We start from the raw sequence: 46508 nt of genomic DNA, 5'->3' as shown, positions 1-46508 counted from the left end.
CAGGCTTCCATCGCAATAGTGGCATCAGGGTAAGTACGCAGAAAAGGCAGGAGCTGAGCACGTTTAATCGAGCGGTTAAAAACACTCTTGCCTGCTTGATTAACTCCACATACTTGGAAGATATTTTTTGCGAGATCAATTCCTATTAGTGTAACTTTCATTTTGGACACCTTTTGTTGTTATTGAACGTGCAAATTCAATATGGCGTAAATGACGCCTACTTCACAAGAGGTGTCCATCCCATCATCCATGTACCTCACCTCTTCGAGGCCGATGAAAAAAATCACATCGTTCAAAAGTTGCTCCTGCACTTTTGTCAGCAATATTTGAAGGGACAGATAACCCTGAACGAGTTATTTGATCTTTAAAACCCCAATTACTTACTGATTCTGTCACTTGATATATTTGACAAGATAATCGCGAGGCTCTTTTCCAAACATCCAGTTGTTCGAATCGCATGAGAGCTCCTTAAAAAGCAGAGCGGGCTTCGCCCTGCGAGAAAAAACAGAGCGTTGCTGCGCACCTTCTAGAGTCTAGATTCTAGAGCCTAGAGCGAGCCTGCGAGCGCTCTAGTTTCTAGCAGCAGCGATTTTTGCTGCGTTCTCGCAGTTGCGAAGCAACGTTCTAGAGGCCGAAGGCGCTCCTAGATTCCAAGTTCTACAGCCCTGCGATAACGGATACAGCGACGGCGGTGTTATAGATAATACCCGTGATCTGTGTCCAGAGACTTAGGTTATCTTTATATTCCGTATCTAATGGCACAATAATGGTATCACCCGGTTGTAACTGGTCTTCACTAGTAAACCAACTCGAACGGCCAGGCATGAGTACAGAACCATTTGCTTGGATAACGTAAGTGCGGTCTTCATCAGCACGTTTACGCGCACCACCGGACATAGCTAAATATTGGTCTAAAGTTAAGCCATCTTTAAATCTGTGAGTTGCTGGGTGCTGAACCTCTCCCATCACTGCAATGGTTTGTTTAGTCGATGGAACATAGAGGATATCGGCATCTTCAAGCTGTATATTCGCTTGTTCAATTCCTAATGAAATTGCCGCTAAATCGACAACAAGACGTCCTACGGCTTTTATATTTTCTAAATCGGCCAACATCAATTGCGCATCAGCATAATTGACCATAGTGCCATCCTGCGATACACCTCGTGTGGCTATATCTCGACGCAATTGATCGGCTAACTTTTTAATCTCTATTTGCTCTTGCTTACGAACAGATTCACGCACAAATACAGCTGATGGCAAATAAGCATATTCAGTAAATCCACCCACACGAGCGATTAAATCGTTTAGTGTTTCACCGCGGCGGATATTGTAGCGTCCAGGGAATTTTACTTCGCCTCGAATTTCAACAACTTTAGATTCTTGCCAATCAGGAGTCGTCATCACTGTTAGCATGTCACGCCCAGTTAAACGGATATTGGCACTTTCGATTCCTTGCAAAGCTTGTGTTAAATCAAGATTATTATGCTTAATTCTCGAGCCATTGATATCGGTTGAGGTAGTGGTTAATTCAGCTCTAGCGGTATAAGCACCTTCTTTTAAACCACCTGCAGCGATCACTAAATCATTCACCCGAGCACCCACAGTCAGTGGATATACTCCTGGTTCTCTTACCTGTCCATCAATAGCAACAATTTGAATACCAGAGCCTGCTCGCCCTTGGCTATTTAATTTAACCATTACTGGGTAGAGTAACTCTTGACGGCCCATCTGATTACTGAGTTTAAGTAGTTCTGTATCGTCAAATAAATTAGCCAACATTTTATTGACTACGCCTTTAACAACCTCAGCCTCTTCAGACTCTTTCTTATCTGTTAGTACTACACCAGCAAGATCGGTACGTTGCGATAACTTAGTTTTATCGAGTTGAACAAAACCGGCTTTAAATAAATCTGAACCTAAAAGATTACTTGTATTTAAAGAAGTGACTTTTTCAACACGTTCTTTTACTAATTTATTTAACTCATAGCGATTCTGTATATCATCTGAAAAATTAAACAGGATGATTTTATCACGCGCATTTAAGCTAAGATCTTGGCCACTTTCTTTAGCACTAATTGCTTTCCCTGGTGAGAATTGATGCACTTCAATATCACCGTATTGATTCACTTCACGGATCACGATTGCGTAATCAAGATCAGCTGAAGCCGCTAAGTCTCCCCACAGAGAAGGCAATACGTCACTCACTTTTTGACCGGCAAACCATTGATATTTACCCGGACGAACAACAGCACCGGCTATAGTGATGGCACTCTCGTATTGCTCCGACGCACTTTTCACGCGAACAATATCACCTGCTTTGGCTGGTGTATTTCGACCTTGCTCAGAGGTTAAATCTACGTTCACTATGGTTTTCAAAGATTTACTATTATAACGCTCTATTGAACTGCTTTTAGGATATGCTCCTGTATTTAACCCGGCGGCCATTGCGATAACGTCAGCCATGCTCTCATTGTGTTTTAGCTCGTAAATGGCTGGGCGTCTTACTTCTCCGGTTACGCTTACAAGGCCGCCGATAGAAGGAATAAACACCACATCACCAGAATGGAGTCTTAAATCCCCCGACGCATCACCTCGCATTAACAGGTCATAAAGATCTAAAATACCAACTAGTTTGCCATTACGTTTCAGCTGTACATTACGTAATGAACCGATCTCGTTAACACCACCAGCGACAAACAGAGCCTGAGTGATAGTTGATAAACTTGAAACCGTATACGAACCAGGTTTATAGGCATCACCGGCCACAAAAATGCGTATCGAGCGCAACTCACCCATAGTGATGTTGGACTCAATACCGATCATTTGCTCACTAATACGCTGGGATAAAGAGTCTCTGAGCTCAGAGAAACTAAGCCCCATGACTGGTATTGGACCTAGCTCAGGGAACTGGATAACCCCCTCACGGTTAATGACGAGGTCATACTCTTTATTCTCTTTACCATAAAGCTGAACTTTAATGTTATCGCCTGGACCGACGAGATACTCTCCTGGAACAGGGACGTCTGACACAGGTGCAAATGTGCTTGGTTCACCAGCAAACATCTCATAACCGAAACGACGCAATTTTATTTTGCTGGGATCTTCAGAAAAATCTAACTCCGCTTTAGCCGCTTTTTTATCGGCATCAGACACACGAGGATTGGTATCTCTTTCCCCTACGACTTCAGGATTTGTAACCTGAGTTTGGGCCTGAGAGCCTGAAAGCATATTAGGATCAATACCGTATTGCTTAGCAAGCCTTGCCTGTTCAGATTTCGGTAATTGCTTGAACTGCTCAATCATTTGTGGAGATGGCGTAACGGCATGAACCTGAGCGCCCATCAATATTGTGGCGCCAAGGCCTACTATGATGAATTTTTTGATTTGTTGTAACACCAGATATCTCCGATTGGGTTGAAAACAGGGTGTCGCAGAGCGACTTTTAGATTCTAAAGGCACCATAATACTATGGCTGCTAGGATCTAGAACGCTTCGCAGCGAGAGCCGACAAAGCAAGAACTGAAGAATTTACGGATAACGGAACGTTCGCGAGCTCACTTAACGCTAAGGATAAAGCTAAAAAGCAGAACGCCACCCAGTTAAAACGTCCATTACACAACTTTTATAATCTGAGATGCAGCAGTTTTTATTGCATCACAACAGGCCGCCCTAATTTCTAGCAATGAACCTGCGAGCGACCTACATAATTTTTTAATGTTGAGGTATGCAACTGGTGCGCACATCGTTGCGGGCCTAACGCCCTTCAGCGCTAACTTAACAAATGAAACTATTTATTCTTCAACCATATCCCTCTATAAATGCCAGTTCGGCATCCATGCCTCTTGCTCGAGAGCTTAACCTGCTGTTTCTCACCTTTCAGACACGCTACCGCCCATAGATTGCGGCTTCTAAATTGCCCTTCGCGATGCGAAAATTCATATTTTTCATTAACATAAAACAGTGTTACAAGAAATAGTTAAGCTCCACACTCATTCAGTTTCGCTAGTAAAATACCTTAACCATAGGATGTAAACACTTAAGATAAGAGCTTATATTCTAACTTTATGATTACAGAATCTTACTTCAAAGATTCACTACCGATAGAACATTTAATGTTCAAACGGCCATTTTTAAGATCACACCTTAACAGGTTGCATTTTAAAAATGTAACTACAAACCCTAAACAAAATCAACAAATTGATTTTTAAGTAAATATTAAACACCTTGTCACTTTGGTAGATATTTTATTAACTTCAAGAATGGCTAATATCTTACAGAATACTCAGCATTACTCCTACAAACAGGTTTGTACTTGTGCACTTAAACACAAATTCGTTCCACACTTTGCTGCGGTACAGTAACCGTCTTTATCTGCCCCATAATGTTAAAAAGAACATGGCAACGTTTGTTTGGGCATTTTTCTTGAAAAATGCCTTCGAGATCAACAAAGGGACCATCTGTAAAACGAATTTTCTCCCCCGTTTTTAGCTCTAATTCTTCGGCTAATACTGTTTGGGAAGGCGTTAGTTCTTTCATGCGAATGGCATGGATAATTCTGTCGTCAATGGGCGTCATTTTCTCTTGACAATTAACGATTCGATTCACACCACGAGTAGAATGGACCTGCCTGACACTTGTCTGACTTGGGTCAAAATTGATGAATAAGTAATTAGGAAAGAGTGGTACACGACAGACTTGTTTGCGCCCGCGCTGAGATTTCTCTTCAGAGACCATAGGCAAATACGTCTCTAAATTTTGAAGTGTTAAGTTCTGTTGTGCTCTCGCTTCACTACGAGGTTTACAATACAAAAGGTACCATGCCTTCATAAGCTAATCTCACTACCCTATAAATAAGTGACGTCCATTCACGGGTCGCAATCATAGCAAAGATGCTCAAGTCGGTGGAAGTAATTTTTCGACTATTCCAGTCTCTCGCTCGGTATGCATACAATGACGCTCACATTAACTAATTCATAATTAAAATCACAACACTATACTGCTGATAATGTCACCACTTAGCTTACCAAAATTGACTTTGGTTGCTTTTAAGGGGTATATAAGGTGGGATTTTAGCGAAAATACTCATTTTACTGCTAAACACATTACTTTTATTATAAGAACGTAACAATAACCCATACGTAACTAGCGGTTATTCAACAATTAATGAATGCTATAGCGCGAATTAATGGTTGATAAAAACCTGCAGGCGATATTGGGACGAGCAACAACCATTTTTCTGTGGTGACATCATCCTGTTTCAGGGGCCCACAGGCAATCACGAGCTTAAGGTGGAAGACTTCATGAGCGTAGCAAAACCACAAGGAACGATGCTTGGGCATCCCAAGGGATTGTTCTTGCTGTTTACAACAGAACTTTGGGAACGATTTAGTTATTATGCAATGCGTGCCATTTTGGTGCTTTATCTCGTTGATAGAGTGCAAAGTGATGGTGGACATGGCTTAGGATGGACTCAAGCTGAAGCTTTGTCACTTTACGGCACATTCACAGGTTTGGTTTACTTGACACCACTTATTGGTGGTTGGTTAGCCGATAACATACTGGGTCAACGCAAAGCCATTTATTTTGGTGGGGCATTAATGGCCGCAGGTCAATTCTTGCTTGCTGCGCCGCATAGCTGGATCCCTGGTCTAGAAACTACTGTATTTTATATTGGTCTAGGTACCCTCATTCTGGGTAACGGTTTGTTCAAGCCAAACATTTCCACTATGGTGGGCGATCTCTACGAAGAAGGCGATCACCGTCGTGATGGCGCGTTTACGATTTTCTACATGGGCATCAACTTAGGTGCTGCATTATCAGGTTTTATCGTCGCTTGGGCCTACACTAACTTCGGCCATGCTTCTATTATCGATGGTAAAGAAGTGTTTGTTAACAACTGGCAAGCGGGCTTCTTCTGTGCGGGTGTGGGGATGATTTTCTCTTTAATCATCCAATTTTTATTCGCGCAGAAATACTTAGGCGATATAGGAAGAGTGCCAGCCGCTAAGCTTGAAAAACAAAAAGCGGAAGAGAAAGGCGAAGTGCGTAAGGAACCACTGACCAAAGTCGAACGTGATCGTATTAAGGTCATCATGGTAATGGGTTTATTCACGATTATTTTCTGGGCGGGCTTTGAACAAGCGGGCGGTTTAATGAACTTGTTCACTAACGAGTTTACCGATCGTATGGTTGGCACCTTTGAAGTACCTACCACTTGGTTCCAATCGTTAAACGCTATCTTCATTGTATTATTTGCCCCTGTAATTGCTTCTATCTGGATCCGTTTAGGCAAGAATGAACCTAACTCTCCGGTGAAATTTGCACTTGGCTTGGTCTTACTCGCTATCGGCTTCCTATTTATGATAGGTGCAGTAATGCAAATGGGTGGCGATGCATCTGTTAAGTCGAGCATGTGGTGGTTAGTGGGCGCTTATTTCTTCCACACTATGGGTGAGCTCTGCTTATCGCCCATAGGCTTATCTATGGTGACTAAGCTAGCACCACTGCGTATTGCCTCTTTGATGATGGGAGCTTGGTTCCTATTCGTTGCAGCAGCTAACAAGATTGGCGGTGTGGTAGGTTCATTCATCGGCCATGGTGGGGAGAAAGAAGAGCAACTGGCTAATGCAATGGCGATCTTCTCTGGTATTGCGATTACAGCGGCTCTGTCTGGCGTGATCCTGTATTTTATGGCTGACAAATTAGTCGATTGGATGCATGGCGCAGAAACCAAGCATCATACTGAAGCTGAAGCCTTAGAAAGCGAAATTGCAGTGACGGCTGAACATGAAGCGATAAAACGTTAATTATCTTTTTAACTGTTAAAACAAAACGCCTTACTCGCAAGAGTAAGGCGTTTTTGTTAACTCAGCTATTCGGTATACTCAATTTCGCCAAAGCGTCAAAAAAACTAAAGGCTTAACTGTAGAAAACCACCAGCAGGTAGCGTTGCATCATAGACTAAGCCCTTAAACTTGTTATCAAGTAAAGCTTGTTTATGCTCAGGCTCACTTGTCGCAATACACAACTGTTCTTGCGGTAAAATACTTCGGAACTGAATGCTCGGTTTACCCCAGTCTAACACGCCAAGCTGCAGGCTCTCAGACAGTGCTAACGGGCTTAATCCCTCGTCATTACGCAGATAACAACGCAGCCCCTTACCCGCCTGTGCAATAGCTGCACGGTACTTAGTTAGCTCAATGGCAACATAAATCATATCGGCTTTGATATCGAGACCGGATTTCACTAAACGCTCGTTCAAATAGCTCATCATGTTAAAAGGCTCAATAATGCTTTGACTCTGACCATTCCTAAAATCTTTAAGCTTTTGATTAACAAAACTTCTCAGCAGAACGCAGGCAAACGCAGCTCGATTATCCTCTGGGTACAAATGGGCCATGTACATAATCAGGTAATCACTACCTACCATAGTTGAATCAATGAAATAACTGCTTATATCGCTATTTTTATAAAGGCTATAGTCAACCTTGGCTACCGGATAACTAATATTTGAAGCGGGAAAGAGTTGTTGCTGAACTTGTTTTGCCGCAGCAACACTTTGCTCAAGCAATGCTAGATTATCACTTAATTCTTGGTGGGATAGCGCGTCAAAATCTGCGGCTTGAGTATCATCAATATAGGAACTATGAAGGCTTTGTTTAATGGCTTGTTCAATAATAAATAAATCAGATACTGGCTTAACGAGATAATCACTGGCGCCAATGCGTAAGGCTTCTACGACGTCAGCCATGACATTATTACCCGAGATCACAATAGAAGGCACTAAAGGTGCTAACCTTGTCATTTCCTTAAGCATATCGAGTCCACCGAGCTTAGGCATACTCAAGTCTGCAAGAACAATATCGAAGCGCTGCGATTTAAAAACTGACAATCCTTGTTCACCATCACAGGCTTGTGTGACTTGCGCGCCTCTGCTATCGAGAAAGCTTGCAACAATCTGCCTAAACACGGGGTCATCTTCAACTAAAAGAACCGCAACACCATTTAACGCCATAAAGGTTCCCGAATAAAGTTCATCGCATAGCCATTACTTAAGTGAATATGCCAATAACAAAATTTAACAAGGCTAGCATTTGATGACTAAAGACAAATGCTGTCAAGTACGGCCAATAGGGTTACTCAAGCTCCTGCATATACTGATCGAGCAACTCATCATCTTGCTTTTGAGGGACATTACCATCATAGACTTTATAGTCCATGTGCTGTAAATATGCATCTTTGACAAAGGCATAAGGATCGAGTGCATTATCAACAAGTCGCTCTTGATCGATTGCTGATGCTCTAGAATGAAGGTTTTTAAGTCCCCATTTAACAATGGATTGCCACATTGTTAACTCAGACAATGGGAAGTATAGACCATCAACCCAATCAGACGCGAGTTCTCGCACAACATAAGGCCCCGCAAATGGCGCCATGAAGTAAGGTCCATTAGGCACCCCATAATAACCCAGCACTTCATTAAACTCATCTTGCTTGCGGCTCATACCCATCATGTCAGCGACATCAATGACACCTAATAAGCCGACAGTAGAATTGATTGTAAAGCGTCCACCAGCATTAGCTGCCCAGCCCCACTTACCCTGCAGCACATTGTTTACTAAGCTGCTAGGTTCCTCTAAATTCTGCACAAAGTTATTGATACCTGTTTTAGCAGGCGTAGGAATATAATCGTTATAACCATGGGCTACAGGACGATATAAATATCTATCTAGGTAGAGATAGTTGAAGTCCCACATAGCTCGGTTAAAGCCTTCGAACGGATCGCGGGGATCATCATAGGTAATTTGTACCTTAGCAGGTGTTTCCTGCTGAATGGTATCTGGTAGGGATACTTCAGCCGATTGCACTTTAGGCAACAGCATTAACCCCAAAGATAATCCCATCCATTTTAACTTCATATCGCTCTCTTAATATAAATGTACAGTTTAGACATCAAATTTTCGCTAAAGTGACAACACAAAAATGACGATATAAAGATAATTCGTCTTAGTGGCATACTATCCAGTATGACAGTTCCTTTGTCACAAGGCGCATAAGCATACTTGGCAAAAAAAATTGGTCAATTGTTAATTTTACTAAACGAATGTATCGCAGGATAAACTATATAAGGTCATTAAATGGAGTCGATTCCACTTGTCAGCAGTCAAAATTCGCAGTTACACACTGCGATGGCCCACACTGATGCCCTCAATGCTACTCCACGCCCCATTCCAGCTCAGGTACAAACATCACCTGAGGGAGATAGTATTATTCTAAACGGTACAGAATATAATTTAAAGCTAGTTAATGCTCAACAGCGGCAAATATTGTTGACTGCTAATAGCTTTTTAGTCACGCCCAATGCGCAGAACAGCTCAACTCCAACTACGATAGTGCAAAACTCCGCTAGCCAACTGCTTGCCTTAGCTACACCTCTCGTACTGAAAATTCCTGAGGCAGTGATCAATCTGGCACAACAAAATGGCATATCTCAGACGCAGCTTTCAGCGCTCGCGGCTCGCACACAGGGCTATCCATTACCCAACGTCACTATAGTTAACAAGGAGTTTCAATTTGCTAATGGTACCGTTGTAGCACAAGATCCTGGACCCCAGCTTAATCAAGGTGAATTCATCGCGAAAATAGCCTTTCAACAAGGGCGCCCTATTTTATTACTCACCCCAATACAGAGCAAACTCGAAATCATAATTGGGACGCCAGTAAATGAAACTCAGGTTCCCACAAATAAACCATCTTCTGATCTTGTGATCGCGAAAATTGAACCAGCCCAGATAATTGCCTCCTTTCTAAAAAAACTCGAAAATATCAACTTTTTACCTGAATCCACAAAACAAATTGTCACGGCCAAAGTCGATATAATGCAGCTTCAAAGTAAAGTAGATGTTCCATCAGCGCCTACTGCGACTGGCTCACAGAATATCTCTAACGCGCAAGTCATAACGTCAACAACTAAAGACTTAGGTCAGATCAGCACCCAAAACTCAGCCCTTGAAAATCGGCTTGTGGGTCAATCACCAACATCACAAATGGGTGAAAACGTAAATAGCAAAAACGGATTATCTCAAGGCTCAAAAACGTCACAAGAAATCCTAAGTGTGAGTCCTACAGACATAAACAAACTTAATAATATTTTAGGATCCAGCAGCCAAAAGAGTGAACAACAAGACAATGATGCTAAGACTGATACTTCGGTAAAAGTGGCTGATATCTTACAAAAAGCGTTCAATAAAGCGGGGGCACTTCCTATTGAGTTATCTCGTTCTAATAGCAGCTCGAATTTAGCATCTGAGTTATTGAAACACCTACCGCATTTAGGGCTACCACCACTAAGCCAATTGAATGATATCGATGAGCTCAAAGCCAATATTCTCGGTCTAGCGAGTCTAAATCTTGCTACGCCTCAATCAAATCAAGCCTCTATGCTCATGAATGGGAGTGCAATTACCTCACTTTTTCAGCTGCTACTTGGCTTTAAAGCCAATAACAATTCGAATTCCATGAGCAAAAAGCTTGCCGACTACCTTGAACAGTTACAAGCTAAAGTGGGCTTCTCCACTAAACTTCTTGGGCAACTGAGCAAAGCAGGAGGCCTTGATAGCATGGGACTATTAGCCTCTAACCTGCATTTATACCAACAGGCAAGTAATGAGAGCGCTGGCAATTTGGTCTGGTTCTTCGCCCTTCCCTATAGCATTAACCAACGACAGGAGCAACTGGAAGGGAAATTTGAGCAAGAAGCCGATCCTGATGATCCAGATAAAAAAATGGGATGGCGTTTACAACTGAAGTTTAATCTAGCACAAGGACCTCTGCTGATTTCAGCCCAAAACCACAATCAACACTTAGATATCCAGTTTAAAGGCAATAGTCAGATACTACTTAATAAGGTTAATAACTTTTTAACGCCCTTAAGCCAAAAACTATCACAACTGGGTTTTACGCCTGGTGAACTATCAACTCAAATAGCGCAAGTACCAGCAACCTTATTACCTGGTGATCATTTCCTCGTAAAGACAAAAGCTTAATGAGTGACAATGTTCCAACACTAATATTGAGTTCATTATACAAAACATTGGAAATAACGATATGAGCGAAGAGAGTGAACCTAAACAAGCTGTCGCACTGAGCTACGATGGCCGTAACGCTCCTAAAATAGTCGCGACTGGTGAAGGGCTTATCGCAGAAGAAATTATTGCCTTAGCTAAGGCTAACGGCGTTTATATCCATCAAGATCCCCATCTGAGCCATTTTTTGCAATTGCTAGAGTTAGGAGAGGAAATTCCCAAGGAGCTTTACCTGCTTATCGCCGAACTGATTGCATTTGTGTATATGCTCGACGGTAAATTTCCTGAGCAATGGAATAATATGCATAAAAAAATTGTCGAGAAGGCATAAAATAAAAAGCTAATTCAGAAAAATTAGCTTTTAGTGTTCAATTGGCTACCGATTACTTACGATGCAGACGGATCAACAGCTCGGCTTCAGCTTTAGGTAATTCGCATTCCTTAATCAATTCGTCGACGCCAGCACCAAGCGCGACCATCTTCATGGCTCGAGTATAAAGTTTTGCCTGTGGATCCTGTTGAGTCGTCTCTTCAATTCGTTCAGACTGTTGCAATATGCGTTTCTCTAATTCAATAACACGACGGCCTACACCGATTGTGCCACTGCGTAATTCTTGCAATTCGCGTTTAAAAGACTCTCGCTGCCGATCGCCCTCTTTAACTAACACAGTCAATGCCTCAACTTTGCTTCTTAATTTACTCAATTGCTTTTGTAAAAAGAGTACTAACCCTAAGCATGCGATGACATAGACTAACGCTGCGATCAAAAATTCATCGCCCATCAAAAATCCTTATACTCACTCAAAGCCATAGATTAGGAGCTGGCTTACAATTGAGTTATCTATTCCAAAGTGCTCACTTAACGTCACCAATATAATTGGCCATTGTTCAAGCTATAATAAAAAGACTTCGTCTATCCATAAATCGTAAATACTCAACATCATCGATTTATTCGCAAATAAACAAAATGGCTGAATGAATTCTAATCATTCAGCCTTATCACACTCATTGATTAGATCTGAGTCAACTCAGCCCATTCTTCATCGGACAATAATTTGTCGAGATCAACTAAGATAAGTAATTCATTGTCGCGATTGCTCACGCCTTGAATAAACTTAGCACTCTCTTCCGTTCCAACATTAGGCGCATTGTCAATTTCAGAGCGGCGCAAATAAACCACTTCTGCAACACTATCAACTAAGATACCAATGACCTGCTTTTCAGCTTCGATGATAACGATTCGGGTTGAATCATCAACTTCAGCAGACTGCAATCCAAAACGTGAGCGGGTATCAATTACAGTGACAACATTACCACGTAAGTTAATGATGCCTAGAACATAATAGGGGGCACCAGGTACGGGGGCAATTTCAGTATAACGCAGCACTTCCTGCACTTGCATTACGTTGATACCGTAAGTTTCATGGTCCAACTTAAAGGTAACCCATTGTAATACTGCATCATCTTTACTTGCAGCGACTGCTGCTACATTTCTTGTATCTTTCATGTTTACCTCAACCAATTGAGTCCTGACAACCTAAACCCGCATTAAGCATTTCAACTAAGGCTTGTACGTGCAAAATGCCACACATCTGTTCTTTCACTACACCCGCTAACCAAGGGCGTTTACCCGCTTGACTACGCCAGTTGACTTGCGATTTATTAATTTTTACCGCATTGACCAAGGACTCACAAGTCAATCCCCAGTTACTGCCTTCTAATAATACAAGATATTGATAATTTACTGATTGCGCCAGTTTATCTGTGTATTTTTCTGGCATAACCCACGCACAAGTATCAACAATGTTCAATTGCTCCTCCCTATGCGTCTGTACACCAAGAAACCATGCGGGTCGACCAAAGATGTGGTTTATCCGCTCAACTTTTACTATTCCGCCTAAACTCACCAAAGGCACAGCCAATGTCAGCCCTGCTACTTTAAAGAATAGTACCTGAAACTCATCATCGAGCACTTCTTGCAAATCTTTTGTCACACTAGGAGGCGTAATGCCAACTTGTGTTTCTGGCACAACCACTGGCTCAACGATTTCATCAACAACGGTTTCATTAACAACAGGCTGAGCTTGTGGTACTTCTACCACAACAGGTTGAACATCAATAGGTGGCGCTATCTCTACTGAAGGTGGTATCGGTTCTAACCTTGCAGTCTTTAGTACTGGCGCTAGTAATTTCTCTAACGCTTGCTTATTCACTTGAGCTACAACCTGGCTTACCGGAGCAACAAACTCATGTTGTCTTGGCGCCGCTTTTGGCTGCAACTGCGCAGTAGGCGTTATGGCCTTCTCTACATTCTGCGGTGCGGCAGTGCGACCATTTTCAGCCAAAATTGCCGCATCGAGCAATGCTGCCTCCGTTTGATTAACGGCAACATTTTGATTTGAGTCTGCTTTTACAATGCTTTGAGGGGAAACAATCTGGTTTGGACTGTCGTCTTCCTGCAGCAATAATGCGAAAAAATCAAAAACAGTTTCATCAACCGATTTTGACATGGCCAAACTCCCCAACTAATAAGAAATCTAATAATCTTTCATAGGCTTTAACGCCGCGGCAACCACTCGCATAATGCGATGCTGGTAAATGTGCCAAACTGGCATCTCTAAACTTAGTGTCTACTGGAATAACGTCTTTCCACAAAGTATCACTGTATTCGGCACCAAGAACTTGCAAAGCCGCAGGTGATGCTTTGGTGCGTTTATCATACATGGTAGGCACAACAGTGTAACTGTAGCGCGTCTTCTTAGATCGCCCCATTAACTCCATTGTTTTAATCATCCGCTCTAGCCCTTTAATGGCAAGAAACTCCGTCTGCACAGGAATAATGATATGCTGACTTGCCGCAAGCGCATTGACCATTAATACCCCGAGTACGGGTGGGCAATCAACGATAGCAACATCATAATCATCAGCAACCAGTGCTAATAAATTACGTAGTACTAATCCCATTCCCTCTTGATGACCTAAGGCTCTGTCTAAGGTAGCCAATGCCATAGTTGCAGGTAATAAATCCAAACCATCGACTAAGGTTGGCACTACATGGGATAAAACGAGTTCCTTAGAAAGGTTTTTATGGGCAAGAAAAACATCAAACAACGAGCCTGGAACCTCTTCAGAATCAATACCTAAGTAATAACCTAACGAAGCATGTGGATCGGTATCTATCATAAGAACACGCTTGCCACGCTTAGCTAATGTTCCCGCTAAACTCGCTACCGTCGTGGTTTTACCTACGCCACCTTTTTGATTCGCTATGGTCCAGACTTTCAAGAAGTGACCCCTACCTATACTGGTTAATATGCTAATGAACTAGAAAATTGTGAGTTCACAAATTCTAAAATTACTGCTCTTTTCTGGTCGTGACTCGAATGCCGCCATTGGGCAAACTAATCACTTTGACACCATCGGCATTCTCAGATATCACCACTGGCAGCATCTCTGCATTTTGGGGGGCAATTGTCTGAGAAACAGCTTTAACCTCTTTTTCTGGCGCTTGAAGCTGTTTAGGAATAGAGGATTCCAGATTAGTTTTTTCCTTCGCCGTATCTATTTCAGTATCTGGTTTGCCCAGCAAAGGCGGAATGCTATTTTGTACCGGCTCAGGACCAATCGCTACAGCCTTCTGCTCACCAGGAGCCGCTAATTGCAACATTGCTTTAGTCTGATCGGGATGAGACGCTAACCAAGTTGCAATGGCCTCAGCCTGTTCGTCAGGTACCATTAACAGCACCTGAGTCGATTCCAAACGTTTTACATCCGCCTGCAGTAAACTATTCTTACGCTTGTAATCAAGGCTTAAGGCACCAAGAACCAAAATGGCTATGCCCATCAACAAGATGATGAGCACACTATTTGTGCTCATCGGATATTGATTTTTAGACACGAACAGACTCTTTTAAAATACATTCGGCCATGTTGTCTAAGGCTATCGACTGGGTGGCAATCCCTGCACTCGCAACGGCTTGTGGCATACCATAAACCACACAACTGGCTTCATCTTGCGCCCAAATGGTAGCGCCTACAGCTTTCAACATACGTGCGCCTTCTCTGCCATCCGCCCCCATGCCAGTTAATACAACAGCAAGCACATCACCACTAAAGGCTTTAGAAGCAGAAGCAAAGGTGATATCCACACAGGGCTTATAATTCATATCAGCACTGCCTGCGATAACTTTTAATCGGCCACTTGCTCCAGTACGTTCAACCATCATTTGCATACCACCCGGCGCTAAATATGCACAACCCGGTTTAAGAAGATCGCCATTAGCGGCCTCTTTTACTTCAATCTTACATAAGCCATTTAAACGACTCGCAAATGCAGGGGTAAAGGCAGCAGGCATATGCTGGATTAATAAAATGGGATGCGGATAGTTTGCCGGAAACTGCGTGAGTATTTTTTGCAGCGCAACCGGACCACCAGTAGATGTACCGATCAGCAATAATTTATACTGCTTACCACTTGCACGAATCGTCGTTGCCATTGACGTTCTAACAGGAGCTGCGACAGGCGTATGAGCCGATATACTCGTTGTACCTAAAACGCTACCTGTTGGACGCACACTAGGTGTTGGCGCAACCACAGGACGTGCAATCGGACGAAACATTCTGCGTCGTCCCAATGCCTTAACTCTTTGTTGCAACAATAAAATGGCATCATCTTTGTTGGTCGCAATATCTTCAAAACGTTTAGGTAGAAAATCTAATGCACCAGCATCTAAAGCGTCTAACGTTGCTTTAGCGCCATCATGGGTTAAAGAAGAAAACATCAAGATCGGAGTCGGACACTTAGCCATGATTTCACGAACAGCAGTAATACCATCCATGACAGGCATCTCAATATCCATAGTGATAACTTGGGGATTAAGCTCAGCAGCCAACTTCACCGCTTCGGCCCCATTTGAGGCCGTCGCGATAACTTCCAGTTCAGGATCTTGATTGACTATTTCACTAACACGTCGTCTGAAAAAACTTGAGTCATCAACGACTAATACTTTAATGGCCATTCCATTCCTTAGCTTGGAAACTAATTCTTACTTTTCGCATAATGCTTTAGCAATCCAGGAACATCTAAGATCAGTGCAATACCACCATCCGATGTAATTGTCGCACCAGCCATCCCAGGTGTGCCATGTAACATAGCGCCAAGAGGCTTAATAACGACCTCTTCTTGTCCTATTAAGGCATCCACTACAAAACCAATTTGCATCATGCCTAATTGCACGATAACCACATGACCATGCTTTTTATCGCCATGTTTAAAGGTCGTTTTGTTTCTATGTAGCCAGTGTTCCAAATAGAACAAAGGTACGGCCTTATTACGCACTATGACAGTCAATTGCCCATCAACAATATTGGTTTTTGTGAGATCGAGATGGAAAATCTCATTCACGCTAGATAGAGGTAATGCGAACACTTGTTTAGCGACATCGACCATTAAGGTTGGCATAATCGCCAGTGTTAGCGGTACTTTAATCTCAAGTATCGTTCCCTTACCTTTCATGGAATCAATATGTACAGTGCCATTCAGCTGGGTGATACGAGTTTTTACCACGTCCATCCCAACACCACGGCCTGAAATATCTGAAATCTCAACTTTAGTTGAAAAACCTGGTGCAAAAATCAAATTATAGGCTTCGCTGTCTGTCATCCGCGAAGCAGAATCTTCATCGAGCACACCACGGTTTATGGCAATTTTTTTGAGTTTTTCAGGATCCATGCCTGCGCCATCGTCTTCGATTTTCAGCAGTATATGGTCGCCTTCCTGACTTGCAGATAAGGTAATCGTTCCCGTTCTTGGCTTACCACTAGCTTCACGCTCATTTGGCATCTCGATACCATGGTCCACAGAGTTACGCACTAAGTGGACGAGTGGATCGGCAAGCGCTTCAACGAGGTTTTTATCTAAGTCAGTTTCTTCACCGACCATGATCAAATCAATTTCTTTGTTTAGTGTACGAGCAAGATCACGTACCACCCGAGGGAAACGACCAAACACTTTCTTGATCGGTTGCATACGGGTTTTCATCACAGCGCCTTGCAAATCGGCAGTAACGAGATCTAAGTTCGCGAGAGCTTTCGACATCTCCTCATCATCACGGCTGATGCCTAAGCTCACCAATCGATTACGCACTAACACTAACTCACCCACCATATTCATGATCTGGTCGAGTCGTGCGGTATCTACACGTACTGTTGTTTCACCCTGAGGCACATTCGCAGAGCTAGCCTTAGCAGGTGCTTTATCGACAACCGCAATTTCCACCTTAGGTTTTGCAGCAACGACTGGAGCAGGAGCTGGTACTGCGGCTTTAACTGGCGCAGGAGCATGTGGTGCAGCAGTAGGTGCTACAGTCGAAATGGGTGTCGTAGGCGTTTTAACTTCGGCTTTCGCAGGTGCTCCGCCTTTCCCATGGAGTTCATCGAGTAATCGTTCAAACTCATCATCGGTAATTTCATCAGCATCTACAATCGGTTGAGGCGCAGGTGTTGCCACAACCTTAGGCTTAACAGGCACTTCAGCCTCAGCTTTAAATTTACCTGAGCCATGAAGTTCATCCAGTAACGCCTCGAACTCATCATCAGTGATGTCATCACCTGATGTTGAAGGTGTTTTAATTGGTGCAGCAGGCTTTGCAGCAACTGGTTCAGATACAAATGTGGTAGCAGCGACCGCAGGTCCCTTTCCTGAACCATGAAGCGCATCCAATAAAGCTTCAAATTCAGCATCATTGATATCATCGATACTTGAAGACGTATTTTCAATGGAAGATGAGTTATCACTTATATCAGCAGGGATTTCTTGAGGGGTAGGAGTATCAATAATGACTTCAACAACAGGTTCTGGCTCTGCAACCTTGGCAGAAGCGACTTCAGATGGCAAAGGCGCACCTGAACTGAGCATTTTAAGTCTCGCTAACAAACTTGAATCGGCGGGATCTTGTTGCTCGCCCTGCTGGGTTTGCGCAAACATGGTATTAATTGCATCAACAGCCTGCAAAATAATATCCATCAACTCTGCGTTAACGCTACGCTTGCCTGTCCGCAATAAATCGAAGGTATTCTCAGCCTCATGACAAACATCAACCATGGGAGTTAAGCTAAGAAAGCCAGCACCACCTTTAACGGTATGAAAACCACGGAAAATGGCGTTCAGCAAGTTAGTATCATCAGGATTATTTTCAAGCGCAACGAGTTGCTCTTGCAGAAGCTCTAAAATTTCACCGGCTTCGATTAAAAAGTCCTGGAGTATCTCTTCATCTACATCAAAGGCCATCAAATTGACTCCCAGTTAGAAACCCAGACTCGATAGAAGATCATCCACTTCGTCTTGACCCGTTACCACATCTTGACGAAGCTCGGCATTCATTATCGGGCCTTCTGCTTCAATATTATTTTTCTGAGCAATCTGACTTTCAATCATAGGTTGCTCACCAAATACCGTCAGCATAGAAACCAGATTACTTTCTACTTCCATTACTAGATCAATAACACGACGTATTATTTGTCCTGTTAAGTCTTGAAAATCTTGCGCCATCAAAATTTGATTAAGCAATTCACGTAATCGAGTCGAGTCATTTGCACTACGAGACATAAGGTCTTGTACATCGTGACAAAGGCCCTTAAATTCAGTCAGCGCTATCTCGCGTCGCATTAATCTGTCCCAAGATGGCATGACATTTTGAATATTTACGGTCACGGCATTAGCCAAAGGTAAACATTCTTCAACCGCATCCATGGTTTTATTTGCAGCTTGTTCGGTCATGTCAATAACGTAATTTAAACGTTGCTTGGCATCGGGGATCTCTGTATTGGCTAATTCAGCAAGACGATTATCAACTTGAAAATCCATCAGCGCACTATGAAGTTGCCGAGTTAATTTACCTACTTCTTCGAATAATTCTCGTTGCAGTGGAGCAGCAAGCTCCCGAAATAAATCATCTGCCTGACTTTGCTCACCTGCACTTAATAATTCAACTAAATGCTGAGCTTGCTCGAGCGTGATGAGCCCTGATGTTTGTGACTTCATAGCTCATCCTTGCTCAAGCGAGTCGTTCGAATATTTTATCTAACTTCTCTTTCAGCGTTGCAGCGGTAAAAGGCTTAACCACATAACCATTCACTCCCGCTTGAGCGGCAGCAATAATCTGTTCACGTTTTGCTTCAGCAGTTACCATTAATACGGGTAAATGCTTTAGCGAATCATCAGCGCGAATTGCTTTTAACAGATCGATTCCTTGCATACCAGGCATATTCCAATCTGTAACAACAAAATCAAAATCCCCCTTTTGCAACATCGGCAGGGCTGTTGAGCCATCGTCTGCTTCTTGGGTGTTATTAAACCCCAAGTCTCGCAACAAGTTCTTGATGATACGCCTCATTGTCGAAAAATCGTCAACAATGAGAATCTTCATATTCTTGTCCAAGGTTTCCTCCGGTGAGCTGACATTCTGTGCTCGATTAATAATTATACTTATGTCCAGTGCTTGAGTTTAGCTTTCAATCGCAACATTGCCTGACTTAATATCTGGCTAACCCGCGATTCACTGACTTCAAGAATGGCGCCAATCTCTTTTAAATTCAATGCTTCATCGTAGTACAGGGATAACACTAATGCATCTCTTTCAGGCAATAATTTAATTGCCTCAACCAGAGCAGAATGAAATTGGTTCTCAGCTAATGCTTCAAATGAATCATCATCGGACCGATCACTCACTGTAAGTATATCCTGAGATACGCCTAAATCTTCTATCCCTATGATTTTTCCGACAGAAACATCGTTAAGAATATGATGGTACTCATCGAGCGTCATATCAAGTTTTTCTGCAATTTCTGTGTCGCGTGCATCACGGCCCAGTTCTTGCTCTAACTCATCAATAGCGTGTGCAACCTTACGATTGTTACGATGAACGGAACGAGGGACCCAGTCGCCACGACGAATTTCATCTAACATGGCTCCACGTATGCGTATGCCGGCGAAGGTTTCAAATTTCGCACCCTTGCCACCATCAAACTTGGATGATGCTTCTAGTAACCCCATCATCCCAGCTTGGAGTAAATCATCTAACTGCACAGATGCAGGTAGTCTGGCGAGTAAATGATGCGCAATTCTTTTAACCAACGGAGCATACTGTTCAACGATCGACGATTTATTGTCTAAACAAGTATACGCAGCGGCTTTATTCACTCGTTTTTTCCTCTTGAAAATCTGGTCGTTGTACTAAACGCTCAACGAAAAACTCCAAATGCCCACCAGGTTGCTGCGGCACAGGCCAGCTCAAAATTTTATTTGCCAATCCTTGATAAGCAATTGCCGCTGGTGATTTAGGATAAGCTTCAACCACCAATTTTTGTTTACGAACAGATTTACGTAAGTTTTCGTCAAATGGAATCGTGGCGACTAATTCAAGTGCAACATCTAAAAATCTGTCGGTCACTTTACTGAGTTTAGCAAATAATTCCATACCTTCGCGTAAACTACGCACCATATTGGCAACTATTTTAAAACGGAACACGCCATGCTCACGGCTGAGAATTTTAATCAGGGCGTAGGCATCGGTAATCGAAGTGGGTTCATCACAAACAACGACTAGCACATCCTGCGAAGCACGTGAGAAACTGAGCACCATATCTGAGATCCCAGCAGCAGTATCTACGACTAGAATATCAAACTGAGTCCGCATCTCACTAAATGCACGGATTAATCCAGCATGTTGCGCCGGGCTTAATTCCACCATCCCCTGTGTTCCAGAGGTGGCTGGTACTATGCCTATCCCCTTTGGACCACGAACGATAATATCGTCAAGCTCTGCATCACCAGAGAGAACATGGGAGAGGTTACGCTCGGCACGAATACCCAGCATGACGTCGACGTTTGCTAAGCCAAGGTCAGCGTCAAGTACCAAGACACGCTTGCCTTTTTCGGCTAATGCCACAGCAGTATTAATAGAAACGCTGGTTTTACCCACGCCTCCTTTACCACCAGTGACCGCGATTACTTTCACTTTTTCGTTATAGGGTTGATTCATCATACGTAAACCACTTGCTTGATCCAGGGTCATAAATCTACTCAAATGCACAGGCCATATTATCTGACCACGCTGTGTCTTGTAATGATTGTTGTTCTGTACTATCTAACGCTGCGAGTGCCTGCTGGGCTAAATCTAGGGTATCCGCAACTTTCATATCTTCAGGAACTCTTTGTCCATCAGTAATATAACTTAATGGTAATCCGTTTTGGATCAACACACTTAATGCCCCTGCTAACGACACAGATTCATCGAGTTTTGTGAGAACGACACCAGATAGGGGAATGCGTTTAAAATGATTGACTGCATCTTGCAGCACACGGCGCTGCCCTGTCGCAGACAGTACCAGATAACTGCGGATAGGTATCCTGCTATTTGCAGTTAAATTATCAAGTTGCTGGTAAAGGCGCATATCTCGCTGTCCCATGCCAGCCGTATCTATCAATACTAGCTTGCGATTCCTAAACTGATAGAGAATTTGCTCTAATTCATTTAGATCATGAGCTTGCTTTACTGGGCAGCCCATTATTTTGCCATAAGTTGCTAATTGCTCATAGGCTCCGATGCGATAATGATCTGTGGTAATTAAAGCAACATGTTCAGCACCATGATGTGCCGCAAAACGGGCAGCAAGTTTAGCTAATGACGTTGTTTTACCAACCCCAGTAGGACCAACTAATGCAACCACTCCGCCCTGCTTAACAATGTCATCGCCCTGATTATCAAGCATATTAGCGAGACTTTGTGGTAATGCTCTGACTAATTCAGCCGGCGTATAATGCTGGCTCAGCGCGGCTAATTTATTCGCAACCGCAGGGGAGAATTCAGCCTCAAGCAATTTGGCTTCGAGCATAGCACCGACGGGATCGATGCGTTTTTTATGTTCCGTCATCAAGGAGGATACTTGATGTGTCAGTAAATTACGCAGTGATGCTAATTCATCACGCATAGCTTCAATATCAGCACTTTGTTTCTGTGATGTTTGTGGCTTTTTATCAAACGAGGAAGGCACTTCACGACGTTCTGGTTTCACAGCTGTAGGGGCTTGTAAGCCCTTAGCCCATGCAGGTAACTCGGCATCAACTTGCTGATGTGACATTTGTTGATTCAAACGGCTTTGCTGCTTCTCAAGTAAGGCTTGTAATGAGTCTGCAGGTGCTGCTGGCTTAGCGCGAGTTTCTACACGGACTGGCTGCTTAGCACCTAGGGACACGAGATCGTCGCTCACGTCCATAAAGGTCGGTGCTGGCGCAGTGGCTGCAGTTTTCGCTTTAGGTTCGTCATAGTCAACGGCAGCGACAATTTCGATGCCACCGTTCACTTTTTTATTTGACATAATGACGGCATCTGAGCCGAGTGTTTCTTTCACTTGGGCCAGTGCGGCGCGCATGTCTTTGGCAAAAAATCGTTTAATCTTCACTTATGCGTCCTCTACTGGCCGACTGCAGATACGATACGTATTTGCTTCTCATCAGGTATTTCTTGATATGAAATGACTCTGAGATTAGGAATAGTATGTTTAACAAAGCGTGACAGCGTCGCGCGTAACATACCTGACGTCAACAATATGGCGGGTTGTCCGACCATTTCTTGCTTCTGAGCCGCATCGGCAAGGGACTGCTGCATGCGTTCTGCAAGACCGGGTTCAATATTAGGACCATCACCACCGGTTGCTTGCATTGACTGATGCAACATCTGTTCCAACTCTGGCGCCAAAGTAATGACGGGGATTTCGAGCTCTGGGCCTGAGATTTCCTGAACTATCATACGTTTCAAAGCGATACGTACAGCGGCAGTCAAGACTTCAGTGTCATTGCTCTTAGTGCCATATTCTAACAAAGTTTGCACTATAGTACGCAAGTCTCTAACTGAAACCCCTTCATTTAATAGGTTCTGCATCACTTTTACGACATGTCCTAGTGGCATGATATCTGGAATAAAGCCATCAACCAGCTTAGGTGAGTGTTTCGCAAGCATATCCATCAGTTGTTGCACTTCTTCGTAACCTAACAACTTAGCAGCATTATTTGTGAGTAATTGACTAATATGAGTTGCAACAACCGTCGCAGCATCGACGACGGTATAACCTAGTGTTTGTGCGTGCTCACGTAACTCAGGGGCGATCCATACCGCTTCCAGGCCAAAGGCGGGATCGCGCGTTTCGATACCATCGAGTTTGCCATAGACTTGACCAGGGTTGATCGCCAATTCGCAATCATGACGAATATCTGCCTCTCCGACGACGACGCCCATTAATGAAATGCGATACGCATTAGGTGATAAATCTAAGTTATCGCGAATATGCACCGCGGGCACTAAGAATCCTAATTCCTGAGACAACTTTTTACGCACGCCTTTAATGCGGCTTAGTAACTCGCCACCTTGGCCCTTGTCTACCAGAGGGATCAAACGATATCCAACCTCAAGACCAATAGTATCCACATGATGTACATCGTCCCAACCTAGCTCTTTAGGCTCTTTATCTTGTCTTTCTATTGGACCCGATTTCACTTGTTCTAGCGCTTTAAGACGTTTGTTTTCATTTCGTTTATAAACAAAATAAGCTGCACCAGCAGTCATAAAGGCAAAGCTTAAAAACGCCATGTGCGGCATACCAGGAACAATACCCATTACAAACAGGACTCCGGCGGCGATACCCAATGACTTATGACTGTCAAACATCTGACTCATCATCATTTGGCCCATATCACCTGACTCGTTTTGACGAGTCACCATCAAGGCTGCGGCGATTGACAATAATAGACCAGGGATCTGCGCCACTAAACCATCACCGATAGTCAGTAAGGTATAAATTTCAACCGCTTCAGAGAAACTTAAGCCATGCTGCACAATCCCTATGATGAAACCACCTACGATGTTGATCACTAAGATCATGATACCGGCAATCGCATCCCCTTTAACGAATTTGGACGCACCGTCCATCGCACCATAGAAATCGGCTTCACGGGTCACTTCGGCACGGCGTATTCTCGCTTGATCTTGGTTTAAGGTTCCAGCATTTAAGTCAGCATCGATTGCCATTTGCTTACCAGGCATAGCATCCAAGGTAAAGCGGGCACTGACTTCTGCGATACGACCAGCACCTTTAGTCACCACCGCAAAGTTGATGATAATCAAAATGATAAATACCACTAGACCAACGGCATAGTTACCACCGATCACCACAGAACCGAAGGCTTCAATCACCTTACCCGCGGCATCACCGCCATTATGACCCTCAAGTAAAACCACACGAGTAGAGGCAACGTTGAGCGCAAGACGTAATAATGTCGCCACCAGTAACACAGTTGGGAAGGCAGCAAAATCTAAGGGTCTATCTGTATAAATGGCCACCAGTAATACGATGAGAGCTAACGCAATGTTGAATGAAAAGAGTATGTCTAATAGAAATGGAGGGATAGGTAAAACAATCATGGCCAATGCAGCAAGCACAACCACCGGCGTGCCAATGCCTTTAAAAGTGCTGAGCCTAATTTGTTTTACTTGACCAAGAGTCGCTTTAACATCCATTCGCTATAACCTAAACTTTGACGTGTAATAGCATGAAGCAAAAAACGCGCCAACAAGATTAAAGCCATTAATGAAGGAAAGATATGTACTGTGACTGATTGATATACATAAAATTAGCCATAAAAAAACAAATGAACTTGACATCATCAGCTTTACCAATGACTACCATCTGAGACTAGTGGTTCAATATTTCAATTCATCTGGTATAGGTTGATTAAGTGGGACTGGAATAGGTTTACGACCGCGTCCTTTTTGATATTGGCGCAGCTGGAATACATAAGCCAAAATCTGTGCGACAGCAGTAAACAAACCTTCAGGGATCTGCTGGTCTAACTTAGTCGTATGGTAAATCGCCCTTGCAAGTGGTGGGGCCGAGACAATCGCAATATTGTGCGCGCGGGCAATCTCACGTATTTTAAAGGCCACATCATCAACACCTTTCGCTATCACAAAGGGAGCTGCAGAGCGCTGCACATCGTATTTAATCGCAACGGCAAAATGCTCAGGGTTAACGACAATCACATCGGCATTTGGCACTTCAGCCATCATACGCCTTTGTGCTAGTTCACGTTGCATCTGCCGTATATGCCCTTTCACCTCAGGTTTACCCTCAGTGTCTTTATATTCATCTTTTACTTCTTGTTTGGTCATCTTAAGTTGCTTGTTGTGATTCCAAATTTGGAACGGCACATCGATGACGACAATAAACAAAATCGAGGAACATAACAGGATAAACATCCAAACCAACAAATCTAATGCATGGTAAACATTACCAGGAAGATGGTCGCTAGACAGCAACATGATGTCATTGAAATAGAAGCTTAATAAAAAATAAGCAGAAAACGCTACTACAGAAAATTTTGCAATGCCTTTGGTGAGTTCAACCAGAGCCTGTACGCCAAACATACGTTTAAAACCAGCAAGGGGACTCATTTTACTGGCTTTTGGCATCATAGCTTGGGTCGAAAAATTGATCCCACCAAGAGAGACGTTACCGATAAACGCAACCACCACAATCAGTAGCATAATTTTAGCCATGGGCCAGGCTATTTCACTCGCAACAACACCCCACACGTTGAACATTTCATTAGTATCAAAAATTTGCGCCCTATCCATGGTAAATACAATTTCAAACACCCGAGTTAAGCTAATGGCCAAACTTGGGCCTAGCATATAAAACCCACATGCCGCCGAAATCAATACCGCTGCAGTCCCGAGTTCTTTCGAACGTGCAATCTGTCCTTTTTCCCGTGCCTGTTCTAGACGTCTCCCCGTGGGTTCCTCTGTACGTTCGCCACTTGATTCTTCAGCCATGGGCTTCTCCTAATCCCATCATATCAAGCCATCAGCGTTACATTGAAGCGCTAACATATCGCAAAGCAGCACTTGAGCCGTCGACCATACTTCATCGAAGTGTGCCATTACCGGTGTTAGGGTTAACCACAGAATAAACAGTCCACCAATCATAGTGATCGGAAAACCAATAGAGAAAATATTCAATTGCGGCGCGGCACGGGTCATGACCCCGAAGGACAAGTTGACTAATAACAAGGCGATAATCGCAGATATCGACATAGTGAGTGCCGCACCAAACATATACGACCCCCAATCAGCCAGCGATCGATAACTTGTCAGTGTTAAGCCTTGATTAGAAATCGGCAAAGTTTCAAAGCTTGCCACTAGCATACGGATCATCAAAAGATGGCCGTCCACAGCTAAGAAAATCAATGTCGCCAATAAAAGAAAAAAGTTACCAATAACGGGTGTTTGTTGGCCAGAACCGGGATCAACCATAGAGGCAAAGCCTAAACTGGTCTGCATACCAATGATCTGTCCGGTGAGCACAAAGACTTGCATCACCATTTGAGTCACAAATCCCATGGCAACACCGATAATAATTTGCTGCGCCGTGATGAACACTGCGCTTAACGAAAATAAATCCACATTTTGAGTTGGAGGAAGAACGGGTGCTATCGCAAAGGTAATTGCCATCGCCAATAATAAGCGAACTCGTGTTGGTGTCGTTGCCGCCCCAAATACTACCATGACCATCAACATGCTCGCGACGCGAAACAATGGCCAAATATAAGCGGCAATGGTTTGCATTAAGGTATCGAGCAGCAGCTCCATCGCGTTAGCCTATCACTTGAGGAATGCGATTCACCATCTCGATGAAAAAGTCCATCAGGGTTTCAACTAACCAATGTCCCATAAACATTAGGCCAAAAAGTGTCACTAACAAACGCGGAAGGAAACTTAAGGTCTGCTCGTTAATAGAAGTCGCCGCTTGAAACACCGCAACGATTAACCCAATTCCCAGCCCAGGCAACACAATAGCAGACACCATCATGACGATAACAGCGAGAGCTTCACGAAAAATATCAATTAGCGCCTCAGGACTCATGTGTTTACTCTCCCTTGGCTATCCGAAACTATTCGCTAATGTCCCGAGGACTAAGCTCCAACCATCTACGAGCACAAACAACATGATCTTAAACGGCAGCGACACTATCATGGGAGATAACATCATCATACCCATAGCCATCAAGATACTCGCCACCACTAAATCGAGTACTAAAAAAGGCACAAATAGCATAAAGCCAATCTGAAATGCGGTTTTTAACTCACTGGTAATGAAAGCGGGCACTAACACACTCATGGGTGCTTCTTCGGGAGACTTAATATCCTTATAGCCAGAAATCTCAATAAAGGTCTTTAAATCCGTCGTTCTTACTTGGCCCAACATAAAGCCTCTCAGCGGCTCTTTCCCTTTATCAAACGCTTGCTGCAAGGTTAATTGCTCATCGATATAAGGCTTCACCCCTTCATCATAAATCCGGTCGAATACCGGTGCCATGATAAAAAAAGTCATGAACAAACTCATGCCAATTAAGACTTGATTAGATGGAGTCTGTTGTAATCCAATGGCTTGGCGTAATATCGACAGGACAATGATAATCCGCGTGAAAGAGGTCAACATGATGAGCATCGCAGGTAAAAAACTCAGCGATGTCATCAGCAGTAAAATCTGCATTGTGACCGAATATTCCGTTGAGCCGTCTGGCGCCGTTGTTACTGTTACAGCAGGTAAGACGCCATCTGCGGCCCATGCTGACGGCATCAATAGCAGCATAACTAACCCAACTAACGCGAGGATACGTGTTGTCATTGTTTTAACTTCGCCTGGCGTAATCGACTCGCAAACGAATCAGCTTCTAGATGGATAGGTTCAGCTAACTTATCAATCAAACTCACCTGCTGCGAGCTAACCCCAAGCAAATATTGCTGTTCGCCCACCTGAACCAAGACTAAACGCTCTTTTTGACCGAGGGAAGTCACAGCAATGGTCTTTAGTACGCCATTGGTCGTGGGGACTAAATTAAACCTTCTCAGTAAATAAGCTAACGCGAAAATTAATAATAAAACCAGAATCAAGCCACCTAACATACTTGCTAAGGTCGCAACTTGAGAAGGTTCTGCCATTTTTGTAGCAGCAGGCGCTATTGAAGCAATATTCGCTGCGCCTTCCCCACCGAGGCTATCGGCGCTCGCTTGAACCGCTACCACTAAACTCTGTATTACCGATGTGCTCATTTAAAGTTCCAATGACTTTTACATCTCGAATTATTTAAGCTTTTTAATTCGCTCAGTTTGACTGATCACATCCGTTAAGCGAATACCGAATTTATCGTTTACCACCACCACTTCACCGTGAGCGATAAGCGTGCCATTGACCATCACATCTAACGGTTCACCTGCGACTCGATCTAACTCAACCACAGAACCTTGGTTAAGTTGTAATAAGTTTCGAATACTAATATAGCTACGGCCCACTTCCATCGAAATGGTGACAGGAATATCTAAAATTGTATCTAACTTAGCCGCTTCAGCCTTAGAAATAGGTCTTGAATCATCAACCAACTCATCGAGTTCAATTGCGTTGGCTTCTTCTAACGCTTGTTCTGCCATTGCTGCAGCCCAATCATCCGTATCGTCTGTGCTCATCTTACTTCACCTTATAATTCTGATATATCACGAGATTTACCCTTACGCGTCACCAATTGCAGCTCAGATTTAACTGTCTCTGGCCGAGGGATTTTCTCACATATTTTAAGCGCTAGGTTATCTCTAGAACGGCCCATTTTACAACGATATGTCGGTAAATCCTCGATTTTCATCATGATAAACTCGGGTAACTCAATCGGAATAATATCGCCCGCTTTAAAATTCATGACCTCTTTGAGCGTTAATTCATGTTCAACAATATTGGCATCGAACCCAACCTTCACATCCATGATTTCATCGTGCAATGCCTGTGACCAACGCATATCAGTATCTTGCTTGTCACTTTGCACACCCGCATCGAGTAACTCTCGGATAGGTTCAATCATGGAGTAAGGCATAGTGATGTGAAAATCACCACCGCCTCCATCGACTTCAATATGGAATGAATTAATCACCACAACTTCGGTAGGACTAACAATGTTCGCCATGGCGGGGTTGACTTCAGAGTCCAAATAATCAAACTCAACATCCATTACGGGCGCCCAAGCATCTTTATAATCTTCAAATATAATCTTAAGCAGTAACTGTACGATTCGTCTTTCTGTCGGCGTAAATTCTCGCCCTTCAATCTTGGCATGGAAACGCCCATCGCCACCAAAGAAGTTATCCACTAGGATAAATACCAGTCGCGCTTCCATGGTGATCAATGCAGTGCCTTTGAGTGGGCTAAAACGCACCATATTCAAGCTAGTAGGAACAAAAAGCGTATGTACGTACTCACCAAACTTGAGCATCTGTACACCGTTGATCGACACTTCGGCCGCTCGGCGCATCATATTAAACATGCTGATGCGCAAATGGCGCGCAAAACGCTCATTCACGATTTCCAGCGTCGGCATACGCCCACGAACTATTCGATCTTGGGAAGAGAAATCGTAGGAACGGGCATCTTCTCCAACAGCGTCAATTTCGTCATCATCAACGTCATCAACCCCGTGCAATAGCGCATCAATTTCGTCTTGGCTTAATAAATCACTCACTATATTGCCTTCGCCTCTTTTGGTGCTGAAGTTAAAGGATTATTGCATTACAAAACCGGTAAATAGTACTTTCTCGACAACCTTACGCCCAGTTACTGACTGTAGAGTATTTTGCACACTCAAAAGTGCTAACTGCCGTAACTCATCTTTCCCCGCTTGCGTGCTGAGCTTTTGCACATCTGCACCACTAAAGGTCGTTAAAAGCGCATCTTCAATCAGCGGAATATGTTTTTGTGTTAGCACATCATCATCGGTACCACGCACCATCAGCTGCACTTTAATCTCAACTAAACGAGCCCTATCAGGCCCAGGTAAGTTGAATAAGAAAGGACGTGGCATAGGCACGTATGATGCGGTAGCTACTTCTCCTGATGCTGGTACTTCAGCCTGAACAGCACTATCTGCTGCTACGGCGGGAACCTCTTCGGTACTGCTTCCCATAAAGAACCAGACACCGCCACCGATTAACAGCGCGACTAAAACGCCCACACCAGCAAAAATAAATAGTTTCTTCTTACTCTTAGGCTCTGCAGTACTTTCAAGTTCTAACGATTCTTCCTTAGCCATCACTATTCTCTTTAATTTAGGCGGAAACTCATTACTGTTTTATTTGAAACGTAATTATGTCAGTCATTGCTATAGGTTACCTGCTTAAGCGTAATAATCTATACCTGAAGTTACACTAATCGCTTGATTTAAACCTAAATGTAACTCTTCTGCCGAGATTTCATCCATATCAGCCGCATTTGAACTGCCGCCATCACCGAAACTACCTTCCCGACGCTCACCTTGATCGCCTTGAGAAACATGGCTGTCAGCCAACTGCATCCCTTGCTCTTGCAATAACTCACGTAATCTTGGCATAGCTTGTTCAACCAGATCGCGCGTTTGCGGCTGAGTAACATGAAACTGTACTTGGGTTTGGTCGCCATGCACTTGGATTTTTACCAACATATGTCCAAGTTCAGGTGGATCGAGCCGGATTTCCGCATGTTGGATGCCTTGACTCACCATAGTAATCAATTGCTGCTTCATCACAGGTGAAAATCGTTGGATCATCTCCTGCATTTGGTTTTGCTGTTCTACTCCTTGACGCAATGACAGCTGAACTTGCATGGTTTCTTGGCGATTTAATTGTGACATCGAGAGTGTCTGTATGGATGATGTCGACTTAAGTTCTGAGAAAGTATTACTATCATCCATAAAACTTTCGTCTCTGGGAATATCCATCGCAACCGTTAATTTAGCATCTTTCAGTAATAGGTTAGCAGCCAAATCGGAATTGGGACTCCCATCAAGATCACTTTCTGTTACAGATGTTGTATCTAATGGTTCAGATGAAGTTGAAGAGCCTAAGGTATTCAGGTCGAAAGTATTTCCCGAGGTCGCGATATTAGCCGTATTGGGACTATTCACTGTCGAGCTACTAGTCGTTGCTTTTGCCGCAGTGTTGGTTGCCGACTTTATCGTTGCACTGTTCGCTAAGCCCGCTTGATTAATCACAGCATTAAGTGTGACCTCATTCTCAACTAAAGACTCATCTATACTCACCCCGACTTCAGTGGCAGAGACAAGCTCAGTGTCTTCTAAAGGTAATTCTGAAGCGTCATCGGTCAAATTTGGATCAATCACAGCATCACTATCCGCTGACACTTCAAGTATATTTGGGTCTATGGGGAGAATTTGTACGAGTGACTTATCAGTCAAAGATGATGGTTTCACATCATCTACGATTAAAATTGCTGCCATATCTGGGCTAGTAGAAACTAACTTTTGTAATTCAGCAGAAAAACCCGCTTCATCTATATCTGATGCCAGTTCAATCTCAGCAGAAACAGTAGATGCCAATGCTGAGCCGGTTAATAAAGCTGATGAAGTATCAATATTTTCTTCACCAGTTATATCTTCTTCAGCATTTAAAAATGCTAGCGGCAAACTATCTCCATCTGATGCCGTTTTCTTCATATCATTTGCCATGCTAATTTGGGCAAAAATGAGATTTACGTCGGCGTCATCAGTTGATATATCGTCATCTTTTACTTTATCAGCAGAGGTAACCTGCACAGTATCATCAATGTTAGCAATGGTTTTTTTAGACGCAGAAATAGAAAATGAGCTAGCGGTGACTGACGCAAGTGTAGATGAAAAGTCTTCATTATTAGACTCTTGGGAAGATGTCTTAGCGGAATTGGCCGCAGAGTTGCCTGTTTTACTTAACAGGATATTGGTCATTTGTTGCATAAGTGCTCCCAAACATCACCCAGCAAAAAAAGAAAATGGCTAGGTAGAAACGTCAATTAAACACTGCGGTTGCAGGGTCATGGACTAAATCAAAGCAAATAAGATGCCAACACATCAGGTTTTACGACAGCATATCGAAAAGAATTAACTCTGGGAGGTGTCAAATTGATGCTTATGCCATCAATACAAAAAAACTAAAGAGCCTATCCGGCTAGCGAGCAGTAAATATGCCTATCATTTCACTAACGTTGATGACGGCGATAAAATTGCTGGGAAGCAAATTCATCGGTCATTTTTTGCTCCCTTTTTTGTTCAACCACTTGACGCTTCTTCTCTTTACTGGCTAAGAGTAATTCTACTGCCTTACGTTTTTTTTGCTTTTCCAACCAATGTTGTTGTCGATATTCTTTTTGCTTTTCACCGTCGGCTACGACGCGATTTTGCTGGATAATTGCGTCATCGATCTGACGAATAAAACGGTGAAACTGGTGATAGTGACTAGCACTGATGGCTTGACCTTGCTGGGATTGCATTTGCTTCATGTATTCTAAGCGATAGTTATTCAGAGCACTGAGTTGATTCAACCGTTTTTGACACTCTAACTGCGCCGATTTTAACAATAAAGCCGCTTGTTCTTCGGCATCATTAGCAAGCTTTAACACTAACAACAAGGGATCGGCGTTAGCCATACTAGACCTCGATTAATTCGATGACGCCATTATTTGCACTGTGCAGCAAGTTGCCCAAGCATGACTTGGCTATCGGCAAAGCTAAATGCATCACGCATGGTTTGTCGCAAAAAAGCATTCATTGCTGGCTGCAGTCGTATCGCATTATCAATGCGCGGATCGCTTCCTTGGGCATAGGCCCCAATAGAAATCAAATCTCGATTTTGCTGATACAAAGAATAGGTTTGTTTCACGCGGCGCATCGCCTCCAAATGTTCATTGGAAATCACCATAGGCGCGACTCGGCTAATAGAAGCTTCAATATCAATCGCAGGATAGTGCCCCGAATCCGCAAGCGAACGTGACAAGACAATGTGACCATCAAGGATCGCCCGCGAAGCATCGGCAATGGGATCCTGTTGATCGTCTCCTTCCGTCAACACAGTATAAAATGCCGTAATTGAACCTTGCCCAGGGCCACCATTTCCGGCGCGCTCAACTAAACGTGGCAATTTTGCAAATACAGAAGGCGGATAACCTTTAGTCGCAGGCGGTTCACCCACAGCCAAAGCAATTTCACGCTGCGCTTGGGCGTAGCGCGTTAAACTGTCCATAAGCAATAAAACGTTATAGCCTAAATCGCGGAAGTATTCGGCAATACGAGTAGAGGTTTCACAGGCGCGAAGGCGCATCAGAGGCGATGTATCCGCAGGCGCAGCAACGACGACTGAACGCGCTCGACCTTTCTCACCAAGAATTTCCTCAATAAACTCTTTCACTTCCCGGCCACGCTCACCCACTAGCCCAACCACAATAATGTCGGCGGTAGTACCGCGAGTCATCATACCTAAGAGCACACTCTTACCGACACCTGAGCCCGCAAACAAGCCCATACGTTGGCCTTTGCCCACGGTCAGCATAGCGTTGATAGCGCGAACGCCAACGTCCAGCGGTTCAGTAATGGCACGGCGAGATAAAGGATTAATGGCAGCGCTATGTCTTGGCGCTTGTTGGTCGGTTTGCAACGCGCCTAAACCATCTAAAGGCACGCCGTTACCATCGAGTACGCGTCCTAGCAGGGATAAACCAACATTGAGTCCAGTTTGTTCCCCCAAAGGCACAACCCGCGCACCGGGCAATACACCACGTAATTCTTCAATGGGCATTAAATATAATAGTTCGCCATCAAACCCGACCACCTCGGCGATTAACTCGCCCGCCATGGTTTCAATCGAACATAAGCTGCCCACAGGCGCACGGCAACCGCTTGCTTCTAACGTTAAGCCAACAACACGCACCAGTTGACCACTGGCCACTGCGCGAAATGGCGGCACCTTACCCTGATGATGATTAAGCCTATTCAGCAGTTGATGTTGCCGATTTTGCATCTGATTTTGCCTCTAATTGCTCACCTGTGTTTGAGGCAGATTGTATATCCTCAGCATGTTGAGAAACCGTATCGACAACCTGATCATCAAGCTCTGTTCCCACAGCCTCAGAAGCCGCAACGTGTTTTGCGGTATCTTCAACCTCTATCGCCTCTTGCAGTTGACGCTGCTTATCACTTAAGTGAGCATGTTGGTTCCGTAAGGACTCAAACACAGCATCAATACGCGATGCGAGGGTCAAATCGACTAAAGAACGATGACTACTGAGAATACAGTCACCAGGGCTTAAGGAAGGGTCAACTTCAAGTTCCCACTTACTGCGGGTCAATTGAGCGCTGGAATAAAGTTGTTCGACTAAAATAACATCGTCAGGATGCAAGCGGATTGTGACCGTTTGCTCTTTTATCGGCAGCGATTCTATACCTAAGCGCAATGCCGAAAGCACTTGTTCAGGATGAGTTTTTAATTCGTGGCCAATGACAGATTTCGCTAATGTCATACTCAGGTTCAGTAGCGAAAGTTCAATATCGCCATCGAGCAATTGCAATGGTTTTTCAAATTGGGCTAATAAGGTTTCAAAACGCGAGAGCAATATTTTTGCTTGGGCTAAACCGGTTTCTAATCCTTGCTCATGCCCTTGGGCGAGCCCTTCAGTATGGCCCTGCTCTAACCCTTCTAAACGTCCTTTTTCTAGCCCTTGCTCATACCCTTGCAGCTTACCTTCGCTAAAGCCTTCTTCTTCGGCTTGGGCGCGAATGTCTTCAATCTCAGCCATAGTCGGTGGAGAAACACTTTCCACAGTAGTCGACTTAGTGGCTTGATGATTAGAATGGCCGAACAGATTTGAGATAGAATCATCATCGGCTTCAGTCACATCTGGCAGCGCCCAGTGACTAAATTCGACATCTCCTTCGCTCAAGACCTTATTCAACAATTTATTGTCGCTCGGATTAGAGGAACTCATCGCCACCACCGCCGCCTAACATGATTTCGCCGCTGTCACTTAAGCGACGAGCAATAGACAGGATTTCTTTTTGTGCGACTTCCACTTCACTGATACGGATTGGGCCCATGGCTTCAAGGTCATCACGCAACAATTCAGCGGCACGTTTTGACATGTTACCCAAGATTTTTTCTTTCAGTTGATCATCAGTGCCTTTGAGCGCCTTCATCAGTACATCTTGCTGCACTTCACGCAACAGGGCTTGAATACCGCGGTCATCGACATCGATTAAGTTTTCAAATACAAACATCAAATCTTGGATTTGCTGCGCCATTTCTTCATCAGACTCGCGCATGGTTTCCATCAACTGACTTTCGATACCCGTATCTAAGTAGTTCATTATGTTGGCGGCCGCTTTTAAGCCACCCATTTTTGCGGCCTGGGCGCCACCTTGACCGGCAAACTGTTTCTCCATGATGTCGTTCAACTCTTGCAGTGCTGCAGGCTGCACTTCTTCAAGATTTGCAATACGCATCATCAAGTCTAAGCGGGTATTCTCAGGGAATTGACCAAAAATTTCCGCCGCTTGATCGGGTTCTAGATAAGACAAAACAATGGTTTGGATCTGTGGATGTTCGTTTTGAATAATGGTCGCCACTTGGCGCGCATCCATCCACTTCAACGAGTCCAAACCTTTAGCGCCACTGCCCATGATAATCTGTTCAATCAGATTACCCGCTTTATCTTCACCCAGCGCGGCGGTTAAGGCTTTACGGACGAACTCTTCGCTGTTGAAACCAATTGAAGAATACTTTTGAATATCATCAAGAAACAGCTTATGTACCCCGATAACTTTTTCCTGACCAAACTCATCCATTGCCGCCATGGCCATACCCACTTTTTGCACTTGCTTCGGCTCTAAGTGTTTTAAAATGGATGCAGCATCAGCCTCACTCAAACTGAGGAGTAAAATAGCGGTCTTTTCAACGCCACTAATATCTTTGATATTAAAGGCAGGTGCGGCCGCAGGAGCCACTTCTTTCGTTTTATTCTCAGCCATTGTCTTGTAACCAGTTTTTCACGACTTGAGTAGAGAGCTCAGGCTCATTCGCCACGAGCGCACGGATAGCTTTAATCATATCATCATCTTTGTGAAGATTAGGGATATGAATTGAGCCATCGTCAGCATAACTGTATTCCGCCTCTTGAGTATTGAGCATCCCTAGCGTATCAGCCGCATATTGGTCCTCAATTTCTGCTAATTCATTACCTAATCTGCCATCCTCAGGCATATTCACACTGTCAGGATAGATTAAGCGTTTCAGCATAGGACGTACCACAGCTAAAATCAGCACCAAAATCACTAGCGCACCAATACCAAGCTTAATCGCACGCCAAAACCAAGGTTGCTCCCAAAGTTCAGGTGCGGGTAAATCTTCAACCAATTGATCCATAAAGGGAACAGTTACCACTTCCAGCACATCACCCCGTTGTGAGCTAAAACCAACCGCGCCTTCAAGCAAACGACGGATATTGGTCAGTTCTTGTTCGGTACGGGCAACACGGGCTACTTGACCATTTTCTCCAGCGGCACCAGGTTTAAAGTCCACCGCGACTGACACACTAATACGGCGCACTGCACCAACTTGCTGGCGGGTATGGCTAATGGTGGTATCTAATTCAAAGTTACGGGTCGCTTCGCGGTGCGAATTACCTGCTGCAGCCGTTGCTGATTCTGCCGCTTTTGTTGCATCTTCTGGAATATTAGACTCCATTGGCGGTTGATTGGATAACGCGCCAGGGATCCCACCAGAAGAGCCGCCAGTGGTGTTATTTTCAACTGTCATTTCACTGCGCAGTGCCGGTAAATCAGGGTTAAAACGCTTTGATGTTTGCTCAACCGCAGTAAAATCCATACTGACGTCGACTTGAGAGGTAAAATTATCAGGACCTAAAATTGGCACCAGAATCGATTCAATCTTAGTGCGATATTCAGCTTCTTTTTGCTGTACTAATTCAAGTTCACGTCGAGCCGTTGCAGAGGCGCCATCTTGGCTGCCAGAGTTCAATAAACGGCCGTTAGAGTCTGTTACCGTCACCCTTGATGGTTCTAAACCTTGTACTGCAGAAGCAACAATATCGACGATAGCATCGACTTCACCTTGGCCTAAGCCACCGCGACGGGTATTGATCACCACAGTTGCACTCGGTTTAGAGGCATTGCGGGCGAAGACGTTTTCTTTAGGTAACGCAAGAATGACTTTGGCACGGCTGACACTTTGTAGTTGCTCTATCGCACGGGCGAGGTTTTCTTCTTGGCTATGCTTAAGACGAGCCTGTTCCATGCGTTGGCTGACACCAAAGCCACTGTCTTTATTCAAAAAATCTTGGTTGGCCGCAGGACTGTCGATACCTGCACGACTCAACATCATTTTGACTTCTTGATATTTATCTTCAGGAACTTTAATAACGTCCACGTCGATTTGGTACTTAACTTTATTTTTATCAAGTACATCTAGCACTTGAACCATTTCCTGAGTTTCCATTTTACCCAATGGACGATACTCTGGCTCCTGCGCCCACAGCATGACAAATACCGCCAAGGCTAAACAAATCGCTAAGGCTAAAATCATAGTCACTTGGCGCATCATATCGACACCGCCAAGATTTCCCATCATTCCTGACTTATGTTCTTGCTGGACACCTTGGTCAGCTAAACCGGAATTGGATCCGACAATCATTTCTGTACTCACGATTCGTACCTGCTAATTGGGTTATTCACTGGCCTAGACAGGCATGCTCATTATTTCTTTGTAGGCTTCGACAAGCTTATTACGCACTTGCACTGTCGCCTCGAAAGCAACACTCGCTTTCTCACGGGCAATCACAGTGTCCGATAAAGAAACGGTAGTATCACCCATCTCTAAACGTGTCGCGAGGTTTGACGATGCGGACTGTAAGCCGCTGACATTGCCTACGGCTTGCGATAGCAACTGACCGAAGTCTGCACCACTGGTGTTATTCACTTGCTGCATGATATTTGGCTGAACGCCAAACGACGGCGTTATTTCGCCTTGGAGTTTCTGCATTTCCTGCAGGAATGAATTTGCGCCTATTTGCATGCTGAGCTCCCAGTCGTCGAATTCTTGACGATCAAAATACCGATAACGGGACAATGCAAAATAACGGCCAAGTTTTCAGATGGTCGTGATTGATAATAAATTGACGGGATAAGAAGATGTCAATATCTAAGGATTTGGGATGAAATGAGCCACTTTTACGGTTGTGTATTTTAATAAATACAGCCTCACACTCAATGTGGAGGCTGCGAGATGATAACTTGAATTTATAGACTAATTTGGCAGTTGGATCCCCATATCACGCATCCTTGCCATCTTGTATCTTAGGGTTCGTGCGCTAATTCCTAGCTTTTCGGCGACTAACTTACGACTTCCTTGGCATTGATTAAGGGTCTCTAAAATAATCACATGTTCTTGAGCTTTGAGCTCTTCACCTAAACCGTCTGGCTCAGAAGAAAATGGTTCTAGATCTTCACCGCTTAAAATCACATCCTGCGCATCGATAATAATGTCATTGGCAGTGATCAATTGACCAGCTCTTAATATCAAAGCACGCTGGATCACATTGTCGAGTTCACGTACGTTCCCAGGCCAGCGATGACTCAATAAACGTCGACGCGCATTCTCATCCAACTCAGGCACATCGGCAACATTCAATGCCTTAGCATGTTTAGCTAGTAAATGACGCGCAAGAGGTAAAATATCTGCAGGACGTTGACTTAACGCAGGCCAAGCTAAAGGAAATACGTTAATTCGATAGTAGAGATCTTCCCTAAATCCCCCTGCGGCGACCACTGCCTTTAAATCACGATTGGATGTAGCAAGCACGCGCACATCCAATTTAATAGTTTTACGGCCACCTAAACGCTCAACTTCACGCTCTTGCAAAACCCGCAACAACTTAGCTTGTAAGCCTAAATCCATCTCAGAGATTTCATCGAGCAGCAAAGTGCCACCTTGAGCCTGCTCAAATTTCCCCGGACACGCTTGATAAGCCCCCGTAAATGCACCCTTTTCATAACCAAAAAGGGTGGCTTCGAGCATGTTCTCAGGAATAGCGGCACAGTTAATGGCCACAAAGGCTTGATTAGCACGGCTACTATGTTGATGAATATAACGGGCCAAAACCTCTTTACCCGAACCGCTAGGACCTAAGATCATGACAGAGGCATCGGAGGCGGCAACCCGTTGAGCAAGTGCTAATAATGCTAAACTTTTCTCATCAGCGACGACGGGCTGATCCACATTTTGTTTTAATGGCAAATAGCGTGAGACTTGATTGAGTAACACTTCTGGTGCAAAAGGTTTGGCTAAATAATCAACAGCACCTAATTTTATAGCGTTCACCGCGCTACCAATAGTCGCGTAGGCCGTCATCAACAGCACTGGCAACTTAGGATGATGCTGCTGCAGATAGTTCAATAAACCTAAACCACCAATACCTTGCATCTGCACATCGCTAATAACTAAATCAAACTGATGTTGTTTCAAGGCTAAAATAGCGTCTTCACCGGAGGCAACATCAACACACTCATACTGAGCCAGCATTAAGGTATCCAACAAGGCTTCACGTAATGAAGCATCATCCTCAACGAGCAATAACTTTGCTTCAGACATGGGTAATCTCCAAAGGTAATATCACCGCGGATTTAGCCCGTGGGAATACTAAAGACACAGTACAGCCTTTATTCGGTACACAACTGAGTTGCAGTTGCCCCCCATGATTGCGCACCACAGATTGCACAACGGCTAACCCAAGCCCAGTTCCCTGCGACTTAGTCGTAAAGAAAGGTTCAAATACCTTCTGCTGCATAGTGGCGTCTAAGCCTTTACCATTATCGATGACGTCCAATAATAACCGTTCGCCCTCTTCCTTCGCTTGGATACGAATTTCAGTTGCTCCGGCTTCTATGCTGTTCATGACTAAATTATTAATCGCCGAGCTTAATGCATTGGAATTAGCTAACATCGAGCTGCTTGACGCATCATCAAATAACAAGTCACAGCCTTGCTTTGCCGCTATCGGCTCACAATTTGCCAAAACATTGTCGATAACCTCAGCCAACGAGATTAGATCTCCAAGTTCATCCTGACGACCTTTCGCCATCAATAGCATGTCGTTAACCTGCCGCTCGAGTTCATTGAGTCTATCAACAAGTTTTTGCTGGAATTTCGCTTTAGCAGCATCAGATAACTTAGGGCTCGCAAGATTAGAGGCATATAACAAAGCGGCAGATAAAGGCGTGCGCACCTGATGGGCCAAAGTTGCTACCATCTTGCCCAGTGCAGATAAACGTTGTAGATGGGAGATATTTTTCTGTAATAACCGAGTTTCAGTCAGATCAGTTAGCACAATTAATTGACCAGGCTCTGGCGTCAATGGCGTAATCGCTAATTTAACGCGGCGGCCATTACGCAGTGACACTTCGTGGCCATCATCGTCCTGCGGCGCAAAGGCACTGTGGATCACATCAATCCAGCGAACGCCACATAAGGAGCGCTCAAGTAATTCAACTGCTACCGGATTGGCATCCGTGACTATACCGTCGCCATTGATAATCACCACGCCAGATGGCATAGCCTGTAAAATATGCTCCATTCGATTGGACATATTCGCGGCCTCACGCAGTTGGTTCCATTGTTTGCTAGTGTGCTTGAATGACTCAATTTGCGCTAGTGGGTTGGCTGACATAGTCACTCCGTCAAAAAATTGCTTATGACGGGGTGACTGCAGTATCTATGCCAAATTGGAAATTGAACTTTAGAGGTTAAAACAACTTATATAACAATAAAATAGAAAACTAATCTTTGGTCATTCCGTACTTACGCATTTTTTCTACAAGCGTTGTACGGCGTATTCCAAGCATTTCAGCAGCGCGAGCTACGACATTATCTTGTAGCTCTAGCGCCTGACGTATCATGTCTATTTCTAGTTCTGCTAACAAATCCTTAAGGTTCACACCTTCAGGCGGCAGCTCACTAGGGAAACGCGTTTCAGGGATTTCAACCGGCTCTTCATCGCTAAAGATAGAAGCTAAAGCATCACGTTCCTGTTGCTCTTCACTCATCTCTACACAATATTCGGGCACATCGATATGGCGATATTTGACAGGTAAATCGTTAACATCGACCAGTCCACCCGGATATAAAATGGTGAGGCGTTCGACTAAATTAGACAGCTCGCGCACGTTGCCCGACCAAGCATGTTCTTTCAGCGACTCTATCGCACGCTGCGTAAAACGCACCTTACCACGGCCTTCGTTATAGACTCGGCTAACTAACTCTTGTAATAGCAAAGGCACATCGTCCTTGCGATCACACAACGCGGGCATTTCAATCGGGAATACGTTTAGGCGGTAATAAAGATCCTCACGGAACTCATTAACGCTGATCATGGTTTCTAAATCTCTATGTGTCGCAGCAACTACGCGTACATCAGCATTAATAGTCTTAGTACCACCAACGCGCTCAAATACCCGCTCTTGCAGCACACGGAGTAATTTAACTTGCATTTGTAGTGGCATGTCTCCTATTTCATCGAGAAATAGTGTACCACCTTCAGCTAATTCAAAACGGCCTTTACGAGAACAGATTGCCCCCGTAAATGACCCCTTTTCATGACCAAATAGCTCACTCTCTAATAACTCAGGCGGTATAGCACCACAGTTAACAGGGATAAATGGACCGTCACGGCGCTCAGACAAATAATGGATATTACGGGCGACCACTTCTTTACCTGTACCTGATTGACCCAGAACAAGCACGGTTGCCTCAGATGTTGCTACTTGATTTATCAAGTGCCTCACATTCGCAATACCATCACTGCGTCCCACTAAGCTTCGGAATAACTTTGTTTGATTCGCACTAGTAGGGACTTGAGGCCGTTTAACTTGACCGAATACTTGGCAAAAGTGTAATAATTCAGTGAGCTGAGGATACGTTAAAGGTTCTTCTATATGTCCAAGAATATTAGACACTTGCAGATCGTCAACATTGCCAAGCAACAGCATAGGTTGCCATGGATGTTGACCTGCGATGTTTTTAAGCCCATCAGCATCCATAACATCAGTTAGGATAACTAAAGCTCGAAAACGGGTATCTTGGAGGCTAGCACTTAATTTTTCGGTGTCAATTTGTACAAATTGCTCACCTAAAAAATCCAAAATGCAACACAGGCGATTTAATCGCTCTGATGGAGGGCCGATAAGTAAAATTCGTTGATCTGTTTGCATCATTCAGTAGGCCGTAAAGCTCTAATATGTATTAATTCGCATTAATTATTTATGATTAGTTGCTGTAAAAGCTTAACAAATTCAATGTAACAATCTGTGCCACCATCACTACTTATGATGAATATTGTATTATCAGCAGACGAGAAGCAAGCCTCAGATGAGGTTTATGCCAAACTGAATTGATTTTAGTTCATTTACATCATGATTCTAGTCTAAAACGTCAATACTTTGACTTTTAGCCAAAAAAAAGACGCAACCAGTGCGTCTATTTTTAATCACGAAATAAGATATTAACCCGCTTCAGAATGCGCAGAAATATTATGTTTATCTGCAGGAATTGCATCCCAACCTTCTTTGATAGTACGTAAAATATCACATACATCATCAATCGCTTTCACATCATTATTTACGTTAGCTTCAGAAATTCTACGCAACATAAAGTCATATAAATCACTCAAATTTCTAGCTATCTGGCCACCAGCATCCATATCTAGGCTATTGTTTAAACCAGTAATAATCCCAATAGCTTTGCCAATGTACATACCTTTATTAGACAAGTCATTTTGTTCAATCGCAAGACGACTTTGTGCTAAACGTTGCAGTGCCCCCGCAAACATAAGCTGAATAATACGATGTGGTGACGCAACAGTAATTTCACTCTCTAAAGACACCTTACGATACGATTGCAGTGATCCTCTCATAAACACCTACCTGTTTAAATCTATAGTCTCATAAACACTAATCTGGCGCTTATTCTTATTACCTGCATGTAATAATGCTTGCCTATCTGCCATAACAACACTTGCTTTACCTGTGTACTCTTGAGTAAGTTCAAGCTGATGTTGAAGATAATCAACATCTGTCATATTAGCATCAGCCACTAATACATTGAGTAAAATTTGACGCTCTCCAACCAGTACTTGCAAGTTCGACACCAACTCGTCAGATTGAGGCTCTTCAGCAGGAAGCTGAGTCAGTTTATTTAAATTTTCACTCAAAAGGACATTAAGCTCATCGAGTTGTTTCACTTATACTCCCCTTACTCATTTATAATTTCACTATCGTTTTTTAACAGCTCCAGGAAGCGAATTCAAACGATCAACAAGACCACTGCTCTGCTGATTTAGTTTTCCAACGACAAGATCCATCGCATTAAATTGCTTCGTTAAACGGGCTGTTAGTTGATCCATTTTAAGCGTGAAAGCTTCTCTTCTATCTGTAAGCTGGCTTTGTTGATTAGTATATCCGGTTTGACGTGACGCAATTAATCCTCGAGACTTGACATAACTATCAGCAAGATCATTAAAGCGATTAGCAAGCCCTTTATCTGGTGTCGAGAATAATGCCTCAACACTGGCCATATCTTCAGAGATGACTTTATTAAGTTTAGTATCATCGACAGACAACTTACCATATCTATCTGTTTTTATACCAATATCATATAATGCTATCGAACTGCCGCTATCAGTTGGCACTCGTTCACTCGATATACTTCGGAGTTGCGATTCTATAGAACGGATCATAGAGTCGCCCTGTAATGCAGCTGCTGTTTTTTTCTCTTTATCATAAGACGACATTTTATCAACTGCAGTCGCTAAACTATTGTAGGCATCGACAAAAGCTTTCACATTTGTCTTTACTGCATCATCATCTTGTTCAATTTTTAACGTAGTCGTCTTAGAAACATCAGCATCAGTTAAGTTTAACGTCACCCCCGCAATAGCATTTTTAACTTCATTAGTTTGTGAGGTAACTTTCTGATTATCGATATAAACAACTGCATTTTTAGCATCTTGAAGCGTGGAGATATTACCAGCACCGAACATATCATTTAGTCCAGTTCCAGTCGTGTCATTAGCTGTAATACTAATTTGATTGTCTTCACCTGACTTATCTGAACTAAAAACCAATCGACTGCCTGCATCACTGGTAATAACGGTTGCAGTTACGCCCGCATTATCTGGGGATTCATTAACTTTTTTAGCAATGGCAGCAAGTGAATCGGTAGCCGAAACATCAATGGAGAAATTCTTACCATTGATACCAAAATCAAGGCTCCCTTCACCTACAGGTAATCCAGGATCTGCAACGTTTTTTCCAGCAATTTTATGATTTACCGCAAGTTGCTCAACTTTAATACCATAGCTACCCGCTTGTGCGGTTTTGTCTGTTGTTGCTGACAAATAAGTTTGATTACTAACAGAAACCTTACGCAGATTGAGGGCATCGCCAGTTTGAAGTTTTTTTAAGGCATCTTGAAACGTAGACAACGCACTTTTTAAGGTTCCCATAGCAGAAACTTTTGCTTTGATGCTGTCTTCCGTTTTATTAAACATCGCTTCTTTCGGTGTTTTTTCGGCATCAACTAAAACTTGCACAATTTCACTAATTTTAAGGCCAGATCCCATGCCTGTTGCTGTTAATGCCATATAGACCTCTCAATCAAACGTACTTACAAATATTTATGCTTCTGTTTTCATCAAAAGCCCTGTGACTTCTGATAGTTTTTCTGCCAAGGCTAATGCTTCTTCACTCGGCATTTGTCTAATCACATCACCAGTATCTCGGTCAAGTACAGTCACAACAGCTTGTCCAGAGTTCTCATCAACCTTAAATGCTAAACCTTTACGCATCATAGACATCATATCAGACAACTCTGTGGCAACTTGAGCCAGCTTACTCGGGTTCTGTTCATTTTTCGTTACATCTTGTTCCGCAGCTTGTTCAATAGCCGTATTTCGCTTTAACTCAGCATCTGGAGCAGATGCTTTTAGTGGCGTTTGAGCTAAATCAACCTTACTGTGAAGCATAGAAGGTGAACTTGCTATATTGATATCCATAACCATACCTCAGCAAATTTAGTAATAACTTTAAATAGTTACATTAAAATTACCCTATAAAACTACATTAACCTTTAAAGTGGCAAAGGGAGATCCGTCACCGAACCTCCCTTATCACTTTCTCACTATTCTGCGTTAAACTACAGCAGTGACAAGGCCACTTGAGGTAACTGGTTGGCTTGGGCCAACATTGCAGAACCCGTTTGTTGTAACACTTGATTCTTGGTCATTTGTGATGTTTCTTTCGCAAAATCCACATCCACAATTCGGCTCTTAGCATCAGCAACGTTTGCTTGAGTATTAGCACTGTTACTGATGTTGTATGCTAGGCGGTTTTGTTTAGCACCTAAGTTAGCACGCTGACTATCAATCGTTTTAATGGCTGCATCAATATTCGCAAGTGCAGTTGAACGACCAGCAGAACTTCCAACAGACAAACTATTAACAGATAAAGCGCCAGCATTCGTTGCTTTTACTGAAATAGTAACGTCTTCACCTTCTTGGTGTCCGACTTGGAAGGTCTTACCTGCGGAGAAATCACCATTCAGTAATTTTGTGCTACCAAATGCAGTTGTATCACCGATTGCTGTAATTTCTAATGCCAGTTCATCAATCTCACTTTGCAATGCTGTCAAATCATCAGTGCTGTTAGAACCGTTCTCTGCTTGTACTGTCAAATCACGCATACGTTGAAGCATGTTAGTCTGTTCTTGCATCGCACCTTCAGAAATCTGGGCGATTGAAATGGCATCGTTAGCATTGCGCATACCAACATCAAGGCCACGCACTTGGCTGTTTAGTCGGTTAGATATCGCTAAACCAGCAGCGTCATCTTTGGCACTGTTAATACGCAGACCACTGGATAAACGTTCCATAGATGTGGCCAAACCGCCTGCGGAAGTATTTAAATTCTTTTGAGCTTTTAATGAAGTGACGTTTGTGTTTACTGTAATGGCCATGATCGTTTCCTCTTTATACCTGGCTTGTGAACTTGCCTGTCTACTTAAGCCAGGCGGGTCTTAGTGGTTACAGTATATTTAACGGCAGTATCTTTTTTAACTTTAGAGTTATTTTTTAAAATATCTTGATTTTAAAAAATAACTCTAATTATCATAAACATAAATATCAACTCCTATAAAACTTTGCCTACTTTTCTAGATAATTCTAGAACAAGTAGGCAAAAGCACTTCATATAACATCACGCAAGTAACATTAACCCAGAAGAGATAATGCAACTTGAGGTAACTGGTTAGCCTGTGCAAGCATTGCAGAACCCGTTTGTTGTAACACTTGATTCTTAGTCATAACTGAAGTTTCCTTCGCAAAATCGACATCCACGATACGACTCTTAGCATCAGCAACGTTGGCTTGAGTATTAGCACTGTTACTAATGTTATAGGCCAAACGGTTTTGCTT

At 43.5% G+C, this 46508-nt stretch carries 44 protein-coding genes and 2 pseudogenes (1 of these 46 only partly in view); 3 read left to right on the top strand and 43 right to left on the bottom strand.

The annotated features are described in order from the left end of the window. The 4 genes and pseudogenes from L5L94_RS07680 to rfaH all read right to left on the bottom strand — a co-directional run. Positions 1-161 (bottom strand): annotated as a pseudogene (locus L5L94_RS07680) (IS110 family transposase); the annotation flags it as partial. Between the two features lie 154 nt (positions 162-315). Further along, positions 316-459 (bottom strand): annotated as a pseudogene (locus tag L5L94_RS07675) (four helix bundle protein); the annotation flags it as partial. Positions 460-657: 198 nt separating this feature from the next. After that, positions 658-3396, bottom strand: coding sequence for an SLBB domain-containing protein (locus L5L94_RS07670; RefSeq protein WP_263162276.1), 2739 nt, complete (start codon positions 3394-3396; stop codon positions 658-660). 924 nt (positions 3397-4320) lie between these two features. Further along, complete coding sequence (rfaH, locus tag L5L94_RS07665) at positions 4321-4827, bottom strand: transcription/translation regulatory transformer protein RfaH (RefSeq protein WP_263162273.1); 507 nt, start codon at positions 4825-4827, stop codon at positions 4321-4323. A gap of 473 nt (positions 4828-5300) precedes the next feature. On the opposite strand from rfaH, the gene L5L94_RS07660 reads away from it, so the two are divergent. After that, entirely contained in the window at positions 5301-6806 is a 1506-nt protein-coding gene (locus L5L94_RS07660) for a peptide MFS transporter (protein WP_113939478.1), read from the top strand. A 104-nt stretch (positions 6807-6910) separates the two neighbouring features. On the opposite strand, the gene L5L94_RS07655 is transcribed toward L5L94_RS07660, so the two are convergent. Then, the gene (locus L5L94_RS07655) at positions 6911-8014 is read right to left on the bottom strand and encodes a response regulator (protein ID WP_263162270.1); all 1104 of its coding nucleotides are present in this window, start codon (positions 8012-8014) and stop codon (positions 6911-6913) included. A gap of 121 nt (positions 8015-8135) precedes the next feature. Then, positions 8136-8918: a VacJ family lipoprotein gene (locus L5L94_RS07650; RefSeq protein ID WP_263162267.1), complete on the bottom strand. Its 783-nt coding sequence runs from the start codon at positions 8916-8918 to the stop codon at positions 8136-8138. Between the two features lie 219 nt (positions 8919-9137). Between L5L94_RS07650 and L5L94_RS07645 the strand changes: the two genes are divergently transcribed. Together L5L94_RS07645 and L5L94_RS07640 are read left to right on the top strand one after the other, a co-directional pair. Beyond that, positions 9138-11045: a hypothetical protein gene (locus L5L94_RS07645; RefSeq protein WP_263162265.1), complete on the top strand. Its 1908-nt coding sequence runs from the start codon at positions 9138-9140 to the stop codon at positions 11043-11045. A 61-nt stretch (positions 11046-11106) separates the two neighbouring features. Further along, positions 11107-11415 (top strand): EscU/YscU/HrcU family type III secretion system export apparatus switch protein, encoded by a 309-nt coding sequence (locus L5L94_RS07640; protein ID WP_028761167.1) that lies wholly within the window; start codon positions 11107-11109, stop codon positions 11413-11415. A gap of 52 nt (positions 11416-11467) precedes the next feature. Here the strand turns inward: L5L94_RS07640 and L5L94_RS07635 are convergent, their stop codons facing one another. The 37 genes from L5L94_RS07635 to L5L94_RS07455 all read right to left on the bottom strand — a co-directional run. Beyond that, positions 11468-11866 carry a DUF2802 domain-containing protein gene (locus tag L5L94_RS07635; RefSeq protein WP_028761168.1) on the bottom strand — a complete coding sequence of 133 codons (399 nt, stop codon included), beginning with the start codon at positions 11864-11866 and terminating at the stop codon, positions 11468-11470. A 230-nt stretch (positions 11867-12096) separates the two neighbouring features. Beyond that, positions 12097-12591: a chemotaxis protein CheW gene (locus tag L5L94_RS07630; protein WP_006082380.1), complete on the bottom strand. Its 495-nt coding sequence runs from the start codon at positions 12589-12591 to the stop codon at positions 12097-12099. Positions 12592-12598: 7 nt separating this feature from the next. After that, on the bottom strand, positions 12599-13594 hold the full coding sequence (locus L5L94_RS07625; protein ID WP_168824448.1) for a chemotaxis protein CheW: 996 nt from the start codon (positions 13592-13594) through the stop codon (positions 12599-12601). Beyond that, complete coding sequence (locus L5L94_RS07620) at positions 13578-14369, bottom strand: ParA family protein (RefSeq protein WP_028761170.1); 792 nt, start codon at positions 14367-14369, stop codon at positions 13578-13580. Before L5L94_RS07620 ends, L5L94_RS07625 begins: the two co-directional genes overlap by 17 nt. 70 nt (positions 14370-14439) lie before the next feature. Beyond that, positions 14440-14961: a membrane anchored protein in chemotaxis locus gene (locus L5L94_RS07615; protein ID WP_105253086.1), complete on the bottom strand. Its 522-nt coding sequence runs from the start codon at positions 14959-14961 to the stop codon at positions 14440-14442. Positions 14962-14974: 13 nt separating this feature from the next. Beyond that, positions 14975-16102, bottom strand: coding sequence for a chemotaxis response regulator protein-glutamate methylesterase (locus tag L5L94_RS07610; RefSeq protein WP_263162261.1), 1128 nt, complete (start codon positions 16100-16102; stop codon positions 14975-14977). A gap of 20 nt (positions 16103-16122) precedes the next feature. Next, complete coding sequence (locus L5L94_RS07605) at positions 16123-18372, bottom strand: chemotaxis protein CheA (protein ID WP_263162258.1); 2250 nt, start codon at positions 18370-18372, stop codon at positions 16123-16125. A 15-nt stretch (positions 18373-18387) separates the two neighbouring features. Then, complete coding sequence (locus tag L5L94_RS07600; protein WP_028761174.1) at positions 18388-19125, bottom strand: protein phosphatase CheZ; 738 nt, start codon at positions 19123-19125, stop codon at positions 18388-18390. Positions 19126-19138: 13 nt separating this feature from the next. Next, on the bottom strand, positions 19139-19522 hold the full coding sequence (cheY, locus tag L5L94_RS07595) for a chemotaxis response regulator CheY (protein WP_007649667.1): 384 nt from the start codon (positions 19520-19522) through the stop codon (positions 19139-19141). A 47-nt stretch (positions 19523-19569) separates the two neighbouring features. Continuing rightward, complete coding sequence (locus L5L94_RS07590; RefSeq protein ID WP_028761175.1) at positions 19570-20283, bottom strand: RNA polymerase sigma factor FliA; 714 nt, start codon at positions 20281-20283, stop codon at positions 19570-19572. Then, positions 20276-21157: a MinD/ParA family protein gene (locus L5L94_RS07585; protein WP_006082389.1), complete on the bottom strand. Its 882-nt coding sequence runs from the start codon at positions 21155-21157 to the stop codon at positions 20276-20278. The genes L5L94_RS07590 and L5L94_RS07585 overlap by 8 nt, the downstream gene beginning before the upstream one ends. A gap of 4 nt (positions 21158-21161) precedes the next feature. Then, entirely contained in the window at positions 21162-22544 is a 1383-nt protein-coding gene (gene flhF / locus L5L94_RS07580; RefSeq protein WP_113939473.1) for a flagellar biosynthesis protein FlhF, read from the bottom strand. A gap of 11 nt (positions 22545-22555) precedes the next feature. Next, the gene (flhA, locus tag L5L94_RS07575; protein ID WP_028761177.1) at positions 22556-24655 is read right to left on the bottom strand and encodes a flagellar biosynthesis protein FlhA; all 2100 of its coding nucleotides are present in this window, start codon (positions 24653-24655) and stop codon (positions 22556-22558) included. Positions 24656-24838: 183 nt separating this feature from the next. Continuing rightward, positions 24839-25969, bottom strand: a complete 1131-nt coding sequence (gene flhB / locus L5L94_RS07570) for a flagellar biosynthesis protein FlhB (protein ID WP_131523091.1) — start codon at positions 25967-25969, stop codon at positions 24839-24841. 18 nt (positions 25970-25987) lie between these two features. Beyond that, positions 25988-26785: a flagellar biosynthetic protein FliR gene (gene fliR / locus L5L94_RS07565; protein WP_028761179.1), complete on the bottom strand. Its 798-nt coding sequence runs from the start codon at positions 26783-26785 to the stop codon at positions 25988-25990. Between the two features lie 4 nt (positions 26786-26789). Continuing rightward, on the bottom strand, positions 26790-27059 hold the full coding sequence (gene fliQ / locus L5L94_RS07560; protein WP_012587225.1) for a flagellar biosynthesis protein FliQ: 270 nt from the start codon (positions 27057-27059) through the stop codon (positions 26790-26792). Between the two features lie 18 nt (positions 27060-27077). Beyond that, on the bottom strand, positions 27078-27824 hold the full coding sequence (gene fliP / locus L5L94_RS07555) for a flagellar type III secretion system pore protein FliP (protein WP_028761180.1): 747 nt from the start codon (positions 27822-27824) through the stop codon (positions 27078-27080). Further along, positions 27821-28249, bottom strand: a complete 429-nt coding sequence (gene fliO / locus L5L94_RS07550; RefSeq protein WP_105251944.1) for a flagellar biosynthetic protein FliO — start codon at positions 28247-28249, stop codon at positions 27821-27823. Before fliO ends, fliP begins: the two co-directional genes overlap by 4 nt. A gap of 30 nt (positions 28250-28279) precedes the next feature. After that, complete coding sequence (gene fliN / locus L5L94_RS07545; RefSeq protein WP_028761182.1) at positions 28280-28660, bottom strand: flagellar motor switch protein FliN; 381 nt, start codon at positions 28658-28660, stop codon at positions 28280-28282. An 11-nt stretch (positions 28661-28671) separates the two neighbouring features. After that, entirely contained in the window at positions 28672-29700 is a 1029-nt protein-coding gene (gene fliM / locus L5L94_RS07540) for a flagellar motor switch protein FliM (protein ID WP_105251943.1), read from the bottom strand. 39 nt (positions 29701-29739) lie between these two features. After that, positions 29740-30267: a flagellar basal body-associated protein FliL gene (fliL, locus tag L5L94_RS07535; protein ID WP_263162256.1), complete on the bottom strand. Its 528-nt coding sequence runs from the start codon at positions 30265-30267 to the stop codon at positions 29740-29742. Positions 30268-30351: 84 nt separating this feature from the next. After that, positions 30352-31941 carry a flagellar hook-length control protein FliK gene (locus tag L5L94_RS07530; protein WP_263162253.1) on the bottom strand — a complete coding sequence of 530 codons (1590 nt, stop codon included), beginning with the start codon at positions 31939-31941 and terminating at the stop codon, positions 30352-30354. Positions 31942-32183: 242 nt separating this feature from the next. After that, a complete protein-coding gene (gene fliJ / locus L5L94_RS07525) occupies positions 32184-32630 on the bottom strand; it encodes a flagellar export protein FliJ (RefSeq protein ID WP_028761186.1) in 447 nt (148 codons plus the stop codon). Positions 32631-32659: 29 nt separating this feature from the next. Continuing rightward, a complete protein-coding gene (gene fliI, locus L5L94_RS07520) occupies positions 32660-33997 on the bottom strand; it encodes a flagellar protein export ATPase FliI (RefSeq protein WP_028761187.1) in 1338 nt (445 codons plus the stop codon). Further along, positions 33966-34961, bottom strand: coding sequence for a flagellar assembly protein FliH (gene fliH / locus L5L94_RS07515; RefSeq protein WP_263162250.1), 996 nt, complete (start codon positions 34959-34961; stop codon positions 33966-33968). The genes fliI and fliH overlap by 32 nt, the downstream gene beginning before the upstream one ends. Next, a complete protein-coding gene (fliG, locus tag L5L94_RS07510) occupies positions 34948-36000 on the bottom strand; it encodes a flagellar motor switch protein FliG (protein ID WP_028761189.1) in 1053 nt (350 codons plus the stop codon). Before fliG ends, fliH begins: the two co-directional genes overlap by 14 nt. After that, positions 35993-37681: a flagellar basal-body MS-ring/collar protein FliF gene (gene fliF / locus L5L94_RS07505; protein ID WP_028761190.1), complete on the bottom strand. Its 1689-nt coding sequence runs from the start codon at positions 37679-37681 to the stop codon at positions 35993-35995. The genes fliG and fliF overlap by 8 nt, the downstream gene beginning before the upstream one ends. A 45-nt stretch (positions 37682-37726) precedes the next feature. Continuing rightward, positions 37727-38062: a flagellar hook-basal body complex protein FliE gene (gene fliE / locus L5L94_RS07500; protein WP_028761191.1), complete on the bottom strand. Its 336-nt coding sequence runs from the start codon at positions 38060-38062 to the stop codon at positions 37727-37729. Positions 38063-38293: 231 nt separating this feature from the next. Beyond that, entirely contained in the window at positions 38294-39637 is a 1344-nt protein-coding gene (locus tag L5L94_RS07495; RefSeq protein WP_173243795.1) for a sigma-54-dependent transcriptional regulator, read from the bottom strand. Beyond that, the gene (locus L5L94_RS07490) at positions 39630-40712 is read right to left on the bottom strand and encodes a sensor histidine kinase (protein ID WP_113939465.1); all 1083 of its coding nucleotides are present in this window, start codon (positions 40710-40712) and stop codon (positions 39630-39632) included. The genes L5L94_RS07495 and L5L94_RS07490 overlap by 8 nt, the downstream gene beginning before the upstream one ends. 109 nt (positions 40713-40821) lie before the next feature. Next, the gene (locus L5L94_RS07485; protein WP_105251936.1) at positions 40822-42255 is read right to left on the bottom strand and encodes a sigma-54 dependent transcriptional regulator; all 1434 of its coding nucleotides are present in this window, start codon (positions 42253-42255) and stop codon (positions 40822-40824) included. A 287-nt stretch (positions 42256-42542) separates the two neighbouring features. Then, positions 42543-42953, bottom strand: a complete 411-nt coding sequence (gene fliS, locus L5L94_RS07480) for a flagellar export chaperone FliS (protein ID WP_028761195.1) — start codon at positions 42951-42953, stop codon at positions 42543-42545. 6 nt (positions 42954-42959) lie between these two features. Continuing rightward, positions 42960-43280: a flagella biosynthesis chaperone for FliD, FliT gene (locus L5L94_RS07475; RefSeq protein WP_263162246.1), complete on the bottom strand. Its 321-nt coding sequence runs from the start codon at positions 43278-43280 to the stop codon at positions 42960-42962. Between the two features lie 30 nt (positions 43281-43310). Next, complete coding sequence (gene fliD, locus L5L94_RS07470; protein ID WP_173243786.1) at positions 43311-44681, bottom strand: flagellar filament capping protein FliD; 1371 nt, start codon at positions 44679-44681, stop codon at positions 43311-43313. Between the two features lie 33 nt (positions 44682-44714). Continuing rightward, positions 44715-45092, bottom strand: coding sequence for a flagellar protein FlaG (locus L5L94_RS07465; RefSeq protein ID WP_131523081.1), 378 nt, complete (start codon positions 45090-45092; stop codon positions 44715-44717). Between the two features lie 140 nt (positions 45093-45232). After that, complete coding sequence (locus L5L94_RS07460; protein ID WP_131523080.1) at positions 45233-46051, bottom strand: flagellin; 819 nt, start codon at positions 46049-46051, stop codon at positions 45233-45235. A 253-nt stretch (positions 46052-46304) separates the two neighbouring features. Then, on the bottom strand, positions 46305-46508 hold the 3' portion of the coding sequence (locus tag L5L94_RS07455) for a flagellin (protein ID WP_028761199.1). The gene runs 618 nt beyond the window's last position; only the last 204 of its 822 coding nucleotides appear in the window; its start codon lies beyond the right edge, outside the window; its stop codon occupies positions 46305-46307.

The organism is Shewanella sp. SM21 (assembly GCF_025654335.1).
In the GTDB taxonomy this organism is placed as follows: domain Bacteria; phylum Pseudomonadota; class Gammaproteobacteria; order Enterobacterales; family Shewanellaceae; genus Shewanella; species Shewanella oncorhynchi.
Note: the sequence above shows the minus strand (reverse complement) of the source record. Positions and strands in the feature narration are given on the sequence as shown.

Coding starts and splice junctions, on each gene's coding strand:
- L5L94_RS07660 (WP_113939478.1), top strand. CDS start 5,301: ATGAGCGTAGCAAAACCACAAGGAACGATGCTTGGGCATCCCAAGGGA.
- fliI (WP_028761187.1), bottom strand. CDS start 33,997: ATGCAAAATCGGCAACATCAACTGCTGAATAGGCTTAATCATCATCAG.
- L5L94_RS07610 (WP_263162261.1), bottom strand. CDS start 16,102: ATGGCCATTAAAGTATTAGTCGTTGATGACTCAAGTTTTTTCAGACGA.
- L5L94_RS07465 (WP_131523081.1), bottom strand. CDS start 45,092: ATGGATATCAATATAGCAAGTTCACCTTCTATGCTTCACAGTAAGGTT.
- fliS (WP_028761195.1), bottom strand. CDS start 42,953: ATGAGAGGATCACTGCAATCGTATCGTAAGGTGTCTTTAGAGAGTGAA.
- L5L94_RS07585 (WP_006082389.1), bottom strand. CDS start 21,157: ATGACCCTGGATCAAGCAAGTGGTTTACGTATGATGAATCAACCCTAT.
- L5L94_RS07640 (WP_028761167.1), top strand. CDS start 11,107: ATGAGCGAAGAGAGTGAACCTAAACAAGCTGTCGCACTGAGCTACGAT.
- fliQ (WP_012587225.1), bottom strand. CDS start 27,059: ATGAGTCCTGAGGCGCTAATTGATATTTTTCGTGAAGCTCTCGCTGTT.
- L5L94_RS07645 (WP_263162265.1), top strand. CDS start 9,138: ATGGAGTCGATTCCACTTGTCAGCAGTCAAAATTCGCAGTTACACACT.
- L5L94_RS07650 (WP_263162267.1), bottom strand. CDS start 8,918: ATGAAGTTAAAATGGATGGGATTATCTTTGGGGTTAATGCTGTTGCCT.
- fliO (WP_105251944.1), bottom strand. CDS start 28,249: ATGAGCACATCGGTAATACAGAGTTTAGTGGTAGCGGTTCAAGCGAGC.
- fliG (WP_028761189.1), bottom strand. CDS start 36,000: ATGGCTGAGAATAAAACGAAAGAAGTGGCTCCTGCGGCCGCACCTGCC.
- L5L94_RS07605 (WP_263162258.1), bottom strand. CDS start 18,372: ATGGCCTTTGATGTAGATGAAGAGATACTCCAGGACTTTTTAATCGAA.
- L5L94_RS07495 (WP_173243795.1), bottom strand. CDS start 39,637: ATGTCTGAAGCAAAGTTATTGCTCGTTGAGGATGATGCTTCATTACGT.
- fliP (WP_028761180.1), bottom strand. CDS start 27,824: ATGACAACACGTATCCTCGCGTTAGTTGGGTTAGTTATGCTGCTATTG.
- flhA (WP_028761177.1), bottom strand. CDS start 24,655: ATGGATGTTAAAGCGACTCTTGGTCAAGTAAAACAAATTAGGCTCAGC.
- L5L94_RS07485 (WP_105251936.1), bottom strand. CDS start 42,255: ATGATGCAAACAGATCAACGAATTTTACTTATCGGCCCTCCATCAGAG.
- fliD (WP_173243786.1), bottom strand. CDS start 44,681: ATGGCATTAACAGCAACAGGCATGGGATCTGGCCTTAAAATTAGTGAA.
- L5L94_RS07490 (WP_113939465.1), bottom strand. CDS start 40,712: ATGTCAGCCAACCCACTAGCGCAAATTGAGTCATTCAAGCACACTAGC.
- L5L94_RS07655 (WP_263162270.1), bottom strand. CDS start 8,014: ATGGCGTTAAATGGTGTTGCGGTTCTTTTAGTTGAAGATGACCCCGTG.
- fliR (WP_028761179.1), bottom strand. CDS start 26,785: ATGGAGCTGCTGCTCGATACCTTAATGCAAACCATTGCCGCTTATATT.
- fliN (WP_028761182.1), bottom strand. CDS start 28,660: ATGAGCACAGACGATACGGATGATTGGGCTGCAGCAATGGCAGAACAA.
- fliH (WP_263162250.1), bottom strand. CDS start 34,961: ATGAGTTCCTCTAATCCGAGCGACAATAAATTGTTGAATAAGGTCTTG.
- fliF (WP_028761190.1), bottom strand. CDS start 37,681: ATGATTGTCGGATCCAATTCCGGTTTAGCTGACCAAGGTGTCCAGCAA.
- fliE (WP_028761191.1), bottom strand. CDS start 38,062: ATGCAAATAGGCGCAAATTCATTCCTGCAGGAAATGCAGAAACTCCAA.
- L5L94_RS07625 (WP_168824448.1), bottom strand. CDS start 13,594: ATGTCAAAATCGGTTGATGAAACTGTTTTTGATTTTTTCGCATTATTG.
- flhB (WP_131523091.1), bottom strand. CDS start 25,969: ATGGCTGAAGAATCAAGTGGCGAACGTACAGAGGAACCCACGGGGAGA.
- L5L94_RS07530 (WP_263162253.1), bottom strand. CDS start 31,941: ATGCAACAAATGACCAATATCCTGTTAAGTAAAACAGGCAACTCTGCG.
- L5L94_RS07635 (WP_028761168.1), bottom strand. CDS start 11,866: ATGGGCGATGAATTTTTGATCGCAGCGTTAGTCTATGTCATCGCATGC.
- L5L94_RS07630 (WP_006082380.1), bottom strand. CDS start 12,591: ATGAAAGATACAAGAAATGTAGCAGCAGTCGCTGCAAGTAAAGATGAT.
- L5L94_RS07615 (WP_105253086.1), bottom strand. CDS start 14,961: ATGAGCACAAATAGTGTGCTCATCATCTTGTTGATGGGCATAGCCATT.
- rfaH (WP_263162273.1), bottom strand. CDS start 4,827: ATGAAGGCATGGTACCTTTTGTATTGTAAACCTCGTAGTGAAGCGAGA.
- L5L94_RS07600 (WP_028761174.1), bottom strand. CDS start 19,125: ATGAAGTCACAAACATCAGGGCTCATCACGCTCGAGCAAGCTCAGCAT.
- fliJ (WP_028761186.1), bottom strand. CDS start 32,630: ATGGCTAACGCCGATCCCTTGTTGTTAGTGTTAAAGCTTGCTAATGAT.
- fliL (WP_263162256.1), bottom strand. CDS start 30,267: ATGGCTAAGGAAGAATCGTTAGAACTTGAAAGTACTGCAGAGCCTAAG.
- L5L94_RS07460 (WP_131523080.1), bottom strand. CDS start 46,051: ATGGCCATTACAGTAAACACAAACGTCACTTCATTAAAAGCTCAAAAG.